This window comes from Streptomyces sp. NPDC002467 (genome assembly GCF_042889825.1).
Taxonomy (GTDB): domain Bacteria; phylum Actinomycetota; class Actinomycetes; order Streptomycetales; family Streptomycetaceae; genus Streptomyces.
In genome coordinates, this window is the sequence record NZ_JBIARJ010000010.1 from 1 (window position 1) to 56,240 (window position 56,240).

General features: G+C 71.5%; 50 protein-coding genes and 1 tRNA gene (1 of these 51 running past the window's edge). 25 read left to right on the top strand and 26 right to left on the bottom strand.

Features of this window, described 5'->3' with window-relative positions; translation table 11 throughout:
• From ACFYYJ_RS21190 to uvrB, 4 genes are all read right to left on the bottom strand, one after another.
• The coding region (locus ACFYYJ_RS21190; protein ID WP_389134445.1) for a TerC family protein at positions 1-1,077 on the bottom strand (1,077 nt) is incomplete at its 3' end.
• Between the two features lie 232 nt (positions 1,078-1,309).
• Positions 1,310-3,232, bottom strand: a complete 1,923-nt coding sequence (locus ACFYYJ_RS21195) for a TerD family protein (RefSeq protein ID WP_385358144.1) — start codon at positions 3,230-3,232, stop codon at positions 1,310-1,312.
• Between the two features lie 34 nt (positions 3,233-3,266).
• The gene (locus ACFYYJ_RS21200) at positions 3,267-3,845 is read right to left on the bottom strand and encodes a TerD family protein (protein WP_385129940.1); all 579 of its coding nucleotides are present in this window, start codon (positions 3,843-3,845) and stop codon (positions 3,267-3,269) included.
• 90 nt (positions 3,846-3,935) lie between these two features.
• Positions 3,936-6,092 (bottom strand): excinuclease ABC subunit UvrB, encoded by a 2,157-nt coding sequence (gene uvrB, locus ACFYYJ_RS21205; protein WP_385129942.1) that lies wholly within the window; start codon positions 6,090-6,092, stop codon positions 3,936-3,938.
• Between the two features lie 264 nt (positions 6,093-6,356).
• On the opposite strand from uvrB, the gene ACFYYJ_RS21210 reads away from it, so the two are divergent.
• The 3 genes from ACFYYJ_RS21210 to ACFYYJ_RS21220 all read left to right on the top strand — a co-directional run bounded on the left by ACFYYJ_RS21210 (position 6,357) and on the right by ACFYYJ_RS21220 (position 9,319).
• Complete coding sequence (locus ACFYYJ_RS21210; RefSeq protein ID WP_389134447.1) at positions 6,357-7,277, top strand: glycerophosphodiester phosphodiesterase; 921 nt, start codon at positions 6,357-6,359, stop codon at positions 7,275-7,277.
• Between the two features lie 37 nt (positions 7,278-7,314).
• Positions 7,315-7,887: a methylated-DNA--[protein]-cysteine S-methyltransferase gene (locus tag ACFYYJ_RS21215; protein ID WP_389134449.1), complete on the top strand. Its 573-nt coding sequence runs from the start codon at positions 7,315-7,317 to the stop codon at positions 7,885-7,887.
• A 220-nt stretch (positions 7,888-8,107) separates the two neighbouring features.
• Positions 8,108-9,319 (top strand): MFS transporter, encoded by a 1,212-nt coding sequence (locus ACFYYJ_RS21220; protein ID WP_385129981.1) that lies wholly within the window; start codon positions 8,108-8,110, stop codon positions 9,317-9,319.
• 30 nt (positions 9,320-9,349) lie between these two features.
• Here ACFYYJ_RS21220 and ACFYYJ_RS21225 read toward each other — a convergent pair whose 3' ends face one another.
• Positions 9,350-9,727, bottom strand: coding sequence for a cupin domain-containing protein (locus ACFYYJ_RS21225; RefSeq protein WP_385129947.1), 378 nt, complete (start codon positions 9,725-9,727; stop codon positions 9,350-9,352).
• A gap of 167 nt (positions 9,728-9,894) precedes the next feature.
• Between ACFYYJ_RS21225 and ACFYYJ_RS21230 the strand changes: the two genes are divergently transcribed.
• Both ACFYYJ_RS21230 and ACFYYJ_RS21235 read left to right on the top strand, forming a co-directional pair.
• The gene (locus ACFYYJ_RS21230; protein ID WP_385129948.1) at positions 9,895-10,827 is read left to right on the top strand and encodes a pseudouridine-5'-phosphate glycosidase; all 933 of its coding nucleotides are present in this window, start codon (positions 9,895-9,897) and stop codon (positions 10,825-10,827) included.
• A complete protein-coding gene (locus ACFYYJ_RS21235; RefSeq protein WP_389134452.1) occupies positions 10,824-11,753 on the top strand; it encodes a carbohydrate kinase family protein in 930 nt (309 codons plus the stop codon). Before ACFYYJ_RS21230 ends, ACFYYJ_RS21235 begins: the two co-directional genes overlap by 4 nt.
• Positions 11,754-11,780: 27 nt before the next feature.
• Here ACFYYJ_RS21235 and ACFYYJ_RS21240 read toward each other — a convergent pair whose 3' ends face one another.
• From ACFYYJ_RS21240 to ACFYYJ_RS21250, 3 genes are all read right to left on the bottom strand, one after another.
• Positions 11,781-12,443 (bottom strand): hypothetical protein, encoded by a 663-nt coding sequence (locus ACFYYJ_RS21240; protein ID WP_389134454.1) that lies wholly within the window; start codon positions 12,441-12,443, stop codon positions 11,781-11,783.
• A 191-nt stretch (positions 12,444-12,634) separates the two neighbouring features.
• Positions 12,635-13,279 carry a uridine kinase gene (locus ACFYYJ_RS21245; protein WP_385129954.1) on the bottom strand — a complete coding sequence of 215 codons (645 nt, stop codon included), beginning with the start codon at positions 13,277-13,279 and terminating at the stop codon, positions 12,635-12,637.
• A 10-nt stretch (positions 13,280-13,289) separates the two neighbouring features.
• A complete protein-coding gene (locus ACFYYJ_RS21250) occupies positions 13,290-13,679 on the bottom strand; it encodes a cupin domain-containing protein (RefSeq protein WP_385358160.1) in 390 nt (129 codons plus the stop codon).
• Positions 13,680-13,818: 139 nt separating this feature from the next.
• Here ACFYYJ_RS21250 and ACFYYJ_RS21255 point away from each other — a divergent pair, with 139 nt between their 5' ends.
• Complete coding sequence (locus tag ACFYYJ_RS21255) at positions 13,819-14,475, top strand: DUF2293 domain-containing protein (protein WP_385358162.1); 657 nt, start codon at positions 13,819-13,821, stop codon at positions 14,473-14,475.
• On the opposite strand, the gene ACFYYJ_RS21260 is transcribed toward ACFYYJ_RS21255, so the two are convergent.
• Positions 14,462-15,169, bottom strand: a complete 708-nt coding sequence (locus ACFYYJ_RS21260; RefSeq protein WP_389134458.1) for a chaplin family protein — start codon at positions 15,167-15,169, stop codon at positions 14,462-14,464. The genes ACFYYJ_RS21255 and ACFYYJ_RS21260 overlap by 14 nt on opposite strands.
• A 128-nt stretch (positions 15,170-15,297) precedes the next feature.
• Between ACFYYJ_RS21260 and ACFYYJ_RS21265 the strand changes: the two genes are divergently transcribed.
• Entirely contained in the window at positions 15,298-15,846 is a 549-nt protein-coding gene (locus tag ACFYYJ_RS21265) for a hypothetical protein (RefSeq protein ID WP_385129962.1), read from the top strand.
• On the opposite strand, the gene ACFYYJ_RS21270 is transcribed toward ACFYYJ_RS21265, so the two are convergent.
• Together ACFYYJ_RS21270 and ACFYYJ_RS21275 are read right to left on the bottom strand one after the other, a co-directional pair.
• Positions 15,827-17,032: an SWIM zinc finger family protein gene (locus ACFYYJ_RS21270; RefSeq protein WP_389134460.1), complete on the bottom strand. Its 1,206-nt coding sequence runs from the start codon at positions 17,030-17,032 to the stop codon at positions 15,827-15,829. The genes ACFYYJ_RS21265 and ACFYYJ_RS21270 overlap by 20 nt on opposite strands.
• Positions 17,029-19,857 carry an SNF2-related protein gene (locus tag ACFYYJ_RS21275; RefSeq protein ID WP_389134463.1) on the bottom strand — a complete coding sequence of 943 codons (2,829 nt, stop codon included), beginning with the start codon at positions 19,855-19,857 and terminating at the stop codon, positions 17,029-17,031. The genes ACFYYJ_RS21270 and ACFYYJ_RS21275 overlap by 4 nt, the downstream gene beginning before the upstream one ends.
• A 179-nt stretch (positions 19,858-20,036) precedes the next feature.
• Here ACFYYJ_RS21275 and ACFYYJ_RS21280 point away from each other — a divergent pair, with 179 nt between their 5' ends.
• Positions 20,037-20,303, top strand: a complete 267-nt coding sequence (locus tag ACFYYJ_RS21280; RefSeq protein ID WP_385129968.1) for a DUF6343 family protein — start codon at positions 20,037-20,039, stop codon at positions 20,301-20,303.
• A 61-nt stretch (positions 20,304-20,364) separates the two neighbouring features.
• Here the strand turns inward: ACFYYJ_RS21280 and ACFYYJ_RS21285 are convergent, their stop codons facing one another.
• The 4 genes from ACFYYJ_RS21285 to rpsA all read right to left on the bottom strand — a co-directional run bounded on the left by ACFYYJ_RS21285 (position 20,365) and on the right by rpsA (position 24,123).
• On the bottom strand, positions 20,365-20,748 hold the full coding sequence (locus ACFYYJ_RS21285) for a tetratricopeptide repeat protein (RefSeq protein ID WP_385129970.1): 384 nt from the start codon (positions 20,746-20,748) through the stop codon (positions 20,365-20,367).
• 91 nt (positions 20,749-20,839) lie between these two features.
• A complete protein-coding gene (gene coaE, locus ACFYYJ_RS21290; protein ID WP_385129972.1) occupies positions 20,840-21,445 on the bottom strand; it encodes a dephospho-CoA kinase in 606 nt (201 codons plus the stop codon).
• 68 nt (positions 21,446-21,513) lie between these two features.
• Positions 21,514-22,452: a PAC2 family protein gene (locus ACFYYJ_RS21295; protein WP_385129974.1), complete on the bottom strand. Its 939-nt coding sequence runs from the start codon at positions 22,450-22,452 to the stop codon at positions 21,514-21,516.
• A gap of 162 nt (positions 22,453-22,614) precedes the next feature.
• Positions 22,615-24,123: a 30S ribosomal protein S1 gene (gene rpsA / locus ACFYYJ_RS21300; RefSeq protein ID WP_327413389.1), complete on the bottom strand. Its 1,509-nt coding sequence runs from the start codon at positions 24,121-24,123 to the stop codon at positions 22,615-22,617.
• A gap of 396 nt (positions 24,124-24,519) precedes the next feature.
• Between rpsA and ACFYYJ_RS21305 the strand changes: the two genes are divergently transcribed.
• Both ACFYYJ_RS21305 and ACFYYJ_RS21310 read left to right on the top strand, forming a co-directional pair.
• Positions 24,520-25,404, top strand: a complete 885-nt coding sequence (locus tag ACFYYJ_RS21305; protein WP_385129975.1) for a class I SAM-dependent methyltransferase — start codon at positions 24,520-24,522, stop codon at positions 25,402-25,404.
• Positions 25,405-25,408: 4 nt separating this feature from the next.
• A complete protein-coding gene (locus tag ACFYYJ_RS21310; protein ID WP_389134471.1) occupies positions 25,409-28,363 on the top strand; it encodes an ATP-dependent RNA helicase in 2,955 nt (984 codons plus the stop codon).
• On the opposite strand, the gene ACFYYJ_RS21315 is transcribed toward ACFYYJ_RS21310, so the two are convergent.
• Together ACFYYJ_RS21315 and ACFYYJ_RS21320 are read right to left on the bottom strand one after the other, a co-directional pair.
• Positions 28,353-29,333, bottom strand: coding sequence for a DUF3068 domain-containing protein (locus ACFYYJ_RS21315; RefSeq protein WP_389134474.1), 981 nt, complete (start codon positions 29,331-29,333; stop codon positions 28,353-28,355). The two genes, ACFYYJ_RS21310 and ACFYYJ_RS21315, sit on opposite strands and share 11 nt — an antisense overlap.
• A gap of 15 nt (positions 29,334-29,348) precedes the next feature.
• The gene (locus ACFYYJ_RS21320) at positions 29,349-29,489 is read right to left on the bottom strand and encodes an SPW_0924 family protein (protein ID WP_384590499.1); all 141 of its coding nucleotides are present in this window, start codon (positions 29,487-29,489) and stop codon (positions 29,349-29,351) included.
• 207 nt (positions 29,490-29,696) lie between these two features.
• Between ACFYYJ_RS21320 and ACFYYJ_RS21325 the strand changes: the two genes are divergently transcribed.
• On the top strand, positions 29,697-30,581 hold the full coding sequence (locus tag ACFYYJ_RS21325) for a DUF4184 family protein (RefSeq protein ID WP_385128885.1): 885 nt from the start codon (positions 29,697-29,699) through the stop codon (positions 30,579-30,581).
• Between the two features lie 33 nt (positions 30,582-30,614).
• On the opposite strand, the gene polA is transcribed toward ACFYYJ_RS21325, so the two are convergent.
• On the bottom strand, positions 30,615-33,338 hold the full coding sequence (polA, locus tag ACFYYJ_RS21330) for a DNA polymerase I (RefSeq protein WP_385128886.1): 2,724 nt from the start codon (positions 33,336-33,338) through the stop codon (positions 30,615-30,617).
• 315 nt (positions 33,339-33,653) lie between these two features.
• On the opposite strand from polA, the gene ACFYYJ_RS21335 reads away from it, so the two are divergent.
• The 9 genes from ACFYYJ_RS21335 (at position 33,654) to ACFYYJ_RS21375 (ending at position 43,673) form a co-directional block, all read left to right on the top strand.
• A complete protein-coding gene (locus ACFYYJ_RS21335) occupies positions 33,654-35,945 on the top strand; it encodes an FdhF/YdeP family oxidoreductase (protein ID WP_389134478.1) in 2,292 nt (763 codons plus the stop codon).
• 54 nt (positions 35,946-35,999) lie between these two features.
• Positions 36,000-36,458 carry a PaaI family thioesterase gene (locus ACFYYJ_RS21340; protein WP_384590511.1) on the top strand — a complete coding sequence of 153 codons (459 nt, stop codon included), beginning with the start codon at positions 36,000-36,002 and terminating at the stop codon, positions 36,456-36,458.
• 56 nt (positions 36,459-36,514) lie between these two features.
• Positions 36,515-36,910, top strand: coding sequence for a hypothetical protein (locus ACFYYJ_RS21345; RefSeq protein WP_389134480.1), 396 nt, complete (start codon positions 36,515-36,517; stop codon positions 36,908-36,910).
• A 140-nt stretch (positions 36,911-37,050) separates the two neighbouring features.
• Positions 37,051-37,542 carry a Tat pathway signal sequence domain protein gene (locus ACFYYJ_RS21350; protein ID WP_389134482.1) on the top strand — a complete coding sequence of 164 codons (492 nt, stop codon included), beginning with the start codon at positions 37,051-37,053 and terminating at the stop codon, positions 37,540-37,542.
• A 300-nt stretch (positions 37,543-37,842) separates the two neighbouring features.
• Positions 37,843-39,078, top strand: coding sequence for a branched-chain amino acid ABC transporter substrate-binding protein (locus ACFYYJ_RS21355; RefSeq protein WP_385128891.1), 1,236 nt, complete (start codon positions 37,843-37,845; stop codon positions 39,076-39,078).
• Positions 39,079-39,196: 118 nt separating this feature from the next.
• A complete protein-coding gene (locus tag ACFYYJ_RS21360) occupies positions 39,197-40,126 on the top strand; it encodes a branched-chain amino acid ABC transporter permease (RefSeq protein WP_384746521.1) in 930 nt (309 codons plus the stop codon).
• 5 nt (positions 40,127-40,131) lie between these two features.
• Positions 40,132-41,952: a branched-chain amino acid ABC transporter permease gene (locus ACFYYJ_RS21365; protein WP_389134485.1), complete on the top strand. Its 1,821-nt coding sequence runs from the start codon at positions 40,132-40,134 to the stop codon at positions 41,950-41,952.
• A 3-nt stretch (positions 41,953-41,955) separates the two neighbouring features.
• The gene (locus ACFYYJ_RS21370; protein WP_389134487.1) at positions 41,956-42,960 is read left to right on the top strand and encodes an ABC transporter ATP-binding protein; all 1,005 of its coding nucleotides are present in this window, start codon (positions 41,956-41,958) and stop codon (positions 42,958-42,960) included.
• Positions 42,957-43,673 (top strand): ABC transporter ATP-binding protein, encoded by a 717-nt coding sequence (locus ACFYYJ_RS21375; RefSeq protein WP_384746524.1) that lies wholly within the window; start codon positions 42,957-42,959, stop codon positions 43,671-43,673. Before ACFYYJ_RS21370 ends, ACFYYJ_RS21375 begins: the two co-directional genes overlap by 4 nt.
• A 94-nt stretch (positions 43,674-43,767) precedes the next feature.
• On the opposite strand, the gene ACFYYJ_RS21380 is transcribed toward ACFYYJ_RS21375, so the two are convergent.
• On the bottom strand, positions 43,768-44,421 hold the full coding sequence (locus ACFYYJ_RS21380; RefSeq protein WP_385128894.1) for an ANTAR domain-containing response regulator: 654 nt from the start codon (positions 44,419-44,421) through the stop codon (positions 43,768-43,770).
• A 92-nt stretch (positions 44,422-44,513) separates the two neighbouring features.
• On the opposite strand from ACFYYJ_RS21380, the gene ACFYYJ_RS21385 reads away from it, so the two are divergent.
• The 3 genes from ACFYYJ_RS21385 (at position 44,514) to ACFYYJ_RS21395 (ending at position 46,686) form a co-directional block, all read left to right on the top strand.
• Positions 44,514-44,596 (top strand) — tRNA-Leu (locus ACFYYJ_RS21385).
• A gap of 86 nt (positions 44,597-44,682) precedes the next feature.
• Complete coding sequence (locus tag ACFYYJ_RS21390; RefSeq protein WP_389134490.1) at positions 44,683-45,459, top strand: helix-turn-helix domain-containing protein; 777 nt, start codon at positions 44,683-44,685, stop codon at positions 45,457-45,459.
• A 30-nt stretch (positions 45,460-45,489) separates the two neighbouring features.
• Positions 45,490-46,686 carry a serine hydrolase domain-containing protein gene (locus ACFYYJ_RS21395; protein ID WP_389134493.1) on the top strand — a complete coding sequence of 399 codons (1,197 nt, stop codon included), beginning with the start codon at positions 45,490-45,492 and terminating at the stop codon, positions 46,684-46,686.
• On the opposite strand, the gene ACFYYJ_RS21400 is transcribed toward ACFYYJ_RS21395, so the two are convergent.
• Positions 46,683-47,216 carry a hypothetical protein gene (locus tag ACFYYJ_RS21400; RefSeq protein WP_389134496.1) on the bottom strand — a complete coding sequence of 178 codons (534 nt, stop codon included), beginning with the start codon at positions 47,214-47,216 and terminating at the stop codon, positions 46,683-46,685. The two genes, ACFYYJ_RS21395 and ACFYYJ_RS21400, sit on opposite strands and share 4 nt — an antisense overlap.
• Before the next feature lie 49 nt (positions 47,217-47,265).
• On the opposite strand from ACFYYJ_RS21400, the gene ACFYYJ_RS21405 reads away from it, so the two are divergent.
• Positions 47,266-47,517, top strand: coding sequence for an EF-hand domain-containing protein (locus ACFYYJ_RS21405; protein ID WP_389134498.1), 252 nt, complete (start codon positions 47,266-47,268; stop codon positions 47,515-47,517).
• Between the two features lie 9 nt (positions 47,518-47,526).
• On the opposite strand, the gene ACFYYJ_RS21410 is transcribed toward ACFYYJ_RS21405, so the two are convergent.
• The 3 genes from ACFYYJ_RS21410 to ACFYYJ_RS21420 all read right to left on the bottom strand — a co-directional run bounded on the left by ACFYYJ_RS21410 (position 47,527) and on the right by ACFYYJ_RS21420 (position 50,484).
• Positions 47,527-47,934: a hypothetical protein gene (locus ACFYYJ_RS21410; RefSeq protein ID WP_389134501.1), complete on the bottom strand. Its 408-nt coding sequence runs from the start codon at positions 47,932-47,934 to the stop codon at positions 47,527-47,529.
• 261 nt (positions 47,935-48,195) lie between these two features.
• On the bottom strand, positions 48,196-49,623 hold the full coding sequence (gene pyk, locus ACFYYJ_RS21415; protein WP_384746530.1) for a pyruvate kinase: 1,428 nt from the start codon (positions 49,621-49,623) through the stop codon (positions 48,196-48,198).
• A 159-nt stretch (positions 49,624-49,782) separates the two neighbouring features.
• Positions 49,783-50,484, bottom strand: a complete 702-nt coding sequence (locus ACFYYJ_RS21420; protein ID WP_389134504.1) for an SIMPL domain-containing protein — start codon at positions 50,482-50,484, stop codon at positions 49,783-49,785.
• Between the two features lie 128 nt (positions 50,485-50,612).
• On the opposite strand from ACFYYJ_RS21420, the gene ACFYYJ_RS21425 reads away from it, so the two are divergent.
• Entirely contained in the window at positions 50,613-52,421 is a 1,809-nt protein-coding gene (locus ACFYYJ_RS21425; protein WP_389134835.1) for a bifunctional metallophosphatase/5'-nucleotidase, read from the top strand.
• A gap of 61 nt (positions 52,422-52,482) precedes the next feature.
• Here ACFYYJ_RS21425 and ACFYYJ_RS21430 read toward each other — a convergent pair whose 3' ends face one another.
• The 3 genes in view from ACFYYJ_RS21430 to ACFYYJ_RS21440 are tightly spaced (at most 53 nt apart) and all read right to left on the bottom strand, a layout consistent with a single transcriptional unit that may run on beyond the window.
• The gene (locus tag ACFYYJ_RS21430) at positions 52,483-53,946 is read right to left on the bottom strand and encodes a hypothetical protein (RefSeq protein WP_389134507.1); all 1,464 of its coding nucleotides are present in this window, start codon (positions 53,944-53,946) and stop codon (positions 52,483-52,485) included.
• Between the two features lie 53 nt (positions 53,947-53,999).
• On the bottom strand, positions 54,000-55,409 hold the full coding sequence (locus ACFYYJ_RS21435) for a lysine N(6)-hydroxylase/L-ornithine N(5)-oxygenase family protein (RefSeq protein ID WP_389134509.1): 1,410 nt from the start codon (positions 55,407-55,409) through the stop codon (positions 54,000-54,002).
• A protein-coding gene (locus ACFYYJ_RS21440) for a pyridoxal phosphate-dependent decarboxylase family protein (protein ID WP_389134512.1) crosses the window boundary here: on the bottom strand, positions 55,406-56,240 show its 3' portion. Its footprint extends 575 nt past the window's final position; only the last 835 of its 1,410 coding nucleotides appear in the window; the start codon falls outside the window, past its right edge — the gene reads right to left on this strand; its stop codon occupies positions 55,406-55,408. The genes ACFYYJ_RS21435 and ACFYYJ_RS21440 overlap by 4 nt, the downstream gene beginning before the upstream one ends.

Sequence of the window (56,240 nt, forward strand, 5' to 3'; positions counted from 1 at the left end):
CCAACCCGGGTGGGGGGGGGCCGGGGGGGGGTACGTTAACGGGGGGGGCCCGACGCGGCCCCCCCCGCTGCCCCCCGGGCCGGGGGCGGGGCCCCGCCCCCCGGGGGGGGGGGGGCGCGCGCCCCCCCCCCGCTTCTTGGAGGCGATGAGGCTGGTGATCGTGGTGATGACCAGGACACCGCAGATGACGCCCAGGGAGACCGGGATCGAGATCACCGGGACGTGCACGCCGGACTCGTGCAGGGCGTGCAGCACCAGCTTGACGCCGATGAAGCCCAGGATGATCGAAAGGCCGTAGCTGAGGTGGACCAGCTTCTTGAGCAGGCCGCCGATGAGGAAGTACAGCTGGCGCAGACCCATCAGCGCGAAGGCGTTGGCCGTGAAGACGATGTACGGGTCCTGGGTCAGGCCGAAGATCGCGGGGATCGAGTCCAGGGCGAACAGCACGTCGGTGGTGCCGATGGCGAGCATGACGACCATCAGCGGGGTCAGTACGCGCTTGCCGTTCTTCTCGATGAAGAGCTTGGTGCCGTGGTACTTGTCCGCGACGCCGAACTTCTTCTCGACGGACTTGAGGAGACGGTTCTCCTCGAACTCTGCCTCGTCGGAGGCCCCCTCGTCCTTGCGGGCCTCCTGGATCAGCTTCCACGCGGTGTAGATCAGGAAGGCGCCGAAGATGTAGAAGACCCAGGAGAAGCTGGCGATGATCGCGGCGCCGGCCGCGATGAAGATCGCGCGGAGCACCAGGGCGATCAGCACGCCGACGAGCAGCACGCGCTGCTGGAGGTGCGAGGGAACCGCGAACTTCGCCATGATCAGGACGAAGACGAAGAGGTTGTCGACGCTCAGGGACTTCTCGGTGATGAAGCCGGCGAAGAACTCCTGGGAGGCCTGGCCGTTGCCGAAGAACCACAGGCCGAGGCCGAAGAGTCCGGCGAGGGCGATCCAGACGACCGTCCAGGTGCCCGCTTCCTTGATCGACACGTCGTGCGGTTTGCGGCCGATGAAGAAATCGGCGCCGATGAGGAGGGACAGACCAAGGATGGTCAGCGCCCACAGGGTCCAGGAAACTTCCACGGTAAACACGCCTCCGGCGGATGGCTCAGCACTTCGTCAGCGTCATCGCTGCCGGAGGTCTCTTCCACCCTGGCGACCTGGAGGCCGTGGGCCGACGCCCCGGGACAAGTCACTGTCCGTATTGACGGGCACGCCGTAGCAGGAAAGCAGGAATACTCCCCTCCGCAGGCACCAGGGTACCCGCGGAGGGCAGTTTTGGTAAAGGGAAGACCAAGGACTGGTCAGCGGAAGGTCATCGGCCGCTCCAGCGGGCGGCCGCCACCCGCTCCAGCACGTCTTCGATGACCCTGCTGCCCTGCGGCGGCAGGTTCGGCTCGAAGGTCCACTGGTGGTGCACCCACGGGTCGGCGAGGTGGTCGTCCGCCACGGGCGACAGCCTCATCAGCGAGCGCCACAGCGGGTCGAGCAGCGGGCCGTAGGCCGAGGCCTCGTCACGGTCCGCGACCATCAGCAGGTGCACGCCGACCGCCGCGCCCTCGTCGGCGAGGTAGCGCAGCTGGGTGACGGCCCGGTCGTCGAAGCCGTGCGGGAAGTCGTGCACGATCAGCAGCTGCTCGGCCGTGTCCACGTCCGGCGGCAGGTCCTCGGGGGCACCGGCCCGCAGGGCCATCTGTACGAGGTCCACGCGCCGGGTCAGCTTCGCCAGGGTCTCGGTGACCCCCGCGGCGCCGGCGGCGGGCGGCGCGGCCAGCACCCCGGCGCGCACGAGCGGCGCCAGGGCGGCGGATCCGGCCCCGGCCGCGTCGATGACGTGGACGGAGTACCGGTCCGCGGGGTGCACCGCGAGCAGCCGTACCGCGTAGGCGACGGCCATGTCCATGGCGGCCCGGCGCAGCTTGTCGGCGTCCATGGCCATGGCGGCCTCGGAGCCGGTGCGGCCGTTGTCGATCCACAGCCCGCGCTCCAGCGGCACCCGCACCAGCATGGGGATCCGCAGGGCGGGCCGCTCGGGCAGGTGGAGGTCGCCCAGGCGCAGGGCCAGCGGCGGCTCCTCGGGCAGCCCGGCGGAGCGGCCGGCGTGCCAGACGGGGTTGTCCCAGCGCGCGTACGCGGCCGGCAGGGCCGGCTCGACCACCTCGGACTCGGCGACCAGCTGCGTGAGGTCCCGGTCGAGGACGGCGCGGGCCTGGGCGACGAGCTCGTCGCGACGGGCCCGCGCGGTGTCGCGGGCGGCGTTCCCGGAACCGCCGATGCGGTGACGGGGGTCGGACAGGGCCTCGTCGAGCTCGCGGTCCAAGCGGGAGTCGGCGAAGTCCACGGCGCTGCGGTAGGCGGCGACCGCGCGGGCCAGGTCCTCGAACATGCCCCAGACCTGGTTGTACAGCCGCTCCTCCATGGACCAGCCACTGGCGTCGCCCGCGACGGGGGTCGGGAACTCGCCCGGCTGCTGCGGCGGGGCCGCCTGCGGGGCGGGCTCGGGCGGCTGGGTGGTGGTGCGGCGGCGCGGGTGGGCGTAGCTGATCGTGGCGTCGCCCGTGCCGGCCGCTGCGCCGCCCGCGTCGGCCGGGGGCGGCGTCTGCGCGGGCGCGGGGCCCGGCGTGCCCGGGTAGGGCACTCCGGAGACCGGGACCGGGTCGGAGGCGACGGGGACCGGGTCGGAGGCCACCGGGGCCGCGACGCTCGCGTTCACCCGCGCCGCCAGCTCGGCGGCGGCGGGGGCGGCGAGCCCGTGGTCGGCGAACAGGGCGGCGAGCCCGTCCGCGTACCCCTGGCCGACGGCGCGGACCTTCCAGGCGCCTTGGCGCCGGTAGAGCTCCAGGGCCACCACGGCGGTCTCCGCGTCGAGCCCGGTCAGGGTGTACTCGGCCAGCTCGGTGCCGTCCGCGCCCGCGACGCCGATGTGCGAGGCGGCGACGGCACCGAAGCGGGCCGGGCCGCCCGGGGGGAGGGAGAGCAGGACGCCGACCCGGTGCACCTCGGCGGCCACCGCGTCGAGGTCGACGGCGAACCGGTGCGAGGAGGCGGACCCGTCGGGCGCCTCCACCCCCGGCAGGGCGCGCGCACCGGGGTGCGCGATCCCGTCCGGACCGGTCACCGCGCCCTGCTCGTTCCCGAGCGAGGCCAGCGCGAGCACCGGTGTGCCCGCCGAGACCGTGATCCGCACCTGGTGTTCGGACAGGGCATGGTTCTGCCCTCGGACCAGTTCGGCCGCCATCGTCCCGTCTCCCCCCGTTCTTCCTTCTTCGCGCTTACAGGTGCGGCAGGATCGCCGGCATCAGGTCCTGGAAGGTGCGGCCGTTGGCCGGGGTGCCCAGGGCCGTCATCTGCCAGCCGCCGCCCGCGCGCGACACCTTCGCCATGATCTGCGCGGTGTACTGACCGCCGCCGTTGAGCGTGTAGCGGGCCAGCTCCTGCCCGTTGGTCTCGTCGACGATGCGGCAGAACGCGTTCTCCACCTCCTGGAACGTCTGGCCGGTGAAGGAGTTCACCGTGAAGACGATCTGGTCGATGTGCACCGGCACGCGCTGCAGGTCGACGAGGATGCACTCGTCGTCCCCGCCCTGGCCGGCGCCGCCGACGAGGTTGTCACCGGTGTGCCGGACCGAGCCGTCGTCGCTCTGCAGGTGCCGGAAGAAGACGACGTCCACCGGCTGCTTGTCGGCGAAGAGCACCGCCGAGGCATCCAGGTCGATCTCCCGGGTCCGCGAACCGAAGAGCCCGCGGCGCTTCGCCGCCTGCCAGCCGAGGCCCATCCGGACCGCGGTCAGCGTCCCTCCGTCCGACTTCTGCAGACTGATGGCCTGTCCCTTGGTCATGTTGACCGTCACGCGTCGTCCCCTCTCCCATGGCCCGCCCCATTGGACGGGCACGCAGCATGTACCTGCGGCTGTGACCCAACCCTACTGACACCCTCCGGGTCAGGCGAGGCCCGCTTCCTTCATCTGCCGCAGCTCCTTCTTCAACTCGCCCACCTCGTCGCGGATCCGGGCCGCCACCTCGAACTGGAGCTCGGCGGCCGCACCGCGCATGCGCTCGGTCATCTGCTCGATCAGCGCGGCCAGTTCGGCGGCCGGACGGTCGGTGAGCACCTCGGCCGACTTCCCGCCCTTGGCCGCCTTCGCACCCTTTCCGGCCTTCGCCGCCTGGCCGGCCTTGCCACCCAGCGCGGGCACCGGCGCCTTGAGTGCCTTGCCGTCCTTCGTCTGCCGGTAGCCGGTGCCGAGGAGTTCCTCGGTGTCGAGTTCCTCGCGGGCGATGGTGGCGACGATGTCGTTGATCTTCTTGCGCAGCGGCTGCGGGTCGATCCCGTTGGCCGTGTTGTAGGCGACCTGCTTCTCGCGGCGCCGGTTGGTCTCGTCGATGGCCTGCGCCATCGCCGGGGTGATGCTGTCCGCGTACATGTGGACCTGGCCGGAGACGTTGCGCGCCGCGCGGCCGATGGTCTGGATGAGCGAGGTGCCGGAGCGCAGGAAGCCCTGCTTGTCGGCGTCCAGGATCGCCACGAGCGAGACCTCGGGAAGGTCGAGGCCCTCGCGGAGCAGGTTGATGCCGACGAGGACGTCGTACTCGCCGGCGCGCAGCTCGCGCAGCAGCTCGATGCGGCGCAGGGTGTCCACGTCGCTGTGCAGGTAGCGGACCTGGATGCCGAGCTCCAGGAAGTAGTCGGTGAGGTCCTCGGCCATCTTCTTGGTGAGGGTGGTGACCAGGACGCGCTCGTCCTTCTCCACCCGCTGACGGATCTCGTGGACCAGGTCGTCGATCTGGCCCTCGGTGGGCTTGACGACGACCTCGGGGTCGATGAGGCCGGTGGGTCGGATGATCTGCTCGACGAAGCCGTCGCCGCGCGAGAGCTCGTACTTGCCCGGGGTGGCCGACAGGTAGACGGTCTGGCCGACGCGCTCCAGGAACTCCTCCCACTTCAGCGGCCGGTTGTCGAGCGCGGACGGCAGCCGGAAGCCGTGGTCGACCAGGGTCCGCTTGCGCGAGGCGTCGCCCTCGTACATCGCGCCGATCTGCGGCACCGTGACGTGCGATTCGTCGATGACGAGGAGGAAGTCCTCGGGGAAGTAGTCGATGAGGGTGTTGGGCGCGGAGCCGGGCTCGCGGTCGTCCATGTGCAGCGAGTAGTTCTCGATGCCGGAGCAGGACCCGATCTGGCGCATCATCTCCAGGTCGTAGGTGGTGCGCATGCGCAGCCGCTGGGCCTCCAGCATCTTGCCCTGCTTCTCCAGCTCGGCGAGGCGCTCGGCCAGCTCGGCCTCGATGCCGCGGACGGCCTTCTCCATGCGCTCGGGGCCGGCGACGTAGTGGCTGGCGGGAAAGACGTAGAGCTCGCGGTCCTCGCTGATGACCTCGCCGGTCAGCGGGTGCAGCGTGGAGAGGGCTTCGATCTCGTCGCCGAACATCTCGATGCGGACGGCCAGTTCCTCGTAGACCGGGAAGATCTCGATGGTGTCGCCGCGCACGCGGAAGGTGCCGCGGGTGAAGGCCAGGTCGTTGCGCGTGTACTGGATGTCGACGAAGCGGCGCAGCAGCTGGTCCCGGTCGATCTCCTCGCCGACCTTGAGGGAGACCATGCGGTCCACGTACTCCTGTGGGGTACCCAGGCCGTAGATGCAGGACACGGAGGCGACGACGATGACGTCGCGCCGGGTGAGCAGCGAGTTGGTGGCGGAGTGGCGCAGCCGCTCCACCTCCTCGTTGATCGAGGAGTCCTTCTCGATGTAGGTGTCGGACTGCGGTACGTACGCCTCGGGCTGGTAGTAGTCGTAGTACGAGACGAAGTACTCGACCGCGTTGTTCGGCAGCAGCTCGCGGAACTCGTTCGCCAGCTGGGCGGCGAGCGTCTTGTTCGGCGCCATCACCAGGGTGGGCCGCTGGAGCTTCTCGATCATCCAGGCGGTGGTCGCCGACTTTCCGGTGCCGGTCGCACCCAGTAGGACGACATCCTTCTCACCTGCACGGATGCGCTTCTCCAGCTCGGCGATGGCCGTCGGCTGGTCGCCGCTGGGCTGGTAGGAGCTGACGACCTCGAAAGGCGCCACCGTGCGTTCGATCTTCGATACGGGCCGCATGAGTCAACCGTACGACCCGCCACTGACACTCACGCGCCCGTATAGGGGACGCGCCGCGCGCGGGCGGCGCGGGGGCACGACCGACCTCACCCGTTCTGGTCCGTTTGTCGTAGTTCGGTGGCGGCTCGGTGATCTTCAACCCCATGATCGCGGTGAAGGCCCGCCGTGAACCGCCGCCAACCGCCGTGAAGTGCATCCCACAACGTCTGCCGCTCCGCACCCGTTTGACGCAGGAACAGGGCTCACGACCCGAGGAGAACGCACATGTACGTCCGACCCGCCGCCGCGACCGCCGCCGCATTCCTGGGCTTCACCCTCACCCTGCTGGGCGGTACGGCCTCCAGCGCCGCCCCAGGCCCGGGCACCGGCTCCCCCGCCGGCCCCGCCACCCACCGGGCGGAAGCGGGAGAACCCGTCGTGTACGCCCACCGGGGGGCCGCGGCGTACGCCCCGGAGAACACCCTCGACTCGATCGACCTGGCGAGGCGGCTGGGCTTCGACTGGGTCGAGAACGACGTGCAGCGCACCAAGGACGGCGAGCTCTTGGTGATCCACGACGACACCCTCGCCCGGACCACCGACGTCGAGCAGGTCTTCCCCGACCGCAAGCCCTGGAGGGTCAAGGACTTCACGGCGGCCGAGATCGCCCGGCTGGACGCGGGCAGCTGGTTCGGCGAGGAGTACGCGGGCGCCTTCGTGCCGACCCTGCGGGAGTACCTCGACCGGGTGCAGCGCAACCGGCAGCGACTCCTGCTGGAGATCAAGAACCCGGGGCTCTACCCGGGGATCGAGGAGCAGACCCTGAAGGTGCTCGGCGAGGCGGGCTGGCTCGACGAGCGCCACGTCTCGCAGCGGCTGGTGGTGCAGAGCTTCAGCGCCGACTCCGTGCGCATCGTGCACGGGCTGCGCCCGGACCTGGTGACGGCCTTCCTGGGCACCCCGACCGTGGCCGACCTGCCCGAGTACGCCGAGTTCACGGACCGGATCAACCCGTGGCACACCACGATCTCGGCCGACTGGGTCGCCGCGGTCCACGGCCTGCGGGGGCCCCACGGCAAGGCCATGGAGGTGGACACCTGGACCGTCGACGACGCCGCGACCGCCCGGAAGGTGAAGGCGATGGGGGTGGACGGGATCATCACCAACGCCCCGGACGTGGTCCGCGACGCGGTGGGCGGCTTCTGAGGGCGGCGCTGTCGGTGGGGGCCCGTACGGTGGAGGCGTGGACAGCACCGAGCGGCCCGGCGGGCCGCACCTCGAATGGACCGTCGTCACGGACGACGGGACCGGCATCGGGCCTCTCCTCCTGGCCGCGACCCCGGTGGGTCTGGTCCGGGTCGAGTTCCATGCCGTGCCGGAGCGGGTCGACGCGATGATCGGCTCGCTCGTCGCCCGGCTCGGCGCGGACGCCCGGCGGCCCGCGCCGGGCGAGGAGGTGCTGCTGGCCGAGGCGATACGCCAGCTGTCCGCGTACTTCGCCGGCTCGCTGCGGCGGTTCGAGCTGCCGCTGGACTGGCGCCTCAGCTCCGGCTTCAACCGGCAGGTGCTCCAGGAGCTGGACCGCTCCGTGCCGTACGGCGCGGTCGTCGGCTACGGGGAACTGGCCGCCCGTATGGGCCAGCCGGGCGCCGCGCAGGCCGTGGGCAACGCGATGGGGTCGAATCCGCTGCCGGTGGTCGTGCCGTGCCACCGGGTCGTGGAGAACGACGGGGGCATCGGGGGCTTCGGGGGCGGCGTGGAGACGAAGCGGCAGCTCCTCGCACTGGAGGGCGTACTGCCACAGCCCCTGTTCTGACCGGTGCGGTATTCCCGGTACCGCCGGCGGGTAAGGGGTGGGAAACTGCGGCGGTGACTACTTCTGCCGCCGCACCCGGCCGGATCCCGTCCCCCGTCCCACCGTCGCGAGGGGGGTGTACCGCGTGACCGCGTCCTCCGACACCAACCGGTCCGCCGTGCCGCTCGTGCGGACCGAAGAGGAGCTCGCCCGGCTGCAGCGGCGCACGTCCGGGGTGCTCATGGCCAGCCAGGTCCTCGGCGGTCTCGGCGTGCCCATCAGCATCGCCCTGGCCCCCGTACTGGCCACGCAGGTCAGCGGCACCGAGGCCCTGTCCGGATTCGCCTCCACCGCCGCGGTGATCGGCACCGCCGTGGTCTCGCTCCCGCTCGCCGCCCTGATGACCGCGCGGGGGCGGCGACCCGGGCTGGTGCTCGGGTACGGGATCGGCGCGGTCGGCGCGGCCCTCGTCGTCCTCGCCGCCGTCGTCAAGAGCTTCCCGCTGCTCATGATCGGCATGGCCGCCTTCGGCGCCGCCTCCTCCGCCAACCTCGGGGCCCGGTTCGCCGCCGCCGACCTCGCCGCCCCGGACCGCCGGGCCCGGGCGATCTCGGTCGTCGTGTGGTCCTCCACCCTCGGCGCGGTGCTCGGCCCGAACCTCTCCGCCCCGGCCAGCCGCAGCTTCGCCGGCACCTCCATACCCGAGACGGCGGGCCCCTTCGTGTGGGCCGGCGCCGTCTTCGTACTGACCGGTGCGCTGATAGCCGTACTCCTGCGACCCGACCCGCTGCTGACGGCCAGGGCGCAGGCCTCGCCGGAGGAGCAGTCCCGGGAGGGCCGCTCGCTGCGCGCCGGGTTCGCCGCGGTCAAGGCCTCCCCGCGGGCGCGGCTCGCGCTCGTCACCGTCGCGGTGTCGCACACCGTCATGGTCTCGATCATGGTGATGACCCCGATGGACCTGGGTCACCACGGCGCCGGTCTGGAGCTCGTCGGGCTGGTGATCAGCGGCCACATCGCCGGCATGTTCGCCTTCTCGCCCGTCATGGGCTGGCTCGCGGACCGTCTCGGCCGGCTCGCCGTGATCGGCCTCGCGGCCGGGCTCCTGTCGACCGCCGCGCTGCTCGCCGGCACCGCCGGGCCCAGTCACGCGCAGAGCGCCCTCGGCCTCTTCCTGCTCGGCCTGGGCTGGTCCGCCGGCATGGTGTCCGGCTCGGCGCTGCTGACCGACTCGGTCCCGCAGCCCGCGCGGGCCGCCGTACAGGGCCTGAGCGACCTCACGATGAACGCCTCCGCGGGCCTGGGCGGCGCGGCCGCCGGCCTGGTCATGTCCCAGGCGGGCTACGGCTGGCTGAACGCCATCGGGGCCGCGCTGTTGCTGCCGCTGGCGGCGCTCGCCCTGTTCACCTCGCGCCGCCACCCCGTTCCCGCGAAGGGCGTTCAGCAGCCCCAATAGGCTGAGTGGGCCTCAGTGGCCTGAGTGGCCTCAGTAGCTGATGTGGTACGCCTTGCGGAGCGTCTCGTGCACGGTCCAGGTGGTCTTGTCGCCCTCCCGCAGGACGCAGGCCGACCCCGGGCCCACCTCCAGGGTCGCGCCGCCCTCGACCTCGATGGTGGCGCGGCCGCTGACCACCACGAACAGCTCGTTGGCCTCGACGTCGGTGACCACGCCGGGGGTGATCTGCCAGATCCCTCGCAGCTGCTTGCCGTCCGGCGACTCCCACAGCACCTTGCCCGTCACGACGGGGTCCCCGGAGACGATCTGGTCGGGGTCGAGGTCATCGGCCTCCAGTTCGGAGTCCGGTACGTCGGAGACGGAGACGGCGAAGGAGGCGGGGGCTGCGGAGTGGTCACTGGTGCTCATGGCGCGCCAGCGTAGTCCGGACCACCGGCACGACACGGTGAGCGGAGCGTCCAGGAACGACCCCGCCGACGAGTCACCCTGTCCAGTGGGGACGGTGTTCGGACAGGTTGCGGCGGGAGTGGCGGGAGCGCGTTTGGGCGCGCCGATCGCGTGCCATGGATGGGGACATGTCACAGCACACAGCGGTTGAGCTCCCGGTCCTGTCGGAAGAGGTACGTGAGGCACTCGCGCGGCGCAGGCCCGTCGTGGCCCTGGAGTCGACGATCCTCGCGCACGGCCTGCCCCGCCCCCGCAATCTGGCGGTGGGCCTGGAACTGGAGGCTCTGGTCAGGTCGGAGGGCGCGGTTCCGGCGACGATCGCGGTCCTGGACGGAGTCGCGTACGCGGGCCTGGACAAGGCCCAGTTGGAGCGGATCGCCGGCGGTGACGGGGTCCGCAAGCTCGGCCACCGGGATCTGGCACCGGCCCTGGCCGCGGGTGCGACCGGGGCGACGACGGTGTCCGCCACGGCCTTCCTGGCCGCCCGGGCGGGCCTGCGGGTCTTCGCCACGGGCGGGCTCGGGGGCGTGCACCGTGAATGGGCGCAGACCCAGGACGAGTCCGCGGACCTGTCGCTGCTGGCACGGACGCGGATCACGGTGGTGTGCGCGGGCGTGAAGTCGATCCTGGACGTGCCGGCCACGCTGCAGCGGCTGGAGACGCTGGGGGTGGGGGTCCTCGGGTACGGGACGGATCGTTTCCCCGGCTTCTACCTGGCCGATTCGGGCGAGCCGGTGGACTGGACCGTGGACCGGCCGGAGGAGGTGGCGGCGGTGATGGCCGCCCAGGACGCACTGGGCGGGCCGGAGTCGGCGCTGCTGGTGGCCAATCCGGTGGCGGAGGCGGAGCAGCTGGATCCGGAGCTGCACGACCGGGTGCTGGCGGAGGCGCTCGCGGAGTGCCGCGAGCGGGGGATCACGGGGCAGGCGGTGACGCCGTTCCTGCTGGGGTACCTGGTACGGGCGACGGACGGGGCCTCGCTGGAGGCCAACCTGGCGGCGGTACGGGGCAACGTACGGCTCGGGGCCGCGATCGCAGGGGCCTGGGCGGCCCGGGCGTGACGGGCGAGACGGGCGGGGCGGGCGGGGCGGCCTCGACGGGCGCGTTGCTGATAGTCGGGGACGTGGTGACGGACGTGGTCGCCGTGCACACCGAGGCGCTGGCCCCGGCCACCGACACGGCCGCCCGCATCCGGACCCTGCCCGGCGGCGCGGGGGCCAACGCGGCCTGTTGGGCGGCCCGTACGGGAGCGGCCGAGGTCCGGCTGCTCGCGCGGGTGGGCGCGGATTCGGCGCGTTGGCACGAGGAGGCGCTGCGCGCGGCGGGGGTGCGGCCGCGGCTGGTGGTCGACCCGGACGAGCCGACCGGCACGGTGGTCTCGCTGGTCGGCAAGGACGCGGAGCGGACCTTCCTCACCGACAGCGGGGCCGCGCTGCGGCTGTGCCCCGCCGACTGGACCCCGTCCCTGCTGGACGGGGCGGCCCACCTGCACCTGTCCGGGTACCTGTTCTTCGCCGACAGCAGCCGGGAACTGGCGCTGGTCGCGCTGCGGGCGGCCCGGGCGCGCGGGGTGCCGGTGAGCGTGGACCCGGCGTCGGCCGGGTTCCTGGCGGCTCTGGGGCCCCGCCGGTTCCTCGACTCGGTGGCGGGGGTCGACGTACTGCTGCCCAATGAGGACGAGGCCCGGCTGCTGGCCGGGCTCCCGGAACCGGCCGGGGTGGCGCGGGCGGCGGTGGAGCTGAGCCGGCGGGTTCCGCTGGTGGTGGTGACCCTGGGCGCGGCGGGAGCGCTGGTCGCCGAGCGGGGCCGGATCACCGCCGAGGTCCCGGCGGAGCCGGCGGAGGCGCTGGACTCCACGGGCGCCGGGGACGCGTTCACCGGCGGCTTCCTGGCGGCCCGGCTCACGGGCGCGACCCCGGCGGACGCGGCCCGTGCGGGGTGCCGTGCCGCCGCGAGGGCGGTCGCCCGGCTGGGCGGGCGACCTTAGCGGGAGCGGCGGCAGCGGCAGCACGGGCTACAGCAGGTACTCCTCCTGGCCGAGGGTGTCGATGATGCCCCTGTGGTTCGCGTTGTAGTGGAACACCAACCCCCTGTTCGGGTGGGACTCCAGCCATGACGTGAGCTCGTGCAGGGTGATCGGCTTGCTCACGGAGGAAGACGTGACCGGACTGAAGGCGGTGATCCTGGCGTCCTCGGCGATCGGGACCACGACTTCCGCGCCGACCGTCACGAAGGGCGTCCTGCCGTCCTTCACGGCGCAGCCCCAGTTCCCGTGCTTGACGATCAGGTGGGCGGATCCGCCCTCCGGGGTCCATCGGTAGACGGCGATCTCGTCGTCGGCGACCGGCGGCTTGCCACAGGTCGGGACGGGAGCGGGGCCCGGCGGCTTCGGCTTGCCGGTCGGGACGGCGGTGGCGGGCGGGTCCGGCTTCTTCGACGGGCTCACGGAGGCGGCCGGTGACGCCGCGCCGGCGCCGGCCGTGGCCGACGGCGTGACCGCGGGCAACGGGTTCGCCGGGCTCGCGCCCGGGCTCGTACCCGCGGCCCCCGCGGCCCCGCTGCCGTCGTCGCCGTTGCACGCCGTGAGCACGAGGGCCCCGCACAGCACCAGTGCGGCGCACGCGCGCAGCCGCAGCCGCCGTCTCGGACCGGTGACCGCCCTACCGCGTCCGCCCATTGCCGTCCCCCTCCGCCAAGGTGCCACCGGGTGACCTCCGTTGCAGTCCGGCGTCAACGTAGCGCCGCGTTCCGGCCGGGACCGTGGCCGGATCCGGTTCGTCGCCGCACGCGGATGGCTCTGTTACGGATCCCGTACGTCCGGCGCGGGCCGGACGCGCGGGCCGGATGCCCGGGCCGGCTCCGCGGAGGTCAGCGAGCGGAGCGGGGCAGACCGGTCCAGGCGGGGTGGCGGGGGTCGTCGGCCCGGACCACCGCGTCGGCCCCGGACCCCGGGTCGGTGTCCGCCTCGTACCGGGCGAAGGCGGGCAGCGTCCAGCGCGCCGACTCCTCGGTGCGCCGGGCCAGCGCCCCGGCCGACAGCCTGATGTGGACGCTGAGGTCGAAGGGGAACCAGTGCCCCAGCAGCAGCGGTCCGTGCACGATCAGCACTCCGCCGGGCGGGAGTTCGACGTACGGGCTGCGGGTCGCGCGGTCGGTCGCCGGGTCCCACAGGTCGGGCAGCACCCGCCCGGTCCCCCCGGGGTCCGTCGGGCCGAACACCTCCCGCCAGAGCGCGGCGGTGTCGTACCAGCCGCCGAGGTACGAGTCCACGTCCTCGCGCCCGAACTCGAACCGCAGCGAGGCCGGCCGCAGGAACCCCTCGGCCGCCACCACCAGCGTGGGCCGGCTGCGCAGGCGCAACTCCTCCGCGAGGTGGCCCGCGAGGACTCCGGTGTCGGCGGCGGGCGCCCCGTCGATGCCGACCCGCTGCCAACCCGTCGGGGCGGGGGTGTCGTCGAGGTGACCGGCGAGCCGCTCGGCCATCCGCTGCCAGGTGATCGCTTCGAACCGCACCGGTCCATTGTCAACGGCAGCAGGCCGCTCCGGTGACCCCGGGCGGGGGCGGGGTGGGTATGGCGAAGGGGGTGCCCGCCGGGAGTGCGGGGGTGATGTGGAGGACGACCGGTTCGGAGCCGAGGTTGTGGCCCAGGTGGACGTGGTCGATGCCGGCGGGTTCCACGAAGGCGGTTCCCGCCGGGTGTGTCTCCACCGTCCCGTCGGACAGGACCCGGGTCAGGGTCCCCGCCAGGACCACGGCGTCCAGCGGGACCCGGTGGAAGTGCCAGCCGGTGCAGCCGCCCGGCGGTATGACGACCTCCCGCCCCCGGCCCGTCCGCTTCCCCCTGACCTTCGACCGTCCGGGTCTCGGGGTGGCGGCACGGGCCGGTGCGGCCCTCACCTGCAGTGCACGCATGTACCCCTCCTCCGTGGACCGCCGGTGGACCACCGCATCACGGTAGGAGGGCACCACGAAGTCGAGGAGAAATTGCGGAAACATCAACCGCCGCCCCCCGTCAGGTGATATGAGGACCCGACGGCGGTATCACACCTGTATGAGCCTGGTGGTGTTCGAGTCCGCGAAGCAGATCCACTGTGCGGAGTGCCGGCAGGGGCCGTTGCGGCACCTCGTCCGGGAGGCCGGCGTGCCGCGTTGCCTGGACTGCGCGGATCTCGGGCACCTGGTGTACCTGCCGCGCGGGGACGCCGCGCTCACCCGCCGCTCCCGCGAGGCCAGTTCTCTCTCCGCCGTCGTCGTCCGCTTCAACAAGCGCCGCCGCCGCTACGAACGGCAGGGCCTGTTCGTCGAGGACGCCGCGCTGGCGCGCGCGGAACGCGCCTGCCTCGTGGACTCCGAGGCGCGGGCCCGACGCCGGGAGCGTGACCGGGTGCGACGTGCGGCCGAGGACACCCGGTTCACGGCGGCCTTCGCCGCCGAGATCGTGCGGCTGTTCCCGGGCTGCCCGGCGGACCGGGCCGTGGCGATCGCGACGCACGCCTCGCTGCGCGGCAGCGGCCGGGTGGGCCGCACCGCGGCGGGCCGGGCCCTCGACGAACTGGCGGTCACCGTCGCGGTGCGGGCCGCCGTGCGGCACATCGACACCGAGTACGACGCCCTGCTGATGGCGGGCGTACCGCGGTTCGCGGCCCGGGCCCGCCTGGCCCCGCGGATCGACGCGATCCTGGACGGCTGGCGTATCAGGCCTGGTTGAGGCGGAAGCGGCGGTAGAGGAGCACGCCTCCGAGGAGCAGGACCCCGCCGCCGGGCAGCAGGTAGCCGACGCCGTCGGAGCCGGTGTGGGCGAGCGCTCCGGTCTGGTTCCCCGGTACCGGCGGGGCCGGCGGCGTCACCGGCGGCACGGTCACGGGCGGCACGGTCACGGGCGGCACGGTGACGGGCGGCCGCGGGGGCGGCACGGCTTCGCCGGGCGTCCCGCCGTTGACAGAGGTGTTGCCGTGGACGGGATTGCCGACGCCCACGACGTTGACGGAGTTGCCGCTGACGTTCAGCGGGAGGTCGATCGGCAACTGGATGCCGTTGCCGGAGAGCACTCCGGGGGAATCCTTTCCGTGTCCGTCGGCCGACGCGCCCCCTCCTGACCCTGTTTTCGATGGGTGTGAGGGCCTCGGGTCCGGATTGCCGCCACCGCCGCCGGGCGCGCCGTTGGCACAGTTGTTGCCGGCCGCGGAGTTGAGCACGCCGACCACGCTGACGGTGTTCCCGCACACGTTCACCGGGACGTTCACGGGCAGCTGCACCAGGTTCCCGGACAGCAGTCCCGGCGAGCGTTCGGTCCGGCCGGCCGCGTCCGCATCGGCGTGGGCGAAACCGCTCACACCCGCGACCGCCAGCCCACCTCCCGCGACCACCGCCGCGATCAAGCCGTTCCGACGACTGTGACGCATCAGATTTCCCTGCCTTCCGGAGGAGTTCGCGGGCGCTGCACCCACACCGGAGACAACGCTTCGAACCCATACGGGTTATAGAGCCAGTAGGCATTTCACTCCATCGTGTACTGGGTAGTGCCTACTTCATGACCGATCGCCCCGTGCTCCTCCTCGATGTGGACGGCCCGCTCAACCCGTTCCGCTCACTCAGCGCCGGCCTGCGCGGCTACACGACCCACCGGATGCGCCCGGACGTCTGGCTCGCCTACCGCGACCCCGACTCCCGCAAGGCCCGCCGCGGCGCCCGCGTACGTCTCCATCCCTCCCACGGGGCACGGCTGTTGGCCCTGCCCTTCGAACTCACCTGGGCCACCGCCTGGACGCACCAGGCCAACACGCTGATCGCACCGCACATCGGGCTGCCCGGTGATCTGCCCGTGGTCGAGTGGCCGGAACTCTTCGTGGACGACCCGGACGGCCTCTCCTGGAAGACCCGGGCCCTCGTCGACTGGGCGGCCGGGCGCCCCTTCGCCTGGGTCGACGACATGATCACCCCCCGCGACCGCGAGTGGGTCGCCGCCCACCACCCGGCCCCGGCCCTCCTCCTGCGCATCCACCCCCGCCACGGCCTGCGCGACCGCGACTTCACGACCCTGACCGACTGGGCGGCGGGGCTCAGCGCAGCAGCGCGGTGACCGGGTCCGGGGAGGGCGGGCCCATCGGCCACCAGTCCTCGCCCACGAGCCGGGACTCGTAGGGGTACCAGAGGGCGTCGCGACCGAGGCGGAGCTGGCGGTCGTCGCGGGTGAGGCGGTTGCGCTCGGGACGGAAGGAGCCCTGGTCCGCGGCGAGGAGGGCGGGGCGGGCGCGGTCGAAGGGGCCCGCCGGAGGGTCCCAGGGCTCTTCGAGGACGGCGAGGGCGGGGCGGCCGCCCTGGCGCCAGGCCGCGGCGGCCCGTGCGAGGTCGGTGGTGCTCCGGCCGGTGGCGCGGGCCAGGTCCCGGTAGAGGGCGCGGGCGGCCCCCGTGAGACCGGCCGTGGGGTGCGCGGAGGCCAGCCGGACGGCGTCCTGCCACAGGGTGAGCCCCTCGATCGGGTCCTCCCCGGTGGTGAGCAGGGCCAGGGCGCGGGCGGCCGCATCGGAGGCGAGCTGGTCCAGGGCGAGCGGGTCCGGGCCGCCGGGCTCGGCCGGGTAGGCGGGCGGGAGCCCCACGGCCGCGGGCGCGGCGAGCGGCGCCGGCAGCGGCGGCAGGCCGGTGCGCGCGAGTGCCTCCCGCGCCGGGACACCCGGGAAGTCCGGGGCGGAGTCGGGCTGTTCACGCGCGGCGTGGGCGGCGCTGCGGCGGCCGAGCTCGTCGAGCAGCTCCCGCTCGCCCCGGCCGCGCAGGAGCAGCAGCACGAACGGGTCCGCGTCGAGGAGGCGGGCCGCCCGGTAACAGAGCGCCGCCGCGTGCTTGCACGGCGGACGTCCGTGGTCCGGACAGGAACAGCGCGGCACGAGCTCGCCCACACCGGGCAGCACGGAATCCGCGAGCGACTGCGGCACCTCCCGCTCCAACAGCGCCGCGAGCGCCGCCGGGTCGGCCGCCACGGCCTCCAGGAGCTCCCTCCACCGCACGCCGTCGAGGGCGGGCAGGGACAGCTCGGTGCGGTACGGGCGGGCCCTGCCGCCCCGTACGTACGCCACGATCCTGCCGGGGGTGACGGTGACCGCCTCGACGTGGCCCTCCTCGGCGTACGTACGCCCCCGGGCCAGGCGGGCCGCGTCGGAGGAGGTCCCTTCGAGGGCCGACACCCAGGCCCTCCCCCACCAGCTGACGGCTTCCACCCCGGCGGGCACGGTCTCGAAGGTGCGACGGCGGTCGTCGCGCGCGGTGATCATTCCGGCCTCCGGAGGGACACGAGGTCGGCGAGCTCGCGGTCGGTCAGCTCGGTCAACGCCGCCTCGCCGGAACCGAGTACGGCATCGGCCAGCGCCCGCTTCGCCTCCAGCATCTCGGCGATCCGGTCCTCGACGGTGCCTTCGGCGATGATCCGGTGGACCTGCACGGGCTGGGTCTGGCCGATCCGGTAGGCACGGTCGGTGGCCTGCTCCTCCACCGCCGGGTTCCACCAGCGGTCGAAGTGGATGACGTGCCCGGCACGCGTGAGGTTCAACCCGGTGCCGGCCGCCTTGAGGGAGAGCAGGAAGACAGGGACCTCGCCCGCCTGGAACCGGTCCACCAGCTCCTCGCGGCGCGCCACCGGCGTCCCTCCGTGCAGCAGTTGGTGCGCGATCCCCCGGGCGGTCAGGTGCCGCTCGATGAGCCGGGCCATCGTCACGTACTGGGTGAACACCAGCACCGACCCGCCCTCGGCGAGGATCGTGTCCAGCAACTCGTCCAGCAGGGCGAGCTTTCCCGAGCGGTGCGGGATCCGGGGCTGCTCCTCCCGCAGGTACTGCGCGGGGTGGTTGCAGATCTGCTTGAGCGAGGCCAGCAACTTCATGATCATGCCGCGGCGTTCCATGCCCTCGCTCGCCCCGATCACGGCCATCGCCTCGTCCACCGCGGCCCGGTACAGCGAGACCTGTTCGCGGGTGAGCGAGACCGGATGGTCGGTCTCCGTCTTCGGCGGCAGCTCGGGGGCGATGCCCGGATCGGACTTCTTGCGGCGCAGCAGGAAGGGGCGCACCAGCGCCGCGAGCCGGGCGACCGCCGCCTCGTTCCCTCCGTCCTCCTCCTGCTGGTGCTCCACCGGCCGGGCGTGGCGGGCCCGGAAGGTGGTGAGCGGACCCAGCAGCCCCGGCGTCGTCCAGTCGAGCAGCGCCCACAGCTCGGACAGGTTGTTCTCCACCGGGGTGCCGGTCAGTGCCACCCGGGCCGGCGCCGGAACGGTGCGCAGCGCCTTCGCCGTCGCCGAATGCGGGTTCTTGACGTGCTGGGCCTCATCGGCGACGACCATGCCCCAGCTCTGCTCGGCCAGCAGCGGCGCGCTGGCGCGCATCGTCCCGTACGTGGTGAGCACGAACCCGCCCTCGGGCGCCGTCAGGTCGTCGAGGCTGCGACCTCCGCCGTGGAAGCGGCGCACGGGCGTGCCGGGGGCGAACTTCTCGATCTCCCGTTGCCAGTTGCCGAGCAGGGAGGCCGGGCACACCACGAGCGTCGGCTCGGGGCGACTGCGGTGCAGGTGCAGCGCGATCAGCGTGACGGTCTTGCCCAGGCCCATGTCGTCGGCGAGGCAACCGCCCAGCCCCAGGGAGGTCATCAGGTCCAGCCAGGCCAGGCCGCGCGCCTGGTAGTCGCGCAGGGTGGCCTTGAGCGCGGCGGGCTGCGGCAGCGGGGCCAACTCCCCCGTCAGCCGCTCCCGCAGGGCGGCCAGCGCCCCCACCGGGACGGCCTCCACCGGCTCCCCGTCGACCTCGGCCGTCCCCGTCAGCACGGTGGCCAGTGCGTCGACCGGGTCGAGCAGGCCGAGCTGCCGCTTGCGGGCCTTGCGCACCAGTTCCGGATCGACCCGCACCCACTGGTCCCTCAGGCGGACGACCGGCCGGTGCGCCTCGGCCAGCGCGTCCATCTCGCCCGGGGTCAGCCGGTCGCCGCCCAGCGCCAGTTCCCAGGAGAAGTCGAAGAGGTGGTCGGCGTCGAAGAAGGCGGTGCCGTCGGTCGCGGATCCCGGCGCCGTGGACCGTACGACGGCGGTCGCGGACAGCGTGCGAGCCAGTTCGCGCGGCCAGTGGACCAGGACCCCGGCGCCCGCCAGCCGGCCCGCGGCCACCCCGAGGAGGTCTTCGAGCTCCGGGTCGGACAGGGCGAGGGCATCGGGCACGGGCTGGTCGAGCAGGCGCAGCAGCGGCGGCCAGACGCGGGCGGCCCGGCGCAGCGCGAGCACGGCGTCGATCCGGGCGCGCGGTCCGAACCCGGCGGCCGCGGTGCCCGCCCACAACTGGGCGGCATCGGCGACCAGGGTCGGGTCGGCGAGGCTGTGCACCTGCACGACGGCGGCTCCCGCGCGGCGGGCGTCCCCTTCCGCCGCCTCGTCGAAGAGGGCGAAGGAGGACAGGTCGAGCCGGAGCGATATCCCGACGCCGGTGTCGGCCCCGGCCGCGACCTGCGCGGCCCATTCCGCCATCCCGGACACCTGCTGCGGCTCGCGGGCGGCGAACGGCCGGCCTGCGGCCACGGCCGCCGCCGGGGTGCGGGGCAGGCTGTCGGCGACGGCATCGAGGAAGGCGCGGACCAGCGCCTCGGGCTCGGGCAGCCGGAGCGGGCGGCTGCCCGCCAGCGGCGTCGCGTACCCCTCGTGCGGCAGCGCCGCGGCGACCGCGCGGAGGTGGTCGACATCGGTGGCGTCGAGCGGCCCGGCACGCCAGGCGTCGACGCCCTCGGGGGTGAGACCGGGCAGCAGACGGCCGCGCGCCGCCAGCGAGAGGGCCTGCACGGCGGCGGTGCCCCAGGCCCGCGTGGCGGGATGCGCGGCCCGGCTCCGGGCCGCCCGCGCCAGCAGCGGCAGGGCCGAGGCCACGGAGAAGATCACGGCGGGCACCGTCCGGGCGCGGACGCCGTCACCGTGCGGACGCACCACGGAGAGCGGTGTCGGCGTACCCCCCGCGGGCAGGGGGTCGCCGTCGGGTGCCCAGAAGGCGACCCGGCCCTCACGGGGGACGGCGGCGGGCAGGAAGACGGCGGCGTGCCGCAGCAGCGCCTGGTCGGACGTCTGCGACGCCATGCGTCCCCCTCCCCCGGTCGATTCGATGTCAGACGGAAACCCTCTGCCGTCGAGTCTAGGCAAGACCACTGACAACGCCTCTGACCTGCGGATCACCGAGGGAGGGCAGGCGCCGGGGAGGGCAGGCGCCGCACCCGCCGCGCCTCCGGTGGGACCATGGAACCGAGAGGCGATGAGCGATGGTCGTGCGTTCCGGAAACGAGCCGGTGACCGCCCGCAGTCCGCTGAGGCTGCGGTTCTGGCTGAGCGTGTGGGGGCTGGTCTGGAGCGCCGCCGGGGCGGCCGCCTTCTCGCTGGTCGGCCGTGTCGGGTGGGCGGCGGCCTGCGCGGTGGTCTTCGTACTGGCGGCGGTGGACATGATCGTCGTCGTCCGGCACATCCACCAGGGCCCGCACTACCAGCCGGGCCGGAACATCCCCCCGTACGAGCCGCCGCGCGGCCGCTGAGGCCCGGTCCTCGAAGCGGGGCTCGGCCTTCGAAGCGGGGCTCGGCCTTCGAAGCTGTGGCTCAGTCCTCGAAGCGGGCCGCTTCCAGGTACTCCGGCTGCGGGTCGAGCGCCGCCGCCAGCCGGAAGTGCTTGCGGGCCTGGTCGTGGCGGCCGGAGCGCTCATGGGTGCGGGCCAGCGCGAAGTGCGCGAAGGCGTTGTCCGGCTCCCGCTCCAGAACCAGCTCGAACTCCAGCTCCGCCGGCCGCAGTTGGGCCGCCGCGAAGAAGGCGCGGGCCCGCAGCAGTCGGGCCGCCGTGTTCTCCGGGTGGGCGGCTATGACCGAGTCGAGCAGCTTGACCGCGCCGCGCGGGTCGCGGGCGGCGAGCAGTTGCTCGGCGGCCCGGTAGTCGATGACGTGGGTCTCGGGGCTGGTGGGCGGCGTGGGGCGCGTGGACTCGGACACGGATGGATCCTTCCCTCTACGGGCGCGTTCAACGCCCCCGCCCCGACCGCTATTCCATGCACACGTCAGCCGGAGCGGTCCGCCGTGCTCCCTACGCGGTCGCCGACGCCCGCTCCGTGAGTTCCTCCCACACCTTGCGGACCTGCGGTTCGAGCGCCTCCAGCGGCCCGTCGTTGTCGATGACGAGGGTCGCCACCGCCAACCGCTGCTCGCGGGTGGCCTGCGCCGCCATCCGGGCCTTCGCCTCGGCTTCCGGCATCCCGCGCAGTGCGGTGAGCCGCGCCAGCTGGGTCCCCGGGGCCGCGTCCACCACGACCACCAGGTCGTAGAGCGGCGCCAGACCGTTCTCCGTGAGCAGGGGTACGTCGTGCACCACGATCGCGTCGGCCCCCGCGGCGGCCTCCAGCTCGGCCGACCGGGCCCCGACCAGCGGGTGCACGATCGCGTTCAGCGTCCGGAGCTTCTCCGGGTCCGCGAAGACCACGGAACCCAGCTTCGGCCGGTCCAGCGTGCCCTCCGGGGTCAGCACCGACTCCCCGAACGCCGCCACGACGGCCGCGAGTCCGGGCGTGCCCGGCTCCACGACCTCCCGTGCGATGCGGTCGGCGTCCACGACGACCGCCCCGTACCCCGCCAGCAGTCGAGAGACCTCGCTCTTGCCGGCACCGATTCCGCCCGTCAGGCCCACCTTCAGCATGCCCGCAGCCTAGCCCCCGCCCGTGCCGGGCCCACAGCCCCCTGCGCCACCGCCCCTCGGCGGCTCGCTCAGCCCTCGCCCTCGCGCTCGGCCAGGAACCGCTCGAACTCGCGGCCGATCTCGTCCGCCGACGGGATCTCGGCCGGTTCGGCGATCATGTTGCCCCTGGTCTCGGCGCCCGCGGCCGCGTCGTACTGGTGCTCCAGCCCCTGCACCAGGTTGACGAGCTCCTCGTCGCCCTCGCGGATCTGCCGGTCGATCTCCGTCTGCGTACGGTGCGCCTCGGTCCGCAGCGCGTGCGCGACCGCCGGCAGGACCAGCCCGGTCGCCGCCGTGATCGCCTCCAGCGCGGTCAGCGCCGCGTCCGGATACGAGGAACGGGCCACGTAGTGCGGTACGTGCGCGGCGACGCCCAGCACGTCGTGCCCGGCCTGCGCCAGCCGGAACTCGACGAGCGACTCCGCGCTGCCCGGGACCTGCGCCTCGTCGAACGGGCTGCGGTGGCCCGGCATGAGGTCGGTCCGGTTGCCGTGCGGGGTGATGCCCACGGGACGGGTGTGCGGGACGCCCATCGGGATGCCGTGGAAGTTGACCGAGAGCCGCACGCCGAGGCGCTCGACGATCTGCCGGACGGCGACGGCGAAACGCTCCCACTCCACGTCCGGCTCCGGGCCGGAGAGCAGCAGGAACGGGGCGCCGGTGGCGTCCTGGACGAGCCGGACCTCCAGCCGGGGCTCCTCGAACTCGGTCCAGTGGTCGCGCTTGAAGGTCAGCAGCGGGCGGCGGGCCCGGTAGTCCACCAGCCGGTCCGCGTCGAAGCGGGCCACCACCTGGTGGGGCAGGGTGTCCAGGAGCCGCTCGACGATCTGCTCGCCGGTCTCACCCGCGTCGATGTACCCCTCGAAGTGGTACAGCATGACCAGCCCGGCCGAGTCCTGGGCGAGCGCCAGGTCGGCCACCGCCAGGCCCTTGGCGTCCCATTCGTACAACCCCTGTGGATCAAGCACCGTCACCACTCCTCCCTCGCTGCGTTCTCTGGAAAGAACGCCCAAGAGGGCCCCGCCATTCCCCAGTTGGCAACGAAGTGAGGCCCGCCCCCCGAAGGGGACGGGCCTCACATTCAACTCAACCAGCTCGGCTCACGCCCGGAGGCGTGGTGCGCGCTGCGATCAGCTCTGGCCGCCGGCCAGCTTCTCGCGGAGCGCGGCCAGGGCCTCGTCCGACGCCAGGGCGCCGGAGGTCTCGTCCGACTCCGAGGAGTACGAACCACCCGAGATGCCCGCACCGGCGTTGCCACCGGCGGCCGGGGCGGCAGCGCCCTCGGCGGCAGCGGCCTCGTCGGCCTCGCGGCTCTTGATGACCTGGGCCTGGTGCTGCTCGAAGCGCTGCTGCGCCTCGGCGTACTGGGTCTCCCAGGCCTCGCGCTGCTTCTCGTAGCCCTCGAGCCAGTCGTTGGTCTCGGGGTCGAAGCCCTCGGGGTAGATGTAGTTGCCCTGGTCGTCGTAGGACGCGGCCATGCCGTACAGGGTCGGGTCGAACTCGACCGACGCCGGGTCGGCACCGAAGGACTCGTTGGCCTGCTTCAGCGACAGCGAGATCCGGCGACGCTCGAGGTCGATGTCGATGACCTTGACGAAGATCTCGTCGTTGACCTGGACGACCTGCTCCGGGATCTCCACGTGGCGCTCGGCCAGCTCGGAGATGTGGACCAGACCCTCGATGCCCTCGTCCACGCGGACGAACGCACCGAACGGAACCAGCTTGGTGACCTTACCCGGGACGACCTGACCGATCTGGTGGGTCCGGGCGAACTGCTGCCACGGGTCTTCCTGCGTCGCCTTCAGCGACAGGGAGACGCGCTCGCGGTCCATGTCGACGTCGAGGACCTCGACGGTGACTTCCTGGCCGACCTCGACAACCTCGGACGGGTGGTCGATGTGCTTCCAGGACAGCTCGGAGACGTGGACGAGACCGTCGACGCCACCCAGGTCCACGAAGGCACCGAAGTTGACGATCGAGGAAACGACGCCGGAGCGGACCTGACCCTTCTGCAGGGTGGTGAGGAACGTCTGGCGAACCTCGGACTGGGTCTGCTCGAGCCAGGCGCGGCGGGACAGGACCACGTTGTTGCGGTTCTTGTCCAGCTCGATGATCTTCGCCTCGAGCTCCTTGCCCACGTAGGGCTGGAGGTCGCGGACGCGGCGCATCTCGACGAGAGAGGCCGGGAGGAAGCCGCGGAGGCCGATGTCGAGGATGAGACCACCCTTGACGACCTCGATGACGGTACCGGTGACGATGCCGTCTTCTTCCTTGATCTTCTCGATCGTGCCCCAGGCGCGCTCGTACTGGGCGCGCTTCTTGGACAGGATCAGACGGCCTTCCTTGTCCTCCTTCTGGAGAACCAGGGCCTCGATCTCGTCGCCGACCTTGACGACCTCGTTCGGGTCGACGTCGTGCTTGATCGAGAGCTCACGGCTCGGGATCACGCCTTCGGTCTTGTAACCGATGTCGAGCAGGACCTCGTCCCGGTCGACCTTCACGATGACGCCGTCGACGATGTCGCCGTCGTTGAAGTACTTGATCGTCTCGTCGATCGCGGCGAGGAAGGCTTCCTCGTTACCGATGTCGTTGACCGCTACCTGCGGGGTGGTAGAGGTGGTCTCGGTGCTGCTCGTCATGTGGGAAAGGGCTCCGGTTACGGACAGAAAGTCGTAGGTACTGCTACGCCGGGAGCCCTTATCGGCATCTGCCGATGAAGCCGGACAGCCAAGGAAGCCCCTGATCCGCAAGAAGCGGGGAGGGCCTCGAAAACCGAGGGGACATCAACAGATACAAGCGCAGCCTGCTAGGTCTGAGGAGCACAGGCTCGCAGCGCAACTTGTAGCATACGGGGGCTGCCGGACAGGGTCAATGCGCGAAGGCGCACACCCCCGGCGGAAGGCCGCATATCCGGCACAATTCGTTTGCCGGGAGGGCGTGATGACTCTCCCGACACGTTTGCAGCAGCCGGCCGGCGACGTCCGCCTCATACCACGGACGACCACCGACATCCGCACACTACGACGACGGGCCCCATGAACCAAGAGGACTACGCCCCCGAAGACGCGTACGAGGCCGATCCGGGCTCCGCCGACGACGAAGCGGAAGGCTTCCTCGACGACGCCGAGGCCACGCGCCGTGAGGCCGACGAAGCGGAGAGCAGCCGGGCCAGCCGGGGCTGGTGGGACCGCAACGCGGACGAGTACCAGAGCGACCACGGCGCCTTCCTCGGCGACGACCGCTTCGTGTGGGGGCCGGAGGGCCTGGACGAGGCGGACGCCGCCCTCCTCGGCCCCGCCGCCTCCCTCAAGGGCAAGGACGTCCTGGAGATCGGCGCCGGCGCCGCCCAGTGCTCGCGCTGGCTCGCCGCCCAGGGCGCCCGCCCGGTGGCACTGGACCTCTCCCACCGCCAGCTCCAGCACGCCCTGCGCATCGGCGGCAGTGATGTGCCGGCGGCCCGGCTCGTGGAGGCCGACGCCGGAAACCTGCCCTTCCGCGACGGCTCCTTCGACCTCGCCTGCTCCGCGTACGGGGCCGTCCCCTTCGTCGCCGACCCCGTGAACGTCATGCGCGAGGTCCACCGCGTGCTGCGCCCCGGCGGCCGCTGGGTCTTCTCCGTCACCCATCCCATCCGCTGGGCCTTCCCCGACGAGCCGGGGCCCGAGGGGCTGTCCGTCGCCGCCTCCTACTTCGACCGGACCCCGTACGTCGAGCAGGACGAGCAGGGCCGCGCCGTGTACGTGGAGCACCACCGCACCCTCGGCGACCGGGTCCGCGACGTGGTCGCGGGCGGTTTCCGCCTCCTCGACCTGGTCGAGCCCGAGTGGCCCGCGTGGAACAGCCAGGAGTGGGGCGGCTGGTCCCCGCTGCGCGGGAACCTGATCCCCGGTACGGCGATCTTCGTGTGCGAGAGGATCTGACCCGTTGAACGGCCCGCTCCCCCGGCTGCGCCGGTCCGCGCTCGACTCCCTTCCCGTACGGGAGGCCGTGCCCGCGCTCGCCTCCGCCCTGGACGGGCACGGCGCGGCCGTGCTCTGCGCCCCGCCCGGCACCGGCAAGACCACGCTGGTGCCGCTGGTGCTGGCCGGTCTCGCCGGCGACGGGCCGCGGCGGCGGGTCGTGGTCGCCGAGCCCCGACGGATCGCCGCCCGGGCGGCGGCCCGGCGGATGGCGTGGCTGCTGGGCGAGTCCGTCGGCGGGTCCGTGGGCTTCACGGTGCGCGGGGAGCGGGTCGTGGGCCGCGACACCGTCGTGGAGGTGGTCACCACCGGTGTGCTGCTCCAGCGGCTCCAGCGGGACCAGGAGCTGGCCGGCGTGGACGTGGTGGTGCTGGACGAGTGCCACGAGCGGCACCTGGACGCCGACACCGTCGCCGCGTTCCTCGTCGACGTACGGGAGACCCTGCGGCCGGAGCTGCGGCTCGTGGCGGCGTCGGCGACGACGGACGCGGCCGGGTGGGCGCGCGTGCTGGGCGGTGCGCCCGTGGTGGAGGCGGCCGGCGTCTCGTACCCGGTGGAGACCGTGTGGGCGCCGCCGGCCCGGCCGGTGCGGCCGCCGCACGGGATGCGGGTGGATCCGGCGCTGCTGACGCACGTGGCGTCGGTGGTGCGGCGGGCGCTGGCGGAGCGCTCCGGGGACCTGCTGTGCTTCCTGCCCGGAGTCGGGGAGATCTCCCGGGTCGCCGGTCTGCTGGGCGGGGTGGACGCGGAGGTGCTCCAGCTCCACGGCCGGGCCCCGGCGGCCGTGCAGGAGGCGGCGCTGACCGCCTCGGAGCGCCGCCGGGTGATCCTCTCCACGGCGGTGGCGGAGTCGAGCCTGACCGTCCCCGGGGTGCGGGTGGTCGTGGACTGCGGGCTGGCCCGCGAGCCCCGCGTGGACCATGCGCGGGGGCTGGGTGCGCTGGCGACCGTACGGGCTTCGCGCGCGGCGGGCCGCCAGCGGGCCGGGCGGGCGGGGCGTGAGGCTCCGGGCGCGGTGTACCGGTGCTGGGCCGAGGCGGAGGACGGGCGGCTGCCGGCTTTCCCCTCCCCGGAGATACGGATCGCGGACCTGGCGCAGTTCGCCTTGCAGGCGGCGTGCTGGGGTGACCCGGACGCCGCGGGGCTGGCGCTGCCGGACCCGCCGCCGGCCGGGGCGATGGCGGCCGCGCGGGAGGTGCTGGTGGCGGTCGGCGCGGTGGACGGTGCGGGGCGGCCGACCGCGCGGGGGCTGCGGATGGCGCGGCTCGGGCTGCACCCGCGGCTGGCGCGTGCACTGCTGGACGGCGCCGAGGCCGTGGGGGCACGGCGGGCGGCGGAGATGGTGGCGCTGCTGAGCGAGGAGCCGCCGCGGGAGTACGGGGACGACCTGGTGGGCGCGTGGCGGGCGGCCCGGCGGGGCGGCGACGGCTACGCCCCGCGCTGGCGCGCGGAGGCCCGCCGCCTGGAGCGCGCGGTGCTCGACCCGGCGGGCCCCTCGTCCCCCGCAGCCCCGCCCGCGGAGCCCCAGGCCCCGGCGCGGCCCTTCGTGCCCGAGACCCCGGGCGCCGACCCAACACGGCCCGCCGTGCCCGGGGCCCCGGCCGCCGGTCTTGCCGACGCCGCCGCGCCGGGGGCCCCGGACCCGGGCCCGGGCCCGGACCCGGGCCCTGCGGGGCTCTCCCCCACCCCGCCCCTTCCCGAAACTGCGGGCTCCGCCCCCAGGCCCCCGTCCCGGGGCTCCGCCCCGGACCCGGCGGGGGCTCCGCCCCCGAACCCCCGTGCCTCAAACGCCGGCGAGGCTGGAGTTGCCACCGGCCGGACCGGATCTGCCCTGCGGGCGGACCAGCCGCACCGGACGCGCGGCAGCGGGCACGATCCAGCCCCTCCGGCGTTTGAGGAGCGGGGTGCGGGGCGGAGCCCCGGCAGCGGCGCTGCAGCCGACGACCTCGCCGCCGGGCTCGTCGTCGCCCTCGCGTTCCCCGAGCGGGTGGCCCGGGCCAGGAACGAGACGGCCTTCCTCATGGCCAACGGCACCGCCGCCGAGGTCACGGAGGGATCCGCGCTGCGCAAGACGCCCTGGCTGGCCGTGGCCGTCGCCGACAGGCCCCCGCACGCCGCCTCCGCGCGGATCCGGCTCGCGGCCGTCGTCGACGAGGCCACCGCCCGGGCCGCGGCCGCGCATCTGCTGACCGAGGGCGAGGAGGTCCGGTGGGAGGACGGGGACCTCGTCGCCCGGTCCGCCGAGCGGCTCGGGGCGATCGAGCTGGCCGTGCGCCCACTGCGCGAGCCGGACCCGGCGCTCGTGCGGGCCGCCCTGCTCGACGGCCTCCGCGCCGAGGGGCTCGGGCTGCTGCGCTGGTCCGCGGACGCGCACGCGCTCCGAGCCCGGCTGGCCTTCCTGCACCGCACGCTCGGCGGCGACTGGCCCGACGTGGAGGACGACGCAGCCCTGTCGGAGCGGGCCGACGACTGGCTGGAGCCCGAGCTGTCCCGCGCCCGGCGCCGCGCCGACCTGGGGCGGATCGACGCCGGGCAGGCCCTGAACCGGCTGCTGCCCTGGGCCACCGGCGAGGCCGCCCGTCTCGACGAGTTGGCTCCGGAGCGGCTGGAGGTGCCCAGCGGGTCCCGGATCCGGGTGGACTACGCGGCCGAGCACGGGCAGCCGGTGCTCGCGGTGAAGCTCCAGGAGCTGTTCGGGCTGGCCGAGACCCCGAAGGTGGCCGGCGTGCCGGTGCTCGTGCACCTGCTGTCGCCCGCCGGGCGCCCCGCCGCCGTCACCGCCGACCTCGCCTCCTTCTGGCAGGGCGGCTACAGGGCCGTACGCGCCGAGTTGCGCGGCCGCTACCCCAAGCACCCCTGGCCGGAGGACCCGGCGACCGCCGAGCCCACCCGCCACACCAACTCCCGACTCAGGCGCTGAGCCCGGGCGCCGGGTCCCGGAGCCGCCGGCCGCGGGCCTCCAGCCACAGTGCGAGGCCGAGCAGCACGAGCCCGCCGGCCGCCAGCCCGATCGGCGCGTACGTGTGCAGTGCGAGGACCTTCGTACGGTTGGCGCTCACCAGGTCGAGCGTGTACTGGGCGTAGTCCTCGCGCATGGTCACGTGCCCGGCGAAGGCGGTGAGCTTGCCGTCGGGGCCACTGGCGGCGATGCCGCCGCGCATCTCCTGCTGGATGTCCTGCTCGGCGTTGACCGGCGCCCCGGTGACCGGGTCCACCCAGAACCGGGCCTTGACCGTGTACCAGAGGGTGGTGCCGGTGGCGGCCTCGATCGTGGAGGGGTCGATGCCCTCGATCGGCATCTTCTTGGGCATGGGGACCTTGGTCCACGGGACGGTCTGCTCGAAGAGGTAGACCTCCATGCCCCGGTAGGTGCGGGGGCCGACGTAGTGCATGGGCGACGAGGTGCGGGTCTGCGCGTCGAAGTACAGGTAGTCGCGCGGCTCGGTGAAGAACGGCCACTTGAACTCGATGCCCTCGCGCTTGACCGGGTCCCCGTCGACCATCTCGCCGGTGGCGTGCACCGGGGCCTGGGTGTGCGCGTCGAAGATGTAGCGCTCGGGGATCTGGGAGACCATCTTCCCGTCCGGCCCGATGATGTAGGACAGCGTGTCCCAGACGACCACGTCCTTGCCCGCGCCGGCCTCGATCTCCTTCGAGGCCTCGACGTTGCCCTTGAGGGTCTGGACGATGGTGACCTTGTCGACCTTCTTCGGCTGCATCCCGCCCGTGTAGTCGAGCAGGGTCGCGTCCTTCGCCTCCAGGACCATCTCCTGGTACTGCTCCGGCGGGATCTTGGCGAGCCGCGGGTACGCGTACCAGCGCAGCAGCGGCGCGAGGGCCGCGAAGAAGACCGCCAGGGCCAACAGGACAAGGCTCGCTCTGCGTCGCACGGCCGGGCCCTCCTCTTACTTTCCGGGCGCGGCGGGCGCGGTGGTGAGCAGGGGCTTGGGTGAGGTCTTTCCTTCGGGCGCCCCGAACGCCGTGACGGCGAGGACGAGGAGCACCGCGAGGACGAGCCCGCTGGCGGCGGCGATGACTGCGCGCATGCCGGGCCTCCGGAATCTGATAGGGCGTCAGGGCGGAGGCACCGTAGCAACGCGGGCGCGAGATGAGAACCGTCCGACCGGACGGGCCGCGAATGTGACGCGGCCCATGGCGCTCCCGGGAGCCCGCCGGGCCCCGTACGCGTCCTTCCCGGTGTCACGGACGGGTCACCGCATACTGGCCGGGCACACGAACCGAGGAGACGCGCCATGCCGTTCACCCTGAGCCACGCGGCCGCCGTGCTGCCGGCCGTCCGCCGGACCGGGCGTGCGCGCGGTCCCCTCGTCGGCTCCGCTCTGGTCCTCGGATCCTTCGCCCCGGACACCTTCTACTTCGCGGCCACCATCGTCGCGAGCGTCAAGCCGTACGGGGTCTTCGCGCACTCGCTGCCCGGGATCGTGACGGTCGACGCCGTGCTCACCGTCGTCCTCGCGGCATGCTGGCTGCTGTTGCGCGAACCGCTGCTGGCGCTGCTGCCCCGCGCCCGGCGCGGCCAGGTCCACGCCTTCGTACGGGGCGAGGACTGGCGCGGCCGTCAACTCCCCTCGCTGGCGCTGTGGTTCTACCTCTCGGCGGTCATCGGCTCCTGCACGCACGTGGTGTGGGACAGCTTCACGCACCTCGACCGGTGGGGCACCAACGCGCTGGACCTGGGCAGGCCCCTCGCCTTCGGCTTCCCCCTCTACCTGTACCTGCAGTACGGGGGTTCGGCGGTCGCGGCCTGCGTCCTGCTGTGGTTCACGGCGACCGCGCTGCGCCGGCTGCCGGCCTCCCCCCAACCGCCTTCCGTCCCCGTGCTCGGCCGGGCCGAACTGTGGGGCGCGCTCGCGCTGGTCCTCGGGTGCACGGCCGTCGGGATCACGATGCGCGTGCTGCGGTTCTTCACCTTCTTCGACGCGATCCACACCCCGCTCGACATCATCCCCACGATCTGCTTCGGCGCGGGCGGCGGCCTCACCGTGGGCCTGCTCCTGTACGGGACCCTCGTACGGCTGCGCCACCGCCCGGTCCGGGACCGGTCCGACTCGGGCTCGGGCTCGGGCTCGGGCTCGGGCTCGGACGAGGAAACGCGAACGCCCGTCCCCACCGCGTGAGCGGGGACGGGCGCCCGGCGGACCGTACGACGATCAGTGCGCGGCGGACTCCCAGTCGGAGCCGACGCCCACGGACACGTCCAGCGGCGCCCGGAGCTCGACGGCGGCGCCCATCTCGCGGCGCACCAGCTCCTCCACCCGCTCCCGCTCGCCCGGGGCGATCTCCAGCACGATTTCGTCGTGGACCTGGAGCAGCATCCGCGACGACAGACCCGCCTCGACGATCGCCTGGTCCACGCGCAGCATCGCGACCTTGACGATGTCGGCGGCGGTGCCCTGGATCGGGGCGTTGAGCGCCATCCGCTCGGCGGCCTCACGGCGCTGGCGGTTGTCGCTGTTGAGGTCCGGCAGGTACCGGCGACGACCGAAGATCGTGGCCGTGTACCCGGTGGCGCGGGCCTCGTCGACCACGCGCTGGAGGTACTCGCGGACCCCGCCGAACCGCTCGAAGAAGGTCTCCATCAGACCGCGCGCCTCGGCGGGCTCGATGTTCAGCTGCTGCGCGAGACCGAACGCGGACAGTCCGTACGCGAGACCGTAGGACATCGCCTTGATCTTGCGGCGCATCTCGGCGTCGACCTGCGAGCGCTCCACGCCGAACACCTGGGAGGCGACGGTGGTGTGCAGGTCCTCACCGGAGGCGAACGCCTCGATCAGGCCCTCGTCCTCGGAGAGGTGGGCCATCACGCGCAGCTCGATCTGGCTGTAGTCGGCGGTCATGAGGGTCTCGAAGCCCTCGCCGACGACGAAGCCGCGGCGGATCGCCCGGCCTTCGTCGGTGCGCACCGGCACGTTCTGCAGGTTCGGGTCCGTGGACGACAGCCGGCCGGTCGCGGCGACGGTCTGGCTGAAGCTCGTGTGCACCCGGCCGTCGGCGGCGATCGTCTTGACCAGGCCCTCGACGGTGACGCGCAGCTTGGCCTGCTCCCGGTGCCGCAGCATGATCACGGGCAGTTCGTGGTCGGTCTGCGTGGCCAGCCAGGCCAGCGCGTCCGCGTCCGTGGTGTAGCCGGTCTTGGTCTTCTTGGTCTTCGGCAGGTCCAGCTCGCCGAAGAACACCTCCTGGAGCTGCTTGGGCGAGCCGAGGTTGAACTCGTGGCCCACCGCCGCGTGCGCCTCCTTCACGGCCTGCTGCACGGCGCCCGCGAACTGCTGCTCCATGGCCTCCAGGTGATCGCGGTCGGCGGCGATGCCGGCCCGCTCCATCCGGGCCAGCAGCTCGGAGGTCGGCAGCTCCATGTCGTGGAGCAGCCCCGCCGCGCCGACCTCGTCGAGCTTGTCGGTGAAGGCGTCGCCGAGGTCCAGGACCGCGCGGGCCTGCGCCATCAGCGCCTCCGCCTCGGCCGTGTCGTCGGCGCCGAAGGCCAGCTGCCCGTCGGCGGCGGCCGGCGCCAGCTCACGGTGCAGGTACTCGTTGGACAGCACGTCCAGCGCGAAGGACCGGCGGCCCGGCTTGACCAGGTACGCGGCGAGCGCGGTGTCCATGGTGACGCCGTCCAGCGACCAGCCGTGCTCGGGGAACACCCGCATCAGGCCCTTGGCGTTGTGCACGACCTTCGGCTTCGCCGCGTCGGCTGCCCAGGCCGCGAACGCCCGCTCGTCCGCCTCGTCCAGCCCGGACGGCTCGAACCAGGCGGCCGCGCCCCCGGCCGCGGCCAGCGCGATCTCGCTGACGTTGCCCTGGCCCAGCGCCCAGCTGTCGACGGTGGCCACGCCGAGCGGCCCGCCCGCGTGCGCCTCCAGCCACGGGGCCAGCTCGCCCGTGCCCAGCACGGAGGCGTCGAGCTCCACGCCCGCGGCCGCCGGAGCCGGGGCCTGCTCCTCCTCCGCGCCCGGGTCCACCGCGAGCAGCCGCTCGCGCAGCGAGGCGTTGCGGATCTCCAGCACGTCCAGCACACCGGTCACCGCGGACCGGTCGTAGGGCGCGCGGGCCAGGTCGGCCGGCGTCTTGGGCAGCTCGACGTCCTTGACCATCTCGGTCAGGACCCGGTTCAGCTTGACGGCCTCCAGGTGGTCCCGGAAGTTCTGCCCGGCCTTGCCCTTGACCTCCTCCGCGCGCTCCACGAGCTCCGCGAACGACCCGAACTGGGTGATCCACTTGGCGGCGGTCTTCTCGCCGACGCCCGGGATGCCCGGCAGGTTGTCGGACGGGTCACCGCGCAGCGCCGCGAAGTCCGGGTACTGCTGCGGGGTGAGGCCGTACTTCTCCTCGACCTTCTCCGGCGTGAACCGGGTCAGCTCGGAGACGCCCTTGGTCGGGTACAGCACGGTGGTGTGCTCGGAGACGAGCTGGAAGGAGTCCCGGTCGCCGGTGACGATCAGCACGTCGAAGCCGAGGGCCTCCGCCTGCGTCGCCAGCGTCGCGATCACGTCGTCGGCCTCGAAGCCGTCGACCGCGAACCGCGGCACCTTCATCGCGTCGAGGAGCTCGCCGATCAGCTCGACCTGCCCCTTGAACTCGTCCGGCGTCTTGGAACGGTTCGCCTTGTACTCGGGGAACTCCGTCGAGCGCCACGTCTTGCGGGACACGTCGAACGCCACCGCGAAGTGCGTGGGCGCCTCGTCGCGCAGCGTGTTCGCCAGCATCGACGCGAAGCCGTAGATGGCGTTGGTCGGCTGCCCCGTCGCGGTCGTGAAGTTCTCCGCGGGCAGCGCGAAGAACGCCCGGTACGCCAGGGAGTGCCCGTCCATGAGCATCAGGCGGGGGCGGTCCGCTGCGGTCGTCTGGTCGGTCTTCTTCGATGCTGAATCTGCCACGCCCCCGATCCTAGGGCGCCGCGCTGACAATTCCGGCGCCGGAGGTCAGCCCTTTGGCGCACGCGGGACCGGACGCCGGGCCGGACGCGGGCAGGACGCAGGCCGGACACCGGGCCGGAGACAGGCAGGACGCAGGCCGGACGCCGCCCCGTGCCACCCGCCCCCCGAGGCGCATCCGTCCCACCGGCCGCCCCCGGCGCGTGCGCCCCGACCCGAAGGCACCCCGGTCCGCCCTCCCGCCTCCCCCGCGGCCGTGAAAGGATCCGCGTGCGGCAAAACATGCTGCACTCGTACGTACGCTCGAAGGGGAGCGACATGGCCACCAAGCCGCCCGCAGGTGATCCCGTACAGGACGCGCCGCAGGTCGCGCCCCCCAAGCACGCCGCCGCCGGCCTGCCCGCCATCGGGCACACGCTGAAGATCGCGCAGCAGCAGATGGGCCTGACCCGCACCGCCCGCACCCTGCTCAAGGTCAACCAGAAGGACGGCTTCGACTGCCCCGGCTGCGCCTGGCCCGAGGGCGACAAGCGCCACACCGCCGAATTCTGCGAGAACGGCGCCAAGGCCGTCGCCGAGGAAGCCACTCTGCGGCGCGTCACCCCCGCCTTCTTCGCCGCGCACCCCCTCCCGGACCTCGCCACCCGCTCCGGGTACTGGCTCGGCCAGCAGGGCCGCATCACCGAACCGATGTACCTCGCCGAGGGCTCCGACCGGTACGAGGCCGTCACCTGGGAACGGGCCTTCGCGATCATCGCGGAGGAGCTGACCGCCCTCGACTCCCCCGACGAGGCCCTCTTCTACACCTCGGGCCGCACCAGCAACGAGGCCGCGTTCCTCTTCCAGCTCTTCGCCCGCGAGTTCGGCACCAACAACCTGCCCGACTGCTCCAACATGTGCCACGAGTCCTCGGGCTCCGCGCTGACGGAGACCATAGGGATCGGCAAGGGCAGCGTCTCCCTCGAAGACCTCCACCAGGCCGAGCTGATCATCGTCGCCGGGCAGAACCCGGGCACCAACCACCCGCGCATGCTCTCCGCCCTGGAGAAGGCCAAGCAGGCCGGCGCGAAGATCATCTCGGTGAACCCGCTGCCCGAAGCCGGCACCGAGCGGTTCAAGAACCCGCAGAACCCCCTCGGCATGCTCAAGGGCACCGCCCTGAGCGACCTCTTCCTCCAGATCCGCATCGGCGGCGACCAGGCCCTCTTCCGCCTCCTCAACAAGCTCGTCATCGAGACCGAGGGCGCCACCGACGAGACCTTCATCCGCGAGCACACCCACGGCTACGAGGAACTCGTCGCCGCCGCCGCGGACGCGGACTGGGCCGAGACCCTCACCGCCACCGGCCTGACCCGCCCCGAGATCGAACGCGCCCTGGCCATGATCCTGGCCTCGAAGCGCACCATCGTCTGCTGGGCCATGGGCCTCACCCAGCACAAGCACGGCGTCGCCACCATCCGCGAGGTCGTCAACCTCCTCCTCCTGCGCGGCGACATCGGCCGACCCGGCGCCGGCGTCTGCCCCGTCCGCGGCCACTCCAACGTCCAGGGCGACCGCACCATGGGCATCTTCGAACGCCCCGCCCCCGCCTTCCTCGACGCCCTCGACCTCGAATTCGGCATCACCTCGCCGCGCGGACACGGCTACGACGTCGTCCGCTCCATCCAGGCACTGCGCGACGGCCGGGCCAAGGTCCTCTTCGCCATGGGCGGCAACTTCGTCGGCGCCACCCCCGACACCGACGTCACCGAAGCCGCGATCCGCCGCGCCTCCCTGACCGTGCACGTCTCCACCAAGCTCAACCGCTCCCACGCCGTCACCGGCAGGCGCGCCCTGATCCTGCCCACCCTCGGCCGCACCGACAAGGACGTCCAGGCGAGCGGCAAGCAGTTCGTCACCGTCGAGGACTCCATGGGCATGGTCCACGCCTCCCGCGGCAACCTCGCCCCCGCGAGCCCCCACCTGCTCTCCGAGCCCGCGATCGTGGCCCGCATGGCCCGCGCCGTCCTCGGCGACACCTCCAGGACCCCGTGGGAGGAGTTCGAGGAGGACTACGCCTCCATCCGCGACCGGATCGCCCGCGTCATCGCCGGCTTCGAGGACTTCAACACCCGCATCGCCCACCCCGGCGGCTTCCGGCTCCCCCACGCCCCCCGCGACGAACGCCGCTTCCCCACCAAGACCGGCAAGGCCAACTTCACCGCCGCACCCGTCGAATACCCCCGCGTCCCCCAGGGCCGACTGCTCCTGCAGACCCTGCGCAGCCACGACCAGTACAACACCACCATCTACGGCCTCGACGACCGCTACCGCGGCATCACCGGCGGCCGCCGCGTCGTCATGGTCCACCCCGCCGACGCCGCCGAACTCGGACTCGCCGACGGCTCCTACACCGACCTCGTCGGCGAATGGAAGGACGGCGTCGAACGGCGCGCACCCGGCTTCCGCGTCGTGCACTACCCCACCGCCCGCGGCTGCGCCGCCGCCTACTACCCCGAGACGAACGTACTGGTCCCCCTCGACTCCACCGCGGACACCAGCAACACCCCCGCGAGCAAGTCCGTCGTCATCCGCTTCGAACCGGCCGAACCCGCCCCGGACCGGGCCTGATAGAACGACCCCAGGACCATCAGGTTAACGAGCGTTGACGAACGGAGCCGGCCCATGGGTCACGACCACGCAGTGAAGTTCCCCCAGGACGTACTCGACCAGTACGCCGCCAAGGGCATCGACCTGCCCGCACTGTTCTCCGCGGGAGCCCTCGGACAGCGCATGGAGATCCGCATCCTGGAGGCCTCCGCCGAACGCGTCGTGGCCACCATGCCCGTCAAGGGCAACACCCAGCCCTACGGACTCCTCCACGGCGGCGCCTCCGCCGTCCTCGCCGAGACCCTCGGCTCCGTCGGCGCCATGATGCACGGCGGCATCGACAAGATCGCCGTCGGCGTCGACCTCAACTGCACCCACCACCGCGGAGTGCGCTCCGGCACCGTCACCGGCGTCGCCACCCCCGTCCACCGCGGCCGCTCCACCACCACCTACGAGATCGTCATCAGCGACGAGGAGGACCGCCGGGTCTGCACCGCCCGCCTCACCTGCCTGCTGCGCGACACGGACTCTTAACAACCCGGCCGATACGAGCAGTTGTGCAGCCACCGGCGCCGGTCTAGCGTTCCCGCATGGGATCGGGACCGGCGCCGCGGCGCGCCACGACCGCCTGCGCGGCGACGACACTCCTGGCCGCCGCGCTCCTCTCGTGCGGACCGAGCCCCTCCGCCTCGGGCACCCCCGCCGCGCACACCACCTCCCCCCAGGACCTGTGCACCGCCCTGATCACCCACTGGGCCGGAGTGATCCTCGACGCCGACCAGGGCCGGGACACCGTCGGCCTCGACTACCAGGCCATGGGCCTGTCCGGCGGCCAGAACGAGATCCTGCGCACCGTCCTCGACGGAGCCAGGGCCCAACAGCGCGCCAACGGCCCCGCCGCCGCACGCGAGTTCACCGACCGCGAGGCCGCCCGCCGCTGCGCCGACCGCTACCGCACGGGCACCCCGACCGGCGGCCCCTGGTGAGCGGCGGCATAGGGCCCGTCGAGCCCGGGGACGGCACCGAGGGACTCGAACGCCCGCCCGCGTCGCCCCGTACACCCGGCACGCGCGCTTCGGACCGGCTCCGCGAGCGGTACGCCCGCCACCGCCGGGCCGTCCTCGCCGTGGCCGCCGCGGCCGTGCTGGCCGCGGGCGCCGCCCGCTGGTACGCCACGCGACCCGCGCCGGTCACGGCCCCGCCGCCGCCCGCCCCGTCGCAGTCCGTGGCCCTCACCTACATGGAACCGCTGGATCCGGCCCCCGACGGCAGCGCGTTCGCGCTCACCGTCCGTGTGCGGAACAGGGCCGGCAACGCCGTCACGGTGGAGCGGATCGGCCAGCCGTCACGAGCGCTGAGCGTGACGATCCGGCCACCACTGCCGGTCACGGTCGGTCCCGGAGAGGCGCGCGACCTCGCGGTGCTCTTCCGAACGGAAGACTGCGTGCATGTGGCACGGAATTCCGGACTCCCTTTCCTTGAAGTAACCCTCAGTAATGGAATCCAGAAAGAGGATCACAGTTACATCCCCGGTGACCGTTATGCCAGGGATCTTTCCGTGGCCCTGACCAGGGCGTGTCCCGAAGATCGAGACGCCGCACCCACACCGTCGTCATGACCAAAAACCGCCAGAGTCCTGGCAAGACAGCAGCTAAACCGAGGTTTGATCCTCACCCGTCTCAGGATGTGGACAAGACGAAACGGCCTGAATTCCCCCGTTCCACCCGCACACATCCGCTATGCATTACGCCGTGGCATAACAAGAGAGTCACATCATTGGCCTCAGCCCTCCATAACCCGCGATCCGCCGCCTAGAGTCACCGCCAGTTACCGCGACCGCCGGATTTCCTTCAGTTCGGTTCCCCGCGTTCGACTCGACGCGTCCCACGGGGGACGCGGCGCCAGGAAAGGACTGATCGTGCGTCATCGTCAGCTCATCGCCGTGACCGCCGCCCTCGCTGCGGGCGCCCTCACTCTCACCGCCTGCGGCTCCCGCGACGCCAAGGGCGGAGCCACCGCCGACGGCGGCGGCACCACGGTCGTCATCGGCGTCGACGCCCCCCTGACGGGCGACCTCTCGGCCCTCGGTCTCGGCATCAAGAACTCCGCCGACCTCGCCGCCAAGCAGGCCAACGAGAAGGGCTACGTCAAGGGCATCACCTTCAAGATCGAAGCCCTCGACGACCAGGCGCAGGCCTCCTCCGGCCAGCAGAACGCCACGAAGCTCACGGCCAACAAGGACGTCCTCGGCGTCGTCGGCCCGCTGAACTCCTCGGTCTCCGAGTCCATGCAGAAGGTCTTCGACGACGCCAAGCTGGCCCAGATCTCCCCGGCCAACACCAGCCCGTCCCTGACCCAGGGCCCCAAGTGGGCCGAGGGCCAGAAGACCCGCACCTACAAGAGCTACTTCCGCACCGCCACCACGGACGCCATCCAGGGCCCGTTCGCGGCGCAGTACCTCTTCAACAAGGCGGGCAAGAAGAAGGTCTTCATCATCGATGACAAGAAGACCTACGGCGCCGGCCTCGCCGGAACCTTCAAGGGCGAGTTCACCAAGCTCGGCGGCGCCGTCGCCGGCGAGGGCCACATCGACCCCGAGTCCAAGGACTTCTCGGCGATCGTGACCCAGGTCAAGAGCTCCGGCGCCGACGTCGTCTACTACGGCGGCGAGTACCCCGCGGCCGGCCCGCTCAGCAAGCAGATCAAGGCCAGCGGCGCCACCATCCCGCTCGTCGGCGGCGACGGCATCTACGACAAGAAGTACGTCGAGCTCGCGGGCGGCGACAGCGCCGCGGGCGACCTCGCCACCTCCGTCGGCGCCCCCGTCGAGAGCCTGCCCTCCGCCAAGGACTTCGTCGACAACTACAAGAAGGCCGGCTACAAGGACCCGTTCGCGGCCTACGGCGGCTACTCGTACGACTCCGCCTGGGCCGTCATCGAGGCCGTCAAGAAGGTCGTCGACGCCAACGGCGGCAAGCTCCCGGCCGACGCCCGCGCCAAGGTCCTCGAAGCCGTCCAGGGCGTCTCCTTCGACGGCGTGACCGGCAAGGTCTCCTTCGACGAGTACGGCGACGCCACCAACAAGCAGCTCACCGTCTACAAGGTCGAGGGCACCGACTGGAAGTCCGTCGAGTCCGGCACCTACGGCGGCTGACCACCACCGGCGGCTAGCTCGCTGACTCGCTAGCCCCCCACCCCTCATTTGCCGCGCGGGGCGCGCACAATGCGCCCCGCGCGGTGTCACATCCGTCGAAAGACTCGGAGGACCTGCGGTGCACGAACTGCCGCAACAGCTGGTCAACGGCCTGCTACTGGGATCCATGTACGGGCTCGTCGCCATCGGCTACACGATGGTCTATGGCATCGTCCAGCTCATCAACTTCGCCCACGGCGAGATCTTCATGACCGGCGGGTTCGGAGCCCTCACGGTCTGGCTGATGCTCCCCGGTGGCACCACCATGTGGATCGCCCTGCCCCTCATGCTCATAGGCGCGATCCTCGTCGCCACCCTCATAGCCGTCGGCGCCGAACGCTTCGCCTACCGGCCACTGCGCTCCGCGCCACGCCTCGCCCCGCTCATCACCGCCATCGGCCTCTCCCTCGCCCTCCAGCAGGCGGTGTGGGCCTGGTACCCCGACGCGAAGTCCTCCATCGTCTTCCCCGAGATCCCCGGCGGACCCTTCCACATCGGCAGCATCACCATCCAGACCGGTGACGTCTTCCTCCTCCTCGCCGCCCCCGTCTCCATGGCCTTCCTCGGCTTCTTCGTCAAGAAGACCCGCACCGGCCGCGGCATGCAGGCCACCGCGCAGGACCCGGACACCGCCAAGCTCATGGGCATCAACACCGACCGCATCATCACGGTCGCGTTCGCCCTCGGCGCCGCCTTCGCCGCCATCGGAGCCGTCGCCTACGGCCTCAAGTACGGCGAAGTCAACTTCAAGATGGGCTTCCTCCTCGGCCTCAAGGCCTTCACCGCAGCCGTCCTCGGCGGCATCGGGAACATCTACGGCGCCATGATCGGCGGCATCGTCCTCGGCCTCGCCGAAACGCTGACCACCGCCTACGTCGCCGACGTACCCGGCATGCAGCAGCTCGGCGGCCAGTCCTGGGGCAACACCTGGGCGTTCGTACTCCTCATCCTCGTGCTCCTCTTCCGGCCACAGGGCCTGCTGGGTGAGCGCGTGGCGGACAGGGCGTGAGAAAGATGACGACCACCACCGCAGACACCACGTCCAACGTGACCACCACCCCCGTCCGAGGCCTCATAGCCCTCCCCGAGAAGACGGCCCGCGCCCTCGCCACCGCAGGCGGCGCCCTCACCGTCATCTCCTGCTTCCTCTCCTGGACCTGGACCGCCGCCTACCCCGGCAACCTCACCGTCGTCGGTTACCCCGGCGGCCTCCAGTGGCTCGTCCTCGTCGGCGGCGTCCTCACCACCCTCTTCGGCCTCGCCTCCTACGGAGTCAAGGGCCTCGGCTGGCTCGCCCCCGCCGGCACCGACGCGGCGATCAAGCTCGCCGCGCTCGCCGCCTTCGCCACCGCCTGGTACACGGTCATCTCGATCACCACCACCCTCGGCGGCGTCGTCAACCTCGAGCCCGGCGGCTTCGCCGTCGCCGCGACCTCCCTCCTCGCCCTCGTCGGCACCCTCGCGCTCCCCTTCCAGCACCCCGTGCTCGAAGGCCCCGACCCCGACGACAGCGCCTGGGAACAGCGCAAGCACCACCTCGGCAACCGCTGGACGACCGTCAAGGCCGCCCTCGCCGCCGACACCCCCCGGCCCGCCAAGCCCCTCCCGGCCTGGACCGAGATCCTCCTGATCGCCGCCGTCCTCGCCCTCACCCTCGGCGTCTTCACCTACGGCATCACCACCCCGTACCAGGAACTCTTCATCGGCTTCCTGATCACCGCCTGCTTCGGCTTCGCCGCCCTCAACAAGGCCGGCCTGGTGGCCCGCTTCACCGCGCTCACCGCCAAGCACCGCAACGTCGCCCTCGTCGGCGCCTTCGCCGCGGCGGCCGCCTTCCCGCTCACCCAGACCGACGACCAGTACGCGACCCTCGGCGTCAACATCCTCGTCTTCGCCACCGTCGCCCTCGGCCTGAACATCGTCGTCGGCCTCACCGGCCTCCTCGACCTCGGCTACGTCGCCTTCCTCGGAGTCGGCGCCTACACCGCGGCCATGGTCTCCGGCTCCCCGAACTCCCCCTTCGGCGTGCACCTCCCCTTCTGGGCCGCACTCCTCATCGGCGCCGGCGCATCCATGGTCTTCGGCGTCCTCATCGGCGCCCCGACCCTGCGACTGCGCGGCGACTACCTCGCCATCGTCACCCTGGGCTTCGGAGAGATCTTCCGCATCTCGATGAACAACCTCGACGGCACCTCGGGCCCCGACATCACGAACGGCCCCAACGGCATCGCCGGCATCCCCAACGTCGACCTCTTCGGATTCGACTTCGGCGCCAGCCACACCATCGCCGGATTCACCATCGGCCGCTTCGCCAACTACTTCCTGCTGATGCTCCTGGTCACCCTCATCGTGATCATGGTCTTCCGCCGCAGCGCCGAATCCCGCATCGGCCGCGCCTGGGTCGCCATCCGCGAAGACGAGACCGCCGCCGAAGCCATGGGCATCAACGGCTTCCGCGTCAAGCTCATCGCCTTCGCCCTCGGCGCCACCCTCGCCGGCCTCGCCGGAGCCGTCCAGGCACACGTCAACTACACGGTCACCCCCGACCAGTACGTGTTCGCCAACGCCGTCCCCCCGAACTCCGCCTTCCTCCTCGCCGCGGTCGTCCTCGGCGGCATGGGCACCATCAGCGGACCCCTCGTCGGCGGCTCACTGCTCTTCCTCATCCCGAACAAGATGCAGTTCCTCGGCGACTACCAGCTCCTCGCCTTCGGCATCGCTCTCATCGTCCTGATGCGCCTGCGCCCCGAAGGCATCATCCCCAACCGGCGCAACCAGCTCGAGCTCCACAAGGACCTCGAAGCGCCCACAGTCCTCAGCAAGACAGGGGCCTGACCCATGACGACCACCACCACCGCCGTCGCGGCGGAGACCGTCCTGGACGCACGCGGCGTCACGATGCGCTTCGGCGGCCTCACCGCCGTCAAGAACGTCGACCTGACCGTCCGCAGCGGCGAGATCGTCGGCCTCATCGGCCCCAACGGCGCCGGCAAGACCACCTTCTTCAACTGCCTCACCGGCCTCTACATCCCCACCGAGGGCGAAGTCCGGTACAAGGGCACGGTCCTGCCCCCCAAGTCCTTCAAGGTCACCGCGGCCGGCATCGCCCGCACCTTCCAGAACATCCGTCTCTTCAACAACATGACGGTCCTGGAAAACGTCCTCGTCGGCCGCCACACCCGCACCAAGGAAGGCCTCTGGTCGGCCCTCCTGCGCCTGCCCAGCTTCAAGCGCGCCGAAGAGGCCAGCCGCGAGAAGGCCATGGAACTCCTCGCCTTCATCGGCCTGGACCACAAGGCGGAGCACCTCGCGCGCAACCTCCCGTACGGCGAACAGCGCAAGCTCGAAATCGCCCGCGCCCTCGCCAGCGACCCCGGCCTCATCCTCCTGGACGAGCCCACCGCCGGCATGAACCCGCAGGAGACCCGGGCCGCCGAAGAACTCATCTTCGCCATCCGGGACAAGGGCATCGCCGTCCTCGTCATCGAGCACGACATGCGCTTCATCTTCAACCTCTGCGACCGCGTCGCCTGCCTCGTCCAGGGCGAAAAGCTCATCGAGGGCACCGCCGCCGAAGTCCAGGGCGACGAGCGCGTCATCGCCGCCTACCTCGGCGAACCCTTCGAAGGCGCCCCCGGCGCCGAAGAAGCCGCAGTGGTCGAGGCCGCCGAAGCCGCAGCCGCGGAGGCCGTCGAGGCCGCCGAGGCGGAGGTCGAGGCCACCGCCGACGAGGCCACCGCCGACGAGGCCGAGGCCGAGGCAGATGAGGCCACCGAGGCCGAGCCCGCCGCCGACACCGCCGAGGCGGACAGCACCACCAGCACGGACGGAGAAGCCAAGTGACCGCACTCCTCGAGGTCGAAGACCTCCGCGTCGCCTACGGCAAGATCGAAGCCGTCAAGGGCATCTCCTTCACCGTCAACGAGGGCGAGATCGTCACCCTCATCGGCACCAACGGCGCCGGCAAGACCACCACCCTGCGCACCCTGTCCGGCCTGATCAAGCCCAAGGGCGGCCAGATCAAGTTCCAGGGCAAGTCGCTCAAGAAGGTCGCCGCGCACGACATCGTCCAGCTCGGGCTCGCCCACTCCCCCGAGGGGCGGCACATCTTCCCGCGCATGACGATCGAGGACAACCTCCTCCTCGGCGCCTTCCTCCGCAGCGACAAGGACGGCATCCAGAAGGACGTCCAGCGCGCCTACGACCTCTTCCCCATCCTGGGAGAGCGCCGCAAGCAGGCCGCCGGCACCCTCTCGGGCGGCGAGCAGCAGATGCTCGCCATGGGCCGCGCGCTCATGTCCCAGCCCAAGCTGCTCATGCTCGACGAGCCCTCCATGGGCCTCTCGCCGCTCATGATGCAGAAGATCATGGCGACGATCGCCGAGCTCAAGGCCACCGGCACGACCATCCTCCTGGTCGAGCAGAACGCCCAGGCCGCGCTGTCCCTGGCCGACCAGGGCCACGTCATGGAGATCGGCAAGGTCGTCCTGACCGGCGAAGGCCGCGACCTCCTCGTCAACGAGGACGTCCGCAAGGCCTACCTCGGCGAGGACTGACCCCGCCCGTCGGCCGCGCGCCGGCCGACTGAACACGTGAGGCCCGTCTCCCCTCGGGGGGAGACGGGCCTCACTTCGTTGCCGGGGACTTCTTTCAGTTCCCGCTGTCCTTCTTCTTCGCCTCGGCGTCCTCGATGACCACCTCGGCGACCTGTTGCATCGACATGCGGCGGTCCATGGAGGACTTCTGGATCCACCGGAACGCGGCGGGCTCCGTCAGGCCGTACTGGGTCTGCAGGATGCTCTTGGCGCGGTCGACGAGCTTGCGGGTCTCCAGACGCTGGGAGAGGTCGGCGACCTCCTGCTCCAGCGCCTTCAGCTCCGCGAAGCGGGACACGGCCATCTCGATGGCCGGCACGACGTCGCTCTTGCTGAACGGCTTCACGAGGTACGCCATCGCGCCGGCGTCCCGGGCCCGCTCGACGAGGTCGCGCTGCGAGAACGCGGTGAGCATCAGCACGGGGGCGATGGACTCCTCCGCGATCTTCTCTGCTGCGGAGATGCCGTCCAGTACGGGCATCTTCACGTCGAGGATGACGAGGTCGGGCCGGTGCTCGCGGGCGAGCTCCACGGCCGTCTGCCCGTCACCGGCCTCGCCGACCACGGCGTAGCCCTCTTCTTCGAGCATCTCCTTGAGGTCGAGACGGATGAGCGCCTCGTCCTCGGCGATGACGACACGGGTCGTCAGCGGAGGGACGTGCGACTGGTCGGCGTCGGGGGCGGGCGTCGACTCGTGCTCGGCGGTCACGGGGGCTCCTCTTTGCGGGGCTCTGCTGCTTGGATGAGCCTACCTAGCAGCGCAGGCGCATGGTCACCCGGTACACTCCGACGAGCAACCCTGCCGGGTTGGTGGAATGGCATACACGGATGTCTCAAACACATCTGCCCGTGAGGGCTTGCGGGTTCGAGTCCCGCACCCGGCACATGCGCGAAGAGCGAACGTTCACTTTCGAGTGAACGTTCGCTTTTTTGCTACCCAACGCCACCGACAGTCACGCACAGTAGCCACATGAAGTTCCACAGCCTGGAGATACGACAAACGGCTCTCTCCCTGTTACGGGACGGCAGGCAAAACTCGGAGGTAGCCCGCCATCTCAATGTCCCGCTCGGCACCATCGGCTACTGGAAGCACATGGACCGCGCCAAGCGCGGAGAGTGCCCCGGCGCCCACAATCCGGACTGTCCCAGGTGCGATGGCAGCGCGCTCGATGAGCATGCGTACGCGTACCTGCTGGCCCTCTATCTCGGCGATGGCCACATAAGTCATTACTCGGGCCACCGCGTGCCCAACCTCATGATCACCTGTGGGGACGACTGGCCCGGCCTGATGGACGCCACCGAAAAGGCTATGCGTCTCGTCTTCCCGTTCAACAAGGTCTGTCGCGTACGCAAGATCGGTTGCCACAACGTCAAGGTCTACTCCAAGCACGTTGAATGCCTGTTCCCGCAGCACGGCCCTGGCAGGAAGCACGATCGTCGGATCGTCCTCGAAGACTGGCAGCAGGCAATCGTCGATACCTACCCCTGGGAGTTCATCCGGGGGCTGATCCACTCCGATGGGTGTCGGATCACCAACTGGACCGTCCGCAACGGCAAGCGCTACGAGTACCCGCGATACTTCTTCACCAACAAGTCCGACGACATCCGGAAGCTCTGCACCGACACCCTCACCAAGGTCGGTGTGGAGTGGACCATCACCGCCCGCGGCAGCGATCCGTACAACGTGTCAGTCGCCCGCAAGGCATCCGTCGCCCTTATGGACGAACACGTCGGGCCGAAGCACTAGAGACGATCACCCGCGCCCTACGGTCGGCGCATGAACCGACCACGTCTCGCCGTGACCGCCGCCCTGCTCGCCGCCGTATGGGCCGGGACCGTTCCGACCGCCTACGCAGCCGACCCCTCCCCCGTGACGCAGGCCCTGCAAGCCGCGATGGCCGCCGGCGCCCCCGGGGCCATGGCCCGGTTCAGTGAGCCCGGTGGGGTGCGGACCGAGGTGGTCGGGGTGCGGGACCGGCGGACGGGGGCGGCCATGGATCCTCGGGCGCGGTTCCGGATCGGGAGTGTGACCAAGACGTTCTCCGCCGTCGTCGTGCTGCAGCTGGTCGACGAGGGGAAGGTGCGGCTGGACGAGCCGGTGGAGACCCATCTGCCCGGGGTGCTGCCCGACCGGCGGATCACCGTGCGGCATCTGCTGAGCCACCGCAGTGGGCTGGCCGATTACACGGACGCCATGTTCGAGAAGACCGTGCCCGGCTTCGAGGCGGTGCGGAAGCGGGTGTTCGGGTACCGGGAGCTGGTGGAGCTGTCGCTGCGGGAGCCGAGGACGAACGAGCCGGGTGTGGCGTACTCGTACTCGAACACCAACTTCGTCGTGCTCGGGATGCTGATCGAGAAGGTGACCGGGCGGCCGGTGGGCGAGGCGTACGTCGCTCGCGTGTTCAGGCCGCTGGGGCTGCGCGACACCTCGTACGTGCATCCGGGGACGAAGATCGCGGGGCGGCACGTGCGGGGCTATCTGCATCCGGACGAGGAGGGCGGGGCCCTGGTGGATTCGACGGAGCAGACGGTGTCGTGGGCGCAGTCGGCGGGGGCGGTGATCTCGACGGTTGCCGATCTGAACACCTTTACGTCGGCGTTGTTGGGTGGGCGGCTGTTGCCGGCGCGGATGTTGGATCCGATGGTGACGGTGACGCCGGTGGATGCGGCGGGGACCCGGTTCTACGGGCTGGGGCTGCGTCGGTACGACCTGTCGTGCGGGACGTCGGTGTACGGGCACACGGGGACGGTGCAGGGGTTCTACACGTACGCGTTCTCCACGCGGGACGGTCGGCGGAGTCTGGCGGCGATGGCGAACACGTCGAACCGGGGTTCCGCGAACACGGCGCTGGGCGGGACGCTGGAGGCGGCGTTCTGTGGTGTGGCGCCGGCGGCGGCTCGGGCGGAGACGGGGCGGGGGTTCTCGGCAGGTCCTGCGGATGTGGACCTGCCGGAGCGCCACGCGGCGTTCTAGTCGTCGGCGGCGACGATCAGGGTGAGGTGTCCGGCGGTTCGGTCGATGACCACGAATTCGTGGAAGTACTCGTGGACGCGGCCCCAGTCGTGGGTGTTCTCGTCGTCGAGTTCGCCGAGGTGGTAGATGCGGTCGGCCGCCGTCATGCGGTCGAAGATCTCTCGCTGGAGGTCGGTTTCCAGTGCGGGCGATTGCGTGCAGGCGGGGACCGACCAGTCCCTGATGATGCGCTCGCAGGTGCGCGCGGGGAGGGGTTCGTACTGGTCGGGGGTGATGGCGGTGATCCAGTACGGGCCGTGTCGGGGTTCTTCCGGTATGACTCCGGCGCCGATGTAGGTGTCGCGGAACTGTTCGTGTGCGATGAGGGCGGTGAGGAGTTCCCGGTCGGTGGTGGTGGTCGGTGGGAGTCGGAAGTGTTTGTGGTCGACCCATCGGTATCCGTGGTGCCACCCGGAGGTGAGGTAGTCGCGGAAGTTGATGAGGGCGTCGCGCTCGTGGGTGAGTTCGTTCGGCGTGGGGGCTGCGTTCATGGGACTGAGGTTAGGTTGAGGTGATGGCCGGTTCGGAAGGGGATGCGTGATGAGTGAGAAGGCCCGGAAGCTGTTCGATGCGCTGGATCTGAATCATGACGGGCAGCTGACTCGTGTGGAGGTGATCACGGCGTTGCGGTCGAAGGGGCCGACGTTGGCGGCGCAGGGGGATCTGCCGTCGTGGGCGTTGGGGGATGCGGATGCGTCGTCGGCGTTGTTCGATGCGGCGGATGCGAACGGGGATGAGGTGTTGACGTTCGAGGAGTTCGAGGCGGTGGTGGACCGGCGGTTCGGCTGGTAGGGCCGGCTGTCAGATGGTGCGGCCGATGTGGATCATGAGCCAGATGAGGCCGGTGGTGGCGCCCCACAGGAGCAGGGACGAGAGGGCGACCAGTAGGCGTACGGGGACGGAGTAGACGCCCACGTTGGTCCCGGGAGCATTCGGGTCGTAGCTGATCTTGATCTCGGGGGCGTATGCCTGCCGGTGGTGGAGGCGGGCTGTGCCGCTGTGGTCCGTGTACCGGTACGTCCCTGTTGCGCCGCCGGGCCTGGTGCGCGCCGCTGTCACAGTGATGCCGTGTCGGGGGAGGCGCCACATCAGGTAGCCGCGCTCCATCGTGTAGGTGCTGATGATGTTGAGGATCAGCGCCGTGACGCCCATCAGGGCGGCGAGGACGAGTGCTGCCGGTTGTCCGTTGGTGACGACGAGCACGCTCATGGTGACGAGTGCGGTGAGGCTTGGGCCGAGGGCGACCGCCGCCCAGGCCGGGCCTCTGGCTTTGCGGCCGTTGCCGGCGAGGGGGCCGTCTTCGTGGCGTAATGCGGCTCCACCGCGGCCGTGGAGGGCGGGAGTTGGGGAGGGTGTGGTCGGCATGGACTCGATCGTAGGACGTGATCGGGCCTTCGGGCGGGGGCCTGCCGCGTCGGGCCGTGTTGCCCGACGCGGTGCGTGTGGTGCCGTGCCGTTCGTGCCGTCGGGTCAGCGGACGGGGTCGCCGATGTGGTGGATGCGGACCATGTTGGTGGAGCCGCTGACGCCGGGGGGTGAGCCGGCGGTGATGACGACGGTGTCTCCGGGGGCGCAGCGGCCGATGCGGAGGAGTTCTTCTTCGACTTGGGCGACCATGGCGTCGGTGGAGTCGACGTGGGGGCCGAGGAAGGTTTCGACGCCCCAGGTGAGGTTGAGTTGGGAGCGGGTGGCGGGGTCGGGGGTGAAGGCGAGGAGGGGGATGGGTGAGCGGTAGCGGGAGAGTCGGCGGACGGTGTCGCCGCTCTGGGTGAAGGCGACGAGGAATTTGGCGTCGAGGAAGTCGCCCATTTCGGCGGCGGCTCGGGCGACGGCTCCGCCTTGGGTGCGGGGCTTGTTGCGGTCGGTGAGGGGCGGGAGTCCCTTGGCGAGGATGTCTTCTTCGGCGGCTTCGACGATGCGGGACATGGTCTTGACGGTTTCGATGGGGTATTTGCCGACGCTGGTTTCGCCGGAGAGCATGACGGCGTCGGTGCCGTCGATGATGGCGTTGGCGACGTCGGAGGCTTCGGCGCGGGTGGGTCGGGAGTTGTCGATCATCGAGTCGAGCATTTGGGTGGCGACGATGACGGGCTTGGCGTTGCGCTTGGCGAGTTTGACGGCGCGCTTTTGGACGATGGGGACTTGTTCCAGGGGCATTTCGACGCCGAGGTCGCCGCGGGCGACCATGATGCCGTCGAAGGCGGCGACGATGTCGTCGATGTTGTCGACGGCCTGGGGCTTTTCGATCTTGGCGATGACGGGGAGGCGGCGGTCTTCTTCGTCCATGATGCGGTGGACGTCTTCGATGTCGCGGCCGCTGCGGACGAAGGAGAGGGCGATGACGTCGGCGCCGATGCGCAGGGCCCAGCGGAGGTCTTCGATGTCCTTGTCGGAGAGGGCGGGGACGGAGACGGCTACGCCGGGGAGGTTGAGGCCTTTGTGGTCGGAGACCATGCCGCCTTCGATGACGGTGGTGTGGACGCGGGGGCCGTCGACCGCGGTGACTTCGAGGGTGACGCGGCCGTCGTCGACGAGGATGCGTTCGCCGGTGGTGACGTCTGCGGCGAGTCCTTTGTAGGTGGTGCCGCAGGTGTGGCGGTCGCCTTGGTGGTCTTCGACGGTGATGGTGAAGTTGTCGCCGCGTTCAAGGAGTACGGGGCCTTCGTGGAAGCGGCCGAGTCGGATCTTCGGGCCTTGAAGGTCGGCGAGGATGCCGACGCTGCGGCCGGTCTCGTCGGAGGCCTTGCGTACGCGCTGGTAGCGCTCCTCGTGTTCGGCGTAGGTGCCGTGGCTGAGGTTGAAGCGGGCGATGTCCATTCCGGCTTCGACCAGGGCTTTGATCTGGTCGTATGAGTCGGTTGCGGGGCCCAGGGTACATACGATTTTCGCTCGGCGCATGGGGCGAGCGTATTCCCCTACTTAGGAGTAGGTAATCGCTTCCGGGTGGACACTCAACAACCGTTGGGCAAAAGGTTGTTGACATTTGTTGAATGTGCATGGGGGTGCTCTGATGAGCACCCCCATGGGGTGTTTTCCGGTGCTTTCGGGGCGGCGGTCTCAGAGTTGTGGCGGGGTCATGGTGAAGCGGGCGTTGACCTGGGCGTGGACGGTCTGGCGCTGGGGTTCGAGGTCGAGGGGTGGGGGGCCGGCGTCTTCGGTGGCGCTGAAGGCCATGGTGCGCATTCCGGCTCCGGGGGCGCCCTGGTAGGGGGTGGCGTTCTCGGCGCCGAGGTCGGCGAGTTCGACGAGGGCGGCGAGGCGGGCGCCGAGGGCTTCGGCGTATTCGCGGGCGCGTTGGACGGCTTCGAGTACGGCTTGGCGGCGGGCTTCGCCGTGGGCGGGTGAGGTGGGGCGCAGGGCCCACCAGGGGCCGTCGACCTGGGTGAGTTCGAGGTCGGCGAGGCGGGTGGTGAGTTCGCCGAGGGTGGTGAAGTCGCTGAGTTCGGCGGTGATGTGGACGCGGCCGTGGTAGGCGCGGATGCGTTCGGCGCGGCCGTGGCGGGTGAGTTCGGGGGTGATGGAGAAGGAGCCGGTTTCGAGTTTTTCGACGGGGTCGCCGTAGCTCTTGATGAGGTCGAGGACGGTGTTGTTGCGGCGGGTGAGGTCTTCGAGGGCGGTGCGTCGGTCGGTGCCGCGGGCGCTGACGGTGATGCCGATGCGGGCGATTTCGGGGTCGACTTCGAGGTGGGCTTCGCCGCGGACTGCCACGCGGGGGACTTCGGGGGTTCCGTAGGGCTGGTGGGGTGCGTCCTGGGTCATGGTTTCACTGTCGCACCGGGGCCCGTGGGGGTGTGGTCATCGGATCGAAACCTGGTGGGGGTGTTGCGGCTTGTTACCTGTGGGTCAGAATCTACGCGCGTTGTTCACGCCTCAAAAGGGGAGATGGCATGGCGTTCGACCGCAGGACTTTTCTGGGGACCACGGCTGCGACGGGTGCGGCCGTGGCGTTGGCGGGGGCCACGAGCTCCCCTGCCGCCGCCGCGGAGTCGGCTGGGCCGGCGGGTTCGGCCGGTGCGCGTACGTACTCGTTCACGGTGATGGGCACGACGGACTTGCACGGGAATGTCTTCAACTGGGACTACTTCACGGACAAGGAGTTCGACGACAAGGCGCACAACGACGTGGGTCTGGCGAAGATCTCGACGCTGGTGGAGCAGGTGCGTGCGGAGAAGGGTCGCTGCAACACGCTGCTGATCGACGCGGGTGACACGATCCAGGGCACGCAGTTGTCGTACTACTACGCGAAGGTGGATCCGATCACGGCGCGGCGTGGTCCGGTGCACCCGATGGCGCAGGCGATGAACGCGATCGGGTACGACGCGGCGGCGCTGGGGAACCACGAGTTCAATTACGGGATTCCGGTGCTGCGGAAGTTCGAGGAGCAGTGTCGCTTCCCGCTGTTGGGGGCGAACGCGCTGGATGCGAAGACGCTGCGGCCGGCGTTCGCGCCGTACAGCATGCACCGGTTGCGGACTCCGCACGGGCGTGATGTGAAGGTGGCGGTGCTGGGGCTGACGAACCCGGGGATCGCGATCTGGGACAAGGCGAACGTGCAGGGGAAGATGACGTTCCCGGGTCTGGAGGAGCAGGCGGCGAAGTACGTGCCGCGGCTGCGTTCGATGGGTGCGGACGTGGTGATCGTGTCGGCGCATTCGGGGTCGAGCGGGACGTCTTCGTACGGTGACCAGTTGCCGTACATCGAGAACGCGGCGGGTCTGGTGGCGGAGCAGGTGCCGGGGATCGACGCGATCCTGGTGGGGCACGCGCACACGGAGATTCCCGAGTACCGGGTGAAGAACAAGGCGACCGGCAAGGACGTGGTGCTGTCGGAGCCGTTGAAGTGGGGGCAGCGGCTGACGCTGTTCGACTTCGAGCTGTCGTGGTCGAAGGGCCGCTGGTCGGTGGAGAAGGTCTCGGCGAAGGTGTTGAACTCGAACACGGTCGCGGAGGACCCGAAGATCACGGGGTTGCTGGAGGACGAGCACCGCAAGGTCGTGGCGTACGTGAACCAGGTGATCGGTACGTCGACGCAGGTGATGTCTTCGGCGGAGGGTCCGTTCAAGGACGTCCCGATCATCGATCTGATCAACCACGTGCAGGCGGAGACGGTGAAGGCGGCGCTGGCCGGCGGGGAGTACGCGGCGCTGCCGGTGCTGTCGCAGGCGTCGTGCTTCTCGCGGACGGCCTCGATTCCGGCCGGGCAGGTGACGATCAAGGACGCGGCGGGTCTGTACCCGTTCGAGAACACCCTGGAGGCGCGTCTGATGACGGGTGCGCAGCTGAAGGACTATCTGGAGTACTCGGCGAAGTACTACGCGCAGACGGCGCCGGGTGATGTGGTGGATCCGGCGAAGCTGACGAACGCCGAGGCGACTCCGGACTACAACTACGACGTGGTGTACGGCTTGTCGTACGACATCGACGTCGCGCAGCCGAAGGGTTCGCGGATCGTGAACCTGACGTTCGGTGGGAAGCCGCTGGATCCGGCGGCGCGGTTCGTGCTGGCGGTGAACAACTATCGGGCTTCGGGTGGTGGGAACTTCCCGCACGTGCCGGGTGCGCAGCAGTTGTGGGCGAACTCGGACGAGATCCGGAACACGATCATCGGGTGGGTGAAGGCGAAGGGGACGGTGGATCCGGCGCAGTTCGCTTCGGTGGACTGGCGGCTGACGCGGGCGGGTGTGCCGGTGTTCTAGGCGTTGGTCGTGCCCGTACGGGGCCGGGGTCCGCTGTGGCGGGCTCCGGCCCCGTCCGGTTTCAGCCGGTGGTGTGGACGAGGTGGGCGGGGACGGCGGCGTCGAGGGCGGTGATGAGGCGTTCGCCGTGTGCGACCTGGTGGGGGTGGAGGTGCATCTGGCAGCCGCAGCCGGTGAGGACCATGCGGCCGGGGCCTTCGTGGCGTACGAGGGCTATCTCGTCGAAGCGGATGTCGTGTTCGTCGCGGTGGGCGTCGCGGATGACGATGCCCCAGGGGGTGAGGACGTACTCGCCCCGGTGGCTGCGGCGGGTGACGGCGCGGCGCAGCGGGTTCATGCGGAAGCGGGTGCCGGGGGTCGGGGGGTGCTGTCCGTGGATGCGCCAACAGTCGGAGTTGGGCAGGGGTGAGCCGTTCGGGGTCCGCACGTGGAGTTGGGTCTGGTGGGGGACGACGAGGACGGAGTCGGGGAGGGCGTGCTCCAGGTAGGTGCGTACGTCTTGGGGGGTGACGGCGGCGTGGCTTGTGAAGAGGGTGTCGTCGTCGAGGTAGGGGATGGCGAAGTGTTCGGCGAGGACGGCTCGTTCGAAGGGGCGTCTGCTGCCCCAGAGGGGTCCGGCTTCGGAGCGGATGGCGTCGGTGAGGGCGTCGAGTTCGGCTTGTGCGGGGCCTTTGCGGGTGAGTCTGAGGGTTTCCTGCCAGAGCGTCACGGCGGCTTCGCGGGCCCTGCCGGGGCGGGGGTGGATCACGAGGACGCGGTCGAGGGTGTCCTGGTCGCGGAGGAACCAGTGGGCGCCGGTGTCGGCGGTGCAGTGCACGGCGCGTTCGACGCGTTTGCGCAGGACGAGTTGGGCCATGGTGGCGGCGGCGTCGGAGGCGTCGCAGGTCAGCAGGAGGGAGACGGTGTCGAGGGGCCGGCGCTGCCAGGTTCCGGATGCGTGGGCGCGGGTGCGGGGGGTGGTTCGCTCGGGTGGCGGGCCGTCGGGCAGGGGCAGGGCGAGTCCCGGGGGCGGGGGGCCGTCGAGGGCCAGGACGGCGTTGCCGCGGGTGAAGCGGGCGGCGGCGTGGGCGCGGACCGTTTCGGGGGTGAGGGTCGCGTACGAGCCGGGGTGCTCGTAGGTGATCAGGCCGGCGGCGTGGGGGCCGTAGCGGGCGGGCAGGGCGGCGGCCGGGTGCTGGACGGCGCTTGGGGCGGTGAAGGCGGCGAGGGCGCCGGTGACGTGTTCGGTGTGGTGCAGCGGGAGGTCGGAGAGGGTGCGGCAGATGGTGAGCAGGAAGCCGGTGACGTCCTCGGGGGTGCCCTTGGCGGTGAACTCGATGACGTCGTCGCGGAGGCTGCTGCTGTGGGCGTGCGGTCGGTTGCCGGCCTCGGACATGACGAGGCCTTCGATGACGCGGGTGACGCCGAGGGTGGGGGCGGTCTCGTCGCGGACGCCGGTGCCGAAGGAGAGCTGTGCGGTGAGGGGACCGGGGGTGGGGGCGGGTGTCCACAGGACGGTGACCCCGTCGGCACTGGTTCGCTGCATGACGGCGACCCTAGTGCCGGGCGGTCGGCGGGTCGGGGGTCAGGGGTCAGGGGTCAGGGGTGGTCGACCAGGGGGAGGAGTTCGACGGTGGGGCGGGGGCGGGTGTGTTCGCGTTGTTCGAGGCCGAAGGTGGTGAAGGCGGTGCGGGTGGGCTGGGGGTAGGGCTCCTTGCCGGTGAGGGTGTTGAGGATGGCGGCGCTGCGCCAGGCGGCGAGGCCGAGGTCGGGGGCGCCGACGCCGTGGGTGTGGCGTTCGCCGTTCTGCACGAAGATGCTGCCGGTGACGCTGGGGTCGAGGACCATGCGGTGGCGGTCGTCGATGCGGGGGCGGCCGGAGGAGTCCTTGCGCATGTACGGGTCGAGGCCTGCGAGGAGCGCGGTGGTGGGGCGTTCCCGGTAGCCGGTGGCGAGGACGACGGCGTCGGTGGTGAGGCGTGAGCGGCTGCCCTGTTCGATGTGTTCGAGGTGGAGTTCGACCTTGGTGGTGGCGACGCGGCCGGCGGTGCGGACGCTGACTCCGGGGGTGAGGACGGCGTCGGGCCAGCCTCCGTGGAGGGTGCGGCGGTAGAGCTCTTCGTGGATGGCGGCGATGGTGGCGGCGTCGATGCCCTTGTGGAGTTGCCATTGGGCGGGGACGAGGCGGTCGCGTACGGGTTCGGGGAGGGCGTGGAAGTAGCGGGTGTAGTCGGGCGTGAAGTGTTCGAGGCCGAGCTTGGAGTACTCCATGGGGGCGAAGGCGGGGGTGCGGGCGAGCCAGGTGAGGCGTTCGCGGCCGGTGGGGCGGGCGCGGAGGAGGTCGAGGAAGACTTCGGCGCCGGACTGGCCGGATCCGATGACGGTGACGTGGTCGGCGCCGAGGATGCGTTGGCGGTTGTCGAGGTAGTCGGCGCTGTGGATGACGGGGACGGTGGGGGCGTCGACGAGGGGGCGCAGGGGTTCGGGGACGTAGGGGGCGGTGCCGATGCCGAGGGCGAGGTTGCGGGTGTGGGTGCGGCCGAGTGCCTCGGCTTCGCCGTCGGCGTCGAGTTGGGTGAAGTCGACTTCGAAGAGGTCGTGTTCGGGGTTCCAGCGGACGGCGTCGACCTGGTGGCCGAAGTGGAGTCCGGGGATGCGTTCGGCGACCCAGCGGCAGTAGGCGTCGTATTCGGCGCGTTGGATGTGGAACTGCTCGGCGAAGTAGAAGGGGAAGAGACGTTCCTTGTGCTTGAGGTAGCTGAGGAAGGTCCAGGGGCTGGTGGGGTCGGCGAGGGTGACGAGGTCGGCGAGGAAGGGGACTTGGAGGGTGGCTCCGTCGATGAGGAGTCCGGGGTGCCAGCGGAAGTCGCGGCGCTGGTCGTAGAAGACGGTGGAGAGTTCGCCTGCTCCTTGGTGCGGGAGGCCGTGGGCGAGGGCGGCGAGGGACAGGTTGAAGGGTCCGATGCCGATTCCGACGAGGTCGTGGGGTGCATCGAGCTGGGCGGTCATCGGTGGGTGCTGCCTTCCAGGAGGGTGATGAGGGTGTCCAGGTCCCTCGCCGTGGTGTGGGGGTTGAGCAGGGTCGCTTTGAGCCAGAGGCGGCCGCCCGTGTGGGTGCGCCCGAGGACGGCGCGGCCTTCGTGGAGGAGGGTGCGGCGCAGTGCGGCGACGTCGTCGTCGGTGGCGTGGGCGGGCCGGAAGAGGACGGTGCTGATGGTGGGGGGTGCGTGGAGTTCGAAGCCGGGGTGGGCGTCGAGGCGTTCGGCGAGCTGGTGGGCGAGTTCGCAGGTGTGGTCGATGAGGTCCACGAGGCCGTCGCGGCCCAGGGCGCGCAGGGTGGTGGCGATCTTGAGGGCGTCGGGGCGGCGGGTGGTGCGCAGGGAGCGGCCGAGGAGGTCGGGGAGGCCGGCTTCGGTGTCGTCGGTGGCGTTGAGGTAGTCGGCCTGGTGGGCGAGGGGGGCGAGCAGGGCGGTGTCGGGGACGAGGAGGAGTCCTGCGGCGACGGGCTGCCAGCCGAGTTTGTGGAGGTCGACGGTGAGGGAGTGGGCGCGGCCGATTCCGGCGAGTTTGTGGCGGTGGCGGGGGCTGAGGGCGAGTGGTCCGCCGTAGGCGGCGTCGATGTGGAGGTCGGCGCCGTGCCGGTCGCAGAGGTCGGCGATGCGGTGGAGGGGGTCGATGAGTCCGGCGTCGGTGGTGCCGGCGGTGGCGGTGACGAGGGTGGGGCCGGTGGTGGCGGCGAGGGCCTCGGCGAGGCGGTCGGGGTCGAGGGTGCCGGTGGGGGTGGGGATGGCGACGGTGGGTGGGAGGCCGAGGAGCCAGGCGGCGCGGGGGACGGAGTGG

Coding starts and splice junctions, on each gene's coding strand:
- ACFYYJ_RS21195 (WP_385358144.1), bottom strand. CDS start 3,232: ATGGCGGCCGAACTGGTCCGAGGGCAGAACCATGCCCTGTCCGAACAC.
- uvrB (WP_385129942.1), bottom strand. CDS start 6,092: ATGCGGCCCGTATCGAAGATCGAACGCACGGTGGCGCCTTTCGAGGTC.
- ACFYYJ_RS21210 (WP_389134447.1), top strand. CDS start 6,357: ATGTACGTCCGACCCGCCGCCGCGACCGCCGCCGCATTCCTGGGCTTC.
- ACFYYJ_RS21220 (WP_385129981.1), top strand. CDS start 8,108: ATGGCCAGCCAGGTCCTCGGCGGTCTCGGCGTGCCCATCAGCATCGCC.
- ACFYYJ_RS21225 (WP_385129947.1), bottom strand. CDS start 9,727: ATGAGCACCAGTGACCACTCCGCAGCCCCCGCCTCCTTCGCCGTCTCC.
- ACFYYJ_RS21230 (WP_385129948.1), top strand. CDS start 9,895: ATGTCACAGCACACAGCGGTTGAGCTCCCGGTCCTGTCGGAAGAGGTA.
- ACFYYJ_RS21240 (WP_389134454.1), bottom strand. CDS start 12,443: ATGGGCGGACGCGGTAGGGCGGTCACCGGTCCGAGACGGCGGCTGCGG.
- ACFYYJ_RS21250 (WP_385358160.1), bottom strand. CDS start 13,679: ATGCGTGCACTGCAGGTGAGGGCCGCACCGGCCCGTGCCGCCACCCCG.
- ACFYYJ_RS21255 (WP_385358162.1), top strand. CDS start 13,819: ATGAGCCTGGTGGTGTTCGAGTCCGCGAAGCAGATCCACTGTGCGGAG.
- ACFYYJ_RS21260 (WP_389134458.1), bottom strand. CDS start 15,169: ATGCGTCACAGTCGTCGGAACGGCTTGATCGCGGCGGTGGTCGCGGGA.
- ACFYYJ_RS21265 (WP_385129962.1), top strand. CDS start 15,298: ATGACCGATCGCCCCGTGCTCCTCCTCGATGTGGACGGCCCGCTCAAC.
- ACFYYJ_RS21270 (WP_389134460.1), bottom strand. CDS start 17,032: ATGATCACCGCGCGCGACGACCGCCGTCGCACCTTCGAGACCGTGCCC.
- ACFYYJ_RS21275 (WP_389134463.1), bottom strand. CDS start 19,857: ATGGCGTCGCAGACGTCCGACCAGGCGCTGCTGCGGCACGCCGCCGTC.
- ACFYYJ_RS21280 (WP_385129968.1), top strand. CDS start 20,037: ATGGTCGTGCGTTCCGGAAACGAGCCGGTGACCGCCCGCAGTCCGCTG.
- coaE (WP_385129972.1), bottom strand. CDS start 21,445: ATGCTGAAGGTGGGCCTGACGGGCGGAATCGGTGCCGGCAAGAGCGAG.
- rpsA (WP_327413389.1), bottom strand. CDS start 24,123: ATGACGAGCAGCACCGAGACCACCTCTACCACCCCGCAGGTAGCGGTC.
- ACFYYJ_RS21305 (WP_385129975.1), top strand. CDS start 24,520: ATGAACCAAGAGGACTACGCCCCCGAAGACGCGTACGAGGCCGATCCG.
- ACFYYJ_RS21320 (WP_384590499.1), bottom strand. CDS start 29,489: ATGCGCGCAGTCATCGCCGCCGCCAGCGGGCTCGTCCTCGCGGTGCTC.
- ACFYYJ_RS21325 (WP_385128885.1), top strand. CDS start 29,697: ATGCCGTTCACCCTGAGCCACGCGGCCGCCGTGCTGCCGGCCGTCCGC.
- ACFYYJ_RS21335 (WP_389134478.1), top strand. CDS start 33,654: ATGGCCACCAAGCCGCCCGCAGGTGATCCCGTACAGGACGCGCCGCAG.
- ACFYYJ_RS21340 (WP_384590511.1), top strand. CDS start 36,000: ATGGGTCACGACCACGCAGTGAAGTTCCCCCAGGACGTACTCGACCAG.
- ACFYYJ_RS21345 (WP_389134480.1), top strand. CDS start 36,515: ATGGGATCGGGACCGGCGCCGCGGCGCGCCACGACCGCCTGCGCGGCG.
- ACFYYJ_RS21365 (WP_389134485.1), top strand. CDS start 40,132: ATGACGACCACCACCGCAGACACCACGTCCAACGTGACCACCACCCCC.
- ACFYYJ_RS21370 (WP_389134487.1), top strand. CDS start 41,956: ATGACGACCACCACCACCGCCGTCGCGGCGGAGACCGTCCTGGACGCA.
- ACFYYJ_RS21390 (WP_389134490.1), top strand. CDS start 44,683: ATGAAGTTCCACAGCCTGGAGATACGACAAACGGCTCTCTCCCTGTTA.
- ACFYYJ_RS21395 (WP_389134493.1), top strand. CDS start 45,490: ATGAACCGACCACGTCTCGCCGTGACCGCCGCCCTGCTCGCCGCCGTA.
- ACFYYJ_RS21400 (WP_389134496.1), bottom strand. CDS start 47,216: ATGAACGCAGCCCCCACGCCGAACGAACTCACCCACGAGCGCGACGCC.
- ACFYYJ_RS21405 (WP_389134498.1), top strand. CDS start 47,266: ATGAGTGAGAAGGCCCGGAAGCTGTTCGATGCGCTGGATCTGAATCAT.
- ACFYYJ_RS21410 (WP_389134501.1), bottom strand. CDS start 47,934: ATGAGCGTGCTCGTCGTCACCAACGGACAACCGGCAGCACTCGTCCTC.
- pyk (WP_384746530.1), bottom strand. CDS start 49,623: ATGCGCCGAGCGAAAATCGTATGTACCCTGGGCCCCGCAACCGACTCA.
- ACFYYJ_RS21420 (WP_389134504.1), bottom strand. CDS start 50,484: ATGACCCAGGACGCACCCCACCAGCCCTACGGAACCCCCGAAGTCCCC.
- ACFYYJ_RS21425 (WP_389134835.1), top strand. CDS start 50,613: ATGGCGTTCGACCGCAGGACTTTTCTGGGGACCACGGCTGCGACGGGT.
- ACFYYJ_RS21430 (WP_389134507.1), bottom strand. CDS start 53,946: ATGCAGCGAACCAGTGCCGACGGGGTCACCGTCCTGTGGACACCCGCC.
- ACFYYJ_RS21435 (WP_389134509.1), bottom strand. CDS start 55,409: ATGACCGCCCAGCTCGATGCACCCCACGACCTCGTCGGAATCGGCATC.